The organism is Burkholderia sp. AU18528 (genome assembly GCF_002223215.2).
GTDB classification, from domain to species: Bacteria; Pseudomonadota; Gammaproteobacteria; order Burkholderiales; family Burkholderiaceae; genus Burkholderia; species Burkholderia semiarida.
In genome coordinates, this window is the sequence record NZ_NKFC02000004.1 from 675,107 (window position 1) to 732,777 (window position 57,671).

46 protein-coding genes and 1 riboswitch (2 of these 47 running past the window's edge) are annotated in these 57,671 nt (G+C 68.9%); of the genes, 23 read left to right on the top strand and 23 right to left on the bottom strand.

The genetic code is table 11. From position 1 onward, the window contains the following. The 6 genes from CFB52_RS05905 to CFB52_RS05930 all read right to left on the bottom strand — a co-directional run. Positions 1-214 carry the 5' end (the start) of an MdtB/MuxB family multidrug efflux RND transporter permease subunit gene (locus tag CFB52_RS05905; RefSeq protein ID WP_099316230.1) on the bottom strand. The gene continues 2,900 nt to the left of window position 1, outside the view, so the window shows 214 of its 3,114 coding nt (coding positions 1-214); the start codon lies at positions 212-214; its stop codon lies off the left edge, out of view. Between the two features lie 15 nt (positions 215-229). After that, a complete protein-coding gene (locus CFB52_RS05910; protein ID WP_060965788.1) occupies positions 230-1,600 on the bottom strand; it encodes an MdtA/MuxA family multidrug efflux RND transporter periplasmic adaptor subunit in 1,371 nt (456 codons plus the stop codon). 254 nt (positions 1,601-1,854) lie between these two features. Beyond that, positions 1,855-2,679, bottom strand: coding sequence for an IclR family transcriptional regulator (locus CFB52_RS05915; RefSeq protein WP_059573946.1), 825 nt, complete (start codon positions 2,677-2,679; stop codon positions 1,855-1,857). A gap of 653 nt (positions 2,680-3,332) precedes the next feature. Continuing rightward, entirely contained in the window at positions 3,333-5,288 is a 1,956-nt protein-coding gene (locus CFB52_RS05920) for a PhoX family phosphatase (RefSeq protein WP_099316231.1), read from the bottom strand. 190 nt (positions 5,289-5,478) lie between these two features. Beyond that, positions 5,479-6,672: an ammonium transporter gene (locus tag CFB52_RS05925; RefSeq protein WP_060313379.1), complete on the bottom strand. Its 1,194-nt coding sequence runs from the start codon at positions 6,670-6,672 to the stop codon at positions 5,479-5,481. A 254-nt stretch (positions 6,673-6,926) separates the two neighbouring features. Then, the gene (locus CFB52_RS05930; RefSeq protein ID WP_099316232.1) at positions 6,927-7,262 is read right to left on the bottom strand and encodes a hypothetical protein; all 336 of its coding nucleotides are present in this window, start codon (positions 7,260-7,262) and stop codon (positions 6,927-6,929) included. A 197-nt stretch (positions 7,263-7,459) separates the two neighbouring features. On the opposite strand from CFB52_RS05930, the gene CFB52_RS05935 reads away from it, so the two are divergent. The 4 genes from CFB52_RS05935 (at position 7,460) to CFB52_RS05950 (ending at position 9,917) form a co-directional block, all read left to right on the top strand. Further along, on the top strand, positions 7,460-7,888 hold the full coding sequence (locus CFB52_RS05935; protein WP_059573942.1) for a hypothetical protein: 429 nt from the start codon (positions 7,460-7,462) through the stop codon (positions 7,886-7,888). Positions 7,889-7,978: 90 nt separating this feature from the next. Further along, the gene (locus CFB52_RS05940) at positions 7,979-8,434 is read left to right on the top strand and encodes an Rrf2 family transcriptional regulator (protein WP_059573941.1); all 456 of its coding nucleotides are present in this window, start codon (positions 7,979-7,981) and stop codon (positions 8,432-8,434) included. Positions 8,435-8,566: 132 nt separating this feature from the next. Then, entirely contained in the window at positions 8,567-9,208 is a 642-nt protein-coding gene (locus CFB52_RS05945; RefSeq protein ID WP_059644071.1) for an NAD(P)-dependent oxidoreductase, read from the top strand. A gap of 238 nt (positions 9,209-9,446) precedes the next feature. Next, a complete protein-coding gene (locus CFB52_RS05950) occupies positions 9,447-9,917 on the top strand; it encodes an Lrp/AsnC family transcriptional regulator (RefSeq protein ID WP_099316233.1) in 471 nt (156 codons plus the stop codon). Between the two features lie 30 nt (positions 9,918-9,947). Here the strand turns inward: CFB52_RS05950 and CFB52_RS05955 are convergent, their stop codons facing one another. From CFB52_RS05955 to CFB52_RS05965, 3 genes are read right to left on the bottom strand one after another with little or no spacing between them, the layout of a single operon-like run. Then, the gene (locus tag CFB52_RS05955) at positions 9,948-10,721 is read right to left on the bottom strand and encodes an ABC transporter ATP-binding protein (RefSeq protein WP_059644073.1); all 774 of its coding nucleotides are present in this window, start codon (positions 10,719-10,721) and stop codon (positions 9,948-9,950) included. A 4-nt stretch (positions 10,722-10,725) separates the two neighbouring features. Further along, the gene (locus CFB52_RS05960; protein ID WP_060011461.1) at positions 10,726-12,420 is read right to left on the bottom strand and encodes an iron ABC transporter permease; all 1,695 of its coding nucleotides are present in this window, start codon (positions 12,418-12,420) and stop codon (positions 10,726-10,728) included. Beyond that, positions 12,410-13,453, bottom strand: a complete 1,044-nt coding sequence (locus CFB52_RS05965) for a Fe(3+) ABC transporter substrate-binding protein (RefSeq protein ID WP_060011463.1) — start codon at positions 13,451-13,453, stop codon at positions 12,410-12,412. The genes CFB52_RS05960 and CFB52_RS05965 overlap by 11 nt, the downstream gene beginning before the upstream one ends. 243 nt (positions 13,454-13,696) lie before the next feature. Between CFB52_RS05965 and CFB52_RS05970 the strand changes: the two genes are divergently transcribed. Further along, a complete protein-coding gene (locus CFB52_RS05970) occupies positions 13,697-13,858 on the top strand; it encodes a hypothetical protein (protein WP_006476417.1) in 162 nt (53 codons plus the stop codon). Positions 13,859-14,065: 207 nt separating this feature from the next. Here CFB52_RS05970 and CFB52_RS05980 read toward each other — a convergent pair whose 3' ends face one another. Continuing rightward, complete coding sequence (locus CFB52_RS05980; RefSeq protein ID WP_099316234.1) at positions 14,066-16,357, bottom strand: FUSC family membrane protein; 2,292 nt, start codon at positions 16,355-16,357, stop codon at positions 14,066-14,068. A 182-nt stretch (positions 16,358-16,539) separates the two neighbouring features. On the opposite strand from CFB52_RS05980, the gene recC reads away from it, so the two are divergent. Genes recC through arfB form a run of 4 tightly spaced genes read left to right on the top strand, consistent with a single transcriptional unit; the run spans position 16,540 to position 26,286 of the window. Then, positions 16,540-19,878 (top strand): exodeoxyribonuclease V subunit gamma, encoded by a 3,339-nt coding sequence (gene recC / locus CFB52_RS05985; protein WP_099316235.1) that lies wholly within the window; start codon positions 16,540-16,542, stop codon positions 19,876-19,878. Further along, on the top strand, positions 19,875-23,582 hold the full coding sequence (gene recB / locus CFB52_RS05990) for an exodeoxyribonuclease V subunit beta (RefSeq protein ID WP_099316236.1): 3,708 nt from the start codon (positions 19,875-19,877) through the stop codon (positions 23,580-23,582). Before recC ends, recB begins: the two co-directional genes overlap by 4 nt. Further along, on the top strand, positions 23,579-25,885 hold the full coding sequence (locus CFB52_RS05995) for an AAA family ATPase (RefSeq protein ID WP_099316237.1): 2,307 nt from the start codon (positions 23,579-23,581) through the stop codon (positions 25,883-25,885). The genes recB and CFB52_RS05995 overlap by 4 nt, the downstream gene beginning before the upstream one ends. Further along, positions 25,882-26,286 carry an alternative ribosome rescue aminoacyl-tRNA hydrolase ArfB gene (gene arfB, locus CFB52_RS06000; protein ID WP_059573930.1) on the top strand — a complete coding sequence of 135 codons (405 nt, stop codon included), beginning with the start codon at positions 25,882-25,884 and terminating at the stop codon, positions 26,284-26,286. The genes CFB52_RS05995 and arfB overlap by 4 nt, the downstream gene beginning before the upstream one ends. Before the next feature lie 52 nt (positions 26,287-26,338). Here arfB and CFB52_RS06005 read toward each other — a convergent pair whose 3' ends face one another. From CFB52_RS06005 to thiC, 5 genes are all read right to left on the bottom strand, one after another. Further along, positions 26,339-27,619, bottom strand: coding sequence for an EAL domain-containing protein (locus tag CFB52_RS06005; protein WP_059573929.1), 1,281 nt, complete (start codon positions 27,617-27,619; stop codon positions 26,339-26,341). A 511-nt stretch (positions 27,620-28,130) separates the two neighbouring features. Beyond that, positions 28,131-29,057, bottom strand: a complete 927-nt coding sequence (locus tag CFB52_RS06015) for a DMT family transporter (protein WP_099316238.1) — start codon at positions 29,055-29,057, stop codon at positions 28,131-28,133. Between the two features lie 140 nt (positions 29,058-29,197). Continuing rightward, entirely contained in the window at positions 29,198-29,452 is a 255-nt protein-coding gene (locus CFB52_RS06020; RefSeq protein ID WP_099316239.1) for a hypothetical protein, read from the bottom strand. A gap of 211 nt (positions 29,453-29,663) precedes the next feature. After that, positions 29,664-29,876, bottom strand: coding sequence for a glycine zipper 2TM domain-containing protein (locus CFB52_RS06025; protein ID WP_059573926.1), 213 nt, complete (start codon positions 29,874-29,876; stop codon positions 29,664-29,666). A gap of 232 nt (positions 29,877-30,108) precedes the next feature. Beyond that, positions 30,109-32,040, bottom strand: a complete 1,932-nt coding sequence (gene thiC / locus CFB52_RS06030; protein ID WP_059792333.1) for a phosphomethylpyrimidine synthase ThiC — start codon at positions 32,038-32,040, stop codon at positions 30,109-30,111. A gap of 124 nt (positions 32,041-32,164) precedes the next feature. Next, positions 32,165-32,281, bottom strand: a riboswitch (TPP riboswitch). A 267-nt stretch (positions 32,282-32,548) separates the two neighbouring features. On the opposite strand from thiC, the gene CFB52_RS06035 reads away from it, so the two are divergent. The 5 genes from CFB52_RS06035 (at position 32,549) to CFB52_RS06060 (ending at position 38,042) form a co-directional block, all read left to right on the top strand. Beyond that, the gene (locus CFB52_RS06035; protein ID WP_099316240.1) at positions 32,549-32,845 is read left to right on the top strand and encodes a pentapeptide MXKDX repeat protein; all 297 of its coding nucleotides are present in this window, start codon (positions 32,549-32,551) and stop codon (positions 32,843-32,845) included. A 76-nt stretch (positions 32,846-32,921) separates the two neighbouring features. Beyond that, positions 32,922-33,554, top strand: a complete 633-nt coding sequence (locus CFB52_RS06040) for a cytochrome b/b6 domain-containing protein (RefSeq protein ID WP_099316241.1) — start codon at positions 32,922-32,924, stop codon at positions 33,552-33,554. Between the two features lie 29 nt (positions 33,555-33,583). After that, entirely contained in the window at positions 33,584-34,372 is a 789-nt protein-coding gene (locus tag CFB52_RS06045) for a molybdopterin-dependent oxidoreductase (protein WP_099316242.1), read from the top strand. 781 nt (positions 34,373-35,153) lie between these two features. Beyond that, on the top strand, positions 35,154-36,533 hold the full coding sequence (locus CFB52_RS06055) for an RICIN domain-containing protein (RefSeq protein WP_257220018.1): 1,380 nt from the start codon (positions 35,154-35,156) through the stop codon (positions 36,531-36,533). 300 nt (positions 36,534-36,833) lie between these two features. Further along, positions 36,834-38,042, top strand: a complete 1,209-nt coding sequence (locus CFB52_RS06060) for an EamA family transporter (protein ID WP_099316243.1) — start codon at positions 36,834-36,836, stop codon at positions 38,040-38,042. 36 nt (positions 38,043-38,078) lie between these two features. Here the strand turns inward: CFB52_RS06060 and CFB52_RS06065 are convergent, their stop codons facing one another. The 7 genes from CFB52_RS06065 to CFB52_RS06095 form a co-directional block, all read right to left on the bottom strand. Then, positions 38,079-39,278: an MFS transporter gene (locus CFB52_RS06065; RefSeq protein WP_059573921.1), complete on the bottom strand. Its 1,200-nt coding sequence runs from the start codon at positions 39,276-39,278 to the stop codon at positions 38,079-38,081. 171 nt (positions 39,279-39,449) lie between these two features. Beyond that, on the bottom strand, positions 39,450-40,274 hold the full coding sequence (locus tag CFB52_RS06070) for a phosphodiesterase (RefSeq protein ID WP_099316244.1): 825 nt from the start codon (positions 40,272-40,274) through the stop codon (positions 39,450-39,452). A gap of 84 nt (positions 40,275-40,358) precedes the next feature. Beyond that, positions 40,359-41,390: an ABC transporter ATP-binding protein gene (locus CFB52_RS06075; protein WP_099316245.1), complete on the bottom strand. Its 1,032-nt coding sequence runs from the start codon at positions 41,388-41,390 to the stop codon at positions 40,359-40,361. A gap of 24 nt (positions 41,391-41,414) precedes the next feature. Then, complete coding sequence (locus tag CFB52_RS06080) at positions 41,415-42,311, bottom strand: ABC transporter permease (protein ID WP_099316246.1); 897 nt, start codon at positions 42,309-42,311, stop codon at positions 41,415-41,417. A 10-nt stretch (positions 42,312-42,321) separates the two neighbouring features. Beyond that, positions 42,322-43,146, bottom strand: a complete 825-nt coding sequence (locus tag CFB52_RS06085; RefSeq protein ID WP_099316247.1) for an ABC transporter permease — start codon at positions 43,144-43,146, stop codon at positions 42,322-42,324. A 17-nt stretch (positions 43,147-43,163) separates the two neighbouring features. Next, on the bottom strand, positions 43,164-44,192 hold the full coding sequence (locus CFB52_RS06090; protein ID WP_099316248.1) for an ABC transporter substrate-binding protein: 1,029 nt from the start codon (positions 44,190-44,192) through the stop codon (positions 43,164-43,166). 58 nt (positions 44,193-44,250) lie between these two features. Next, positions 44,251-45,276, bottom strand: a complete 1,026-nt coding sequence (locus CFB52_RS06095) for a substrate-binding domain-containing protein (protein ID WP_059573916.1) — start codon at positions 45,274-45,276, stop codon at positions 44,251-44,253. 896 nt (positions 45,277-46,172) lie between these two features. Between CFB52_RS06095 and CFB52_RS06110 the strand changes: the two genes are divergently transcribed. The 7 genes from CFB52_RS06110 (at position 46,173) to CFB52_RS06145 (ending at position 54,979) form a co-directional block, all read left to right on the top strand. Next, entirely contained in the window at positions 46,173-46,799 is a 627-nt protein-coding gene (locus CFB52_RS06110; protein WP_059573915.1) for a flavin reductase family protein, read from the top strand. A 417-nt stretch (positions 46,800-47,216) separates the two neighbouring features. Then, a complete protein-coding gene (locus CFB52_RS06115; RefSeq protein WP_059573914.1) occupies positions 47,217-48,449 on the top strand; it encodes a 3-methyl-2-oxobutanoate dehydrogenase (2-methylpropanoyl-transferring) subunit alpha in 1,233 nt (410 codons plus the stop codon). Positions 48,450-48,451: 2 nt separating this feature from the next. Then, positions 48,452-49,492 carry an alpha-ketoacid dehydrogenase subunit beta gene (locus CFB52_RS06120; protein WP_059573913.1) on the top strand — a complete coding sequence of 347 codons (1,041 nt, stop codon included), beginning with the start codon at positions 48,452-48,454 and terminating at the stop codon, positions 49,490-49,492. A gap of 1 nt (position 49,493) precedes the next feature. Further along, a complete protein-coding gene (locus tag CFB52_RS06125) occupies positions 49,494-50,807 on the top strand; it encodes a dihydrolipoamide acetyltransferase family protein (RefSeq protein WP_099316250.1) in 1,314 nt (437 codons plus the stop codon). A 4-nt stretch (positions 50,808-50,811) separates the two neighbouring features. After that, a complete protein-coding gene (gene lpdA / locus CFB52_RS06130) occupies positions 50,812-52,203 on the top strand; it encodes a dihydrolipoyl dehydrogenase (RefSeq protein ID WP_099316251.1) in 1,392 nt (463 codons plus the stop codon). 323 nt (positions 52,204-52,526) lie between these two features. Next, on the top strand, positions 52,527-53,156 hold the full coding sequence (locus CFB52_RS06135; RefSeq protein ID WP_099316252.1) for an NAD(P)H-binding protein: 630 nt from the start codon (positions 52,527-52,529) through the stop codon (positions 53,154-53,156). A 392-nt stretch (positions 53,157-53,548) separates the two neighbouring features. After that, positions 53,549-54,979: a cytosine permease gene (locus CFB52_RS06145; protein ID WP_059573909.1), complete on the top strand. Its 1,431-nt coding sequence runs from the start codon at positions 53,549-53,551 to the stop codon at positions 54,977-54,979. Between the two features lie 70 nt (positions 54,980-55,049). On the opposite strand, the gene CFB52_RS06150 is transcribed toward CFB52_RS06145, so the two are convergent. After that, entirely contained in the window at positions 55,050-56,006 is a 957-nt protein-coding gene (locus tag CFB52_RS06150; RefSeq protein WP_050015147.1) for a LysR family transcriptional regulator, read from the bottom strand. Positions 56,007-56,195: 189 nt separating this feature from the next. On the opposite strand from CFB52_RS06150, the gene CFB52_RS06155 reads away from it, so the two are divergent. Together CFB52_RS06155 and CFB52_RS06160 are read left to right on the top strand one after the other, a co-directional pair. Continuing rightward, on the top strand, positions 56,196-57,506 hold the full coding sequence (locus CFB52_RS06155; protein ID WP_059573908.1) for an MFS transporter: 1,311 nt from the start codon (positions 56,196-56,198) through the stop codon (positions 57,504-57,506). 31 nt (positions 57,507-57,537) lie between these two features. Further along, positions 57,538-57,671: the beginning of a Zn-dependent hydrolase gene (locus CFB52_RS06160; protein ID WP_099316253.1), read on the top strand. It continues 1,138 nt past the right edge of the window; only the first 134 of its 1,272 coding nucleotides appear in the window; it begins with the start codon at positions 57,538-57,540; the stop codon falls past the right edge of the window.

Consider the following 57,671-nt stretch of genomic DNA (forward strand, 5'->3'; position numbering starts at 1 on the left):
CGAACTGGCGTTCGAGCGGCGCGGTGACCGACGACGTCATCACTTCCGGGCTCGCGCCCGGGTAGAAGGTCTGGACCTGGATCGTCGGGTAGTCGACCTCGGGCAGCGCGGCGAGCGGCAGGAAGCGCAGCGCCACGAGGCCGGCCAGCATGATCGCCGCCATCAGGAGGGCGGTGCCGACCGGCCGGAGAATGAAGAGGCGGGATGGATTCATTGAGCGGCCCGCGCGTTACTGGGCCGCGGGGGCCGCTGCCTGCGACGCGCCGTGCTTGTGTCCGCCGCGATGGCCGGCTGCACCGGACGCAGCCGATGCGCCCGACGCCGCGCCGGCGCCGCGCGCGCCCGACGCGCCTTTCGGCTTGTCGGCCGGAATCGAGATCTTCGAGCCTTCGCGCAGGCGGTCCGAGCCGTCGGTCACCACGCGCTCGCCGAGCGCCACGCCGCTGACGATGCTCGTGCGTTCGCCGTCGACCGGGCCGACCGTGACCTTGCGCACCGTCACCGTGTTGTCGGGTTTCACGACGTAGACGAACTGGCCGATCGAGCCCGTCAGCACGGCGGAGGTCGGCACGATGATCGCGTTGCGCAGCACGTCGACGAGCAGCCGCGTGTTCACGAACTGATTCGGGAACAGCATGCCTTCCTTGTTGTCGAAATTCGCGCGCAGCTTGACCGTACCGGTGCTCGTGTCGATCTGGTTGTCGAGCGTCGCGAGCGAGCCCGTCTCGAGCGGCACCGTGTTGTTGCGGTTGTAGGCGGTGACCGACAGCTTCCGGCCTGCGTTCATCTGCTTGAGGATCTGCGGCAGGTTGTCTTCCGACGTCGTGAAGATCACGCTCATCGGCTGCAACTGCGTGATCACGACGATGCCGTTGGTGTCCCCCGGCGTCACGTAGTTGCCGGGGTCGACCTGGCGCAGGCCGACGCGGCCCGAGACCGGCGCCGTGATGCGCGCATACGTCAGGTTGAGTTTCGCGGAATCGATCGCGGCCTGGTCGGTCTTCACCGCGCCTTCGTACTGCTTGACGAGCGACGCCTGCGTATCGACGGTTTGCGACGCGATCGAATCCTGCGACAGCAGCGTCTGGTAGCGCTTCAGGTCGAGGCGGGCCGTCGCGAGCAGCGCCGCGTCGCGCGCATGCGTGCCTTCGGCGTTCTCGAGCGCGACCTGATACGGGCGCGGGTCGATCTGCGCGAGCACGTCGCCTTTCTTGACGATCTGGCCTTCCTGGAACGACACCGATTGCAGGTAGCCCGACAGTTGCGTCTTGACCGTCACGTTCGCGAGCGGCGTGACGGTGCCGAGCGCGGACAGCACGATCGGCATCTCGCCCTGCGTCGCGGTGGCGACCTGCACCGGCTGCGGAACGTTCGCCATCGCGGCGGGGCCGCCGCGGCCGCGATGGCCGCCCGCGGCGCTCGCGCCCATGCCTTTCGCCGTGCTGCCTGCCGCCGGCGTGCGGTTCCACGGGTGCCACCACAGCAGGCCGCCGATGACGACGGCCGCGACGGTGCCGATCAGCAACGTGCGGCGCGGGCGCCGGGCGGCGGCGGGCGCGGGGTCTTTCGAAGGGGGCGTGGGCTTTTGTTCGTTATCCATCGTGTTCTGTCAGGAAGACGGCGCGGCGGGCCGGAAATCGGACTGCTCGGCTGCGCGTGGGCGTGCGGAAGACGCGACGGGGCGGCCCGGCTCGGTCCGGGGCCCCGCCGATCCGCCCGGGAAAGAGCGGTGCGCACCGCGAGTGCGGCGCGACGATGGGCATGATCCTACGTGCCGTCCCCGTTACAGTCCAGCGGTCTATCTTTCAACGGGTTACGGTCGTTACAGAACGCGACACGGCGATGACGAAACGATTACACGCCGACGCGCCGGGCCGGCGCGCCGCCGATCTCGCGCGTGATTTTCGCGATGCATTCCTGCAGCGCGGGCACGACGTGTTCCCGCAGCCATTCGGGCGGACACTGGTGCGACGCGCCGCCGCAATTCACCGAATAGCGCTGACCCGACGGGCCGACGAAACCGGCCGCGACCGCGTTCAGCCCCTCGCGCCATTCGCCGATCGCGATCGCGTGGCCGTCGCGCATCGCTTCGTCGAGCGCGGGCGTCAGGCGGGCGGACACGTGCGGCCAGTCGTCGCCGGCGGTGGTGCGCAGCGACTCGAGCAGCAGGCGGCGCTCGTCGTCCTCGAGCGCGGCCAGATACGCGCGGCCCACGGCCGTGCGCGCGATGTCCATCCGCGAGCCGATCTCGAGGCGCGTGACGAGCACGGCCGAGCGCGGGCGGATCACGTCGATCGCGACCATGTCGAGCCGGTCGCGCACCGCGAGGTGCACGGACAGCGACGTGCGTTCGGCCAGTTCGATCATGAACGGCCGCGAACGCGCGCGGATGTCGAAGTTGCGCAGGAAGCCGTGGCTCAGTTCGAGCACCGACGCGGTGAGCACGAAGCGCTCGCTGTCGGGCAACTGAAACAGGAAGCCGGCGCTGACGAGCGTCGCGGTGATGCGCGAGACGGTCGGCTTCGGGATGCCGGTCAATTCGGTCAGCTCGCGGTTGCTGACGGGCGCGTCGGCAGCCGCGATGCGGCGCAGCACGGCGAGGCCGCGGGCGAGGGCGGTGATCTCGTCGGGCGACGATTCACGGTCCCGCGACGCGGGAGAGGTTACAGGTGTCGACACGAGGGATTCTCTCTAATTCCGAAACTCGATTTCAATTTTGTTGGTATTGTAGGACTATTGTCAAAGGATGCATGTTCCGCGGGAGAACCGGTCATTGGATGAGATTTTACGGGTTCACCCTTGGTTTATTAGGAAAACGCTCAAATGAGCGTTGCCGGAAAGTGCATGAGCCGGTGCAAATACCGCTTGACTTGTCGGGCGGAAACGGAAAGAATGTCTCACGTTTTCGAAACATCGTTTCAAGAGTTTAACCGGCAACGATGTTTCGCGCAGTCTCTCAGGTTCTAGCACGGCCCTCGGAATGGCTAGAACTTTTTTAGCGCCACGGTCTCCGTGGCGCTTTTTTTTGCCTGTCTTTCCGACCGTCCGCCCGGACGCGTCAGGCCCGTATTATCCTCCGATCGCCGCAAACGCCTGTCCACGGTCGCATCGCGCCCGCCTGCCCGCGCGATGCGCGCCGCGCTCGCGCTCGTTTCACGCAAAAAAAAGCGCGATGCCCGCAGTGGGCATCGCGCATGAAACGGCGTGGAGCGCCGACGAATGAACGGTGATCGAAGAAAGAACGCCCGGTCCGGGAGGCCGGGTCAGGGACGCCCGGTCAGGGACGCCCGGTCAGGGCGCCCTGCAACGCGCAATGTCCCCGCGCGCGACGGTCAGCCCTTCGCGAGCTTGATGCTGGTCTGCTCGGCCGTCAGGTAACCGACGCTGGCGCCGAAGCGGTCCTTGTAGTTCGCGCGCACGAGCGGGTCGAGCGTCGGCTTGACCTTGTCGTGCAGCGGCGATTCCCAGTCGCCCGCGTGCTGGAAATTGCTCATGATGTAGGTCCAGCCGTTGATCTCGTCGACCGCGTGCAGGCCCGTCGATTCGGCGCCGGCCGGGCACGACAGCACGCGTGACAGCGACTTCGTGTCGACGTTGTAGGCCCACAGGAAGTTGTTCACGTGCATGCCCGAATCTTCGCCGATGAAGAGCGTGCGCAGTTTCTCCGAGAACTTCAGGTTGTCGGGGTTCGCGATCTTGTCCGGGTTCGCGAGGTTGCCGAGCGCGTCGGCCGCGGCGAGATCCTCGCCGACGAGCGCGGCCGGCGCGCCCATGTCGACCGGCACCCATTCGCTGTCGATCGCGCCGCCCGTCGTGTCGCGCTGGCCCGCCTTCAGGTTCAGCGCGTAGACGGCGCCCGCGGCGATCTTCTTGTCGAGCGCGACGTCGCGGGACACCGCGTTGCCCTTGACCATCGACGTCTCGATCCGCGACATCGCCGTGTAGACGATCTTGTCCTTCGCGTTCACGGTCGTGCCTTCGAGCTTCGTGAACGCCATGCTGCCGCCGAGCAGCGCCGCGTAGCGGTGCGTCTCGAGGAACGCGGCCGCCTTTTCCATCCCCGGCTTCACGCGCATCCAGTTGAATTTGCCGCCGAAGTGGATCTTCGTGTAGCTCGCATCGTTCGGGTCGACGGTCACCAGGTCCATGATGTCCGACGCCTTCAGCGTGTTCGCGAGCGCTTCGATCTCGCTGCTGGTCGCGTGGCCGATCCTGATCCACGTGAGCGTCGCGGTGCCGGCGCCGGCCGACGACGTCTGCGTCCACTTCGCGACGTACAGCGTGCCGGCCGACAGGTCGGCCGCCTTGTCGGCGACGAACATGAACAGGCCGCCGTTGGTCGCGTCGTCGCCCATCATCACGGTGCGCTGGTCCGGCATTACCTGGATCAGCTCGTGCGAGATGCGGCCGAGGCAGTAGTGCTTCTTCACGGTGCCCGTGCCGTCCGGATTCACGGTGATCTCGGGCAGGTGACCGTAGTGATAGGGGTTCGCCTTCGTCTCGTCGCCGAACGTGTTCTTGCTGAACGCCTTGAACTGCGCGTCGGTCGCGGCCTTCGTCGCGTCCGGCTCGTATTCCTCGCTCGACAGGTGCGTGCCCCACGGCGACAGGCTCGCGCCGCACGTGATCCACAGGCCGTGTGCGCTCGACGTGTCGACGTTGTGATACTTCACGAGCTTCAGCGCGCCGGTGGCCGGGTCCTGGTCGAGCGTGAGCACGGCGATCGGCGACGGCAGCTGGCCGTACTGCGACGCGCTCGCCTGGTCGCGCGTCGTGTATTCGAACTGCACGACCGCGAACACCGTGTTGCCCTTCACGCCGGGCACGTTCGCGTTCTTCAGCGTCAGCAGCGAGCTGCCGTCCGGGCAGTCGGAATAGAACTGGCGCTCCTTGCCGGCCACCGAGCGATCGATGATCGGCTGGTTGTTGATGTCGTAGTAGCCGCCCGCGAGCGTCGTGCCGCCCTTGCCGTCCGGCACCATGTCGCCCGTCACGAAGAACGGCTTGTACGCGAGCTTGAAGTTGCGCGACGAGCCGTCCGAGAACGACACCGACAGCGTCGAGCCGACCGTCGTCGTCGCCATCGCGGCCGCGTTGTCGAGCGTCGGCGCGGCCATCGCCGAGAAGGCCGCCGACGTATAGGCGGCGACCGGCGTCGACGCGGGATCGTCGTCGCCGCCGCAACCCGTCAGCAGGGCCGGCAGCGCGAGGCCGGAAAGGGGAAGCATCGGCGCGCCGGCGAGGATCTTCAGGGCCTGACGACGGGAAGCATTGGGCAACGCGGGCATGTGGAGTCCAGTTTCGGTTGTTGGAAACATGGCCTTCGCGATGCAGGCGTACGGCAAGCAACGCGAAGGCAAATTGAAAACTGGACGGAAGTGTAGGGACGCTAGATGAAAGTTTTTTGAATCGAGAACGTAATGATGTGTCGGGCGTCCGTCAGGTGAACGGACGAACGCCGGTCGCAAGCGTTTGCGCTCAGTCGCGCTCGGGCGTGGCCGAGATGCGGTGGATCGACAGGTCGGCGCCGTCGAATTCCGCTTCGCGATCGAGACGCAGGCCGACGGTCGCCTTCAGCGCGCCGTAGACGAGCGTGCCGCCCGCGGTCGCGATCGCGATGCCGCCGAGCGTGCCGACGAGCTGCGACAGGAACGACACGCCGCCGAGCCCGCCGAGCGCGGGCAGCCCGAACACGCCGGCCGCGAGGCCGCCGAGCGCGCCGCACATCCCGTGCAGCGGCCAGACGCCGAGCACGTCGTCGATGCGCCAGCGGTTCTGCACGCAGGTGAACATCGCGACGAACAGCGCACCGGCCGCGGCGCCCGTGACCAGCGCGCCGATCGGGTGCATCACGTCGGAGCCCGCGCAGACCGCGACGAGGCCCGCGAGCGGCCCGTTGTACGTGAAGCCCGGGTCGTTGCGGCCGGCCACCCACGCCGCGAGCGTGCCGCCGACCATCGCCATCAGCGAGTTCACCGCGACGAGGCCGCTGATCTTGTCGAGCGTCTGCGCGCTCATCACGTTGAAGCCGAACCAGCCGACCGCGAGCACCCATGCGCCGAGCGCGAGGAACGGGATGTTCGACGGCGGGTGCGCGGCGATCCGCCCGTCCTTCGCATAGCGGCCGTGGCGCGCGCCGAGCAGCAGCACGGCCGGCAGCGCGACCCAGCCGCCGAACGCATGCACGACGACCGAGCCCGCGAAGTCGTGGAACGGCGCACCGAACGCGTGCGCGAGCCAGGCCTGCACGCCGAAGCGCTCGTTCCACGCGATCCCTTCGAAGAACGGATAGATGAAGCCGACGATGATCAGCGTCGCGACGAGCTGCGGATTGAACTTCGCGCGCTCCGCGATGCCGCCGGACACGATCGCCGGGATCGCCGCGGCGAACGTCAGCAGGAAGAAGAAGCGCACGAGCGCGTAGCCGTTGTGCTGCGACAGCGAACCGATGTCGTCGAAGAATTCGACGCCGTACGCGATCGTGTAGCCGACGAGGAAATACGCGAGCGTCGACACCGAGAAGTCGACCAGGATCTTCACGAGCGCGTTGACCTGGTTCTTCTTGCGGACCGTGCCGAGTTCGAGAAAGGCGAAGCCCGCGTGCATCGCGAGCACCATGACGGCGCCGATCAACAGGAACAGTGTGTCGACGCCGGATTTCAGACCATCCATGCCGTGGCTTCCTTGCGCAAAAAACGGGCGAGGAATGCAAGTATCGAGCCAGGCTGGTGAATGACTGCGTGAAATTGGTGCCCGGGTACCGTGCGATGCGGCATGCCGGTGAATCGTGCACGGGATCGGGGCGTGGCCGCCGGCCGCCAATCGGTTCGCCGGATGCGCGTTTGTGGTGCGATTATGACGAAGTTGGTGCGTACGCCGAATGAAGCGGTGCGCGGCGTGCGCCGCTCACGCACCGATCTGGCGCGTCAGTGGCGCGCGAACAGCACGGGCGGCCGGCGCAGCCGCAGCGCGCACGCCGACCAGTAGAGGGCGACGGCCGACAGCCCGATCGCGGCGACCGCGAGCGCCGCGAAGCCCGCGAGCGACTGGCCGTCGCCATCGGCGCCGAGAATGCCTCGCGCGACGATCAGCGCGGCCGTCCAGAAACCGATCACGGCCTGGGCGAGCAGGCGCGCGGACGCGATGCGGCGCGGGCGCCCCGATTCGGCGAGGCGGCGCGCCGACGGCGCGCGCAGGCAGAGGAACAGGGTGGCGGCGAGCAGCGCGGCCAGGACGATGAACCAATCGATGAGGAAAGCCATGACGAAGAAAAAGGGGGCACGTACGAAGTGAATTGAGGCGTGCCCACTCTAGAGGCGTGGCGCGTTCGATTGAATCAGACGAATCCGAAATTGAAAGGCATTTTTAACAACGGGTCGTCATTGGGCCTGTTCCACAGGCGGTATCATCGACACCGGTCCAACCACGAGGTCGCGCCACGTGCGGCCGGAGATTGCTGATGAACATGAAGACATCGCGGGCGCGTCGCGTGCCCGGGTCCGTGCTGGCGGCCGTGGCCGCCGGTGCGCTGCTGTTGCTCGCGGGCTGCGAGAAGTCCGGTACGTCGACCGCGCAACCCGATACGGCCGCGAGCGCGGCCGCCGATGCCGCCAACAACGCGGCCAAGGCGCTCGACCAGGTGGCGAGCACCGTCAATCAACAGATCAACGCGGCGAAGGCCGGCATCGCGTCCGCGGCGTCGGCCGTGCCGCCGTTGTCCGCGAGCGGCCTCGCGTCGGCTGCGCAGGCGCAGATCGACGCGGCGGCGTCCGCGGTCGTCGCGCATGCGGCTTCCGAAGCGGGCGCGAAGATCGCCGAAGCCGGCAAGAAACTCCAGCAGTGGAGCCAGCAGAGCGCCGCCGGGGCGAAACCCGCGAGCGGCGAATGACGCGGGCTTGCACGATCCGCAAAATGTAATTATCATGGTTACACATGTCGCCGGTTGCGGGTCGGGCCGGCGTCGCCGAGTGAGTCAGGAATGAATACCAGCAGCCGGTTCGCGTTTGCCGTTCACGTGCTTGCCTTGCTGTCGATGCAGGAAGGCGTGCCGTTGTCGTCCGACGTCATCGCGGGCAGCGTGAATACGAATCCGGCGCTGATTCGCCGGCTGCTGTCGATGCTGGCGGCAGCAGGGCTGACCACGTCGCAGCTCGGCGCGGGCGGCGGCGCGCTGCTGGCGCGCGAGCCCGGCGAGATCACGCTGCTCGACGTGTATCGCGCGGTCGACGATGCGCAACTGTTCGCGCTGCACCGCGAGGCGCCGAATCCGGCGTGTCTCGTCGGGCGGCACATCCAGAGCGCGCTGACCGGCTATATCGGCGACGCACAGCGCGCGATGGAAGCGTCGCTCGCCACGCGCACGCTGGTCGACGTGACGACCGACATGCTGGATCGGGAGCAGCGCACGCAGCGGGCGGCGCACGCCGGCGGGTGACCGCGGGCAGGCAGGGCAGGAAGCCGGACGGCGCGTACGCGCGGCGGTCGGCGCAACGGGGGCTTCGCCCCGTTTTTTTCGATCTTATATGTAATTAACTATGTTACATATTTTCTTTTCTGGAGAATCGACATGACGCAACGTTCGTTGAATATCGCGCTGTTCGGCGCCACCGGCATGATCGGCTCGCGCATCGCGGCGGAAGCCGTGCGGCGCGGCCACCGCGTCACCGCGCTGTCGCGCCATCCGGGCGCATCCGGCGACGGCATCACCGCGAAGGCGGCCGACCTGTTCGACGCGGCCAGCATCGCGGCCGCGCTGCCGGGGCATGACGTCGTCGCAAGCGCGTACGGCCCGAAGCAGGAAGATGCGGCGCAGGTCGTTGCGGTCGCGAAGGCGCTGGTCGCCGGCACGCGTCAGGCCGGTTTGAAGCGGCTCGTCGTGGTGGGCGGCGCCGGTTCGCTCGAAGTCGCGCCGGGCAAGCAGCTCGTCGACACCGAAGGTTTCCCCGAAGCGTACAAGGCGGTTGCGCTCGCGCATCGCGACGCGCTCGACTACCTGAAGACGGTTGCGGATCTCGACTGGACCTTCTTCGCGCCGGCCGCGCTGATCGCGCCGGGCGAGCGCACGGGCACGTTCCGCACGGGCGTCGGCAAGCTGATCGTCGACGCGCAAGGCAACAGCAAGATCTCGGCGGAAGACTACGCGGTCGCGTTCGTCGACGCGCTCGAGCAGGACAGCTTCGTGCGTGAGATCGCGACGGTCGCGTATTGAGCGGCGCGACGGCCGGCGGCGACGTGTGAGCGCCGGCCCGCGCGCGGCAGGCAAGCCGCGACGCGCGGCGATGTCAGGCGACGCCACGCTTCGCGGGTGGCGTCGCCTGTTTCGTTTGGCGCGGCGAGCGCGTGGCCGATCGGTATTTACACTGGTCGACGCGCGCGGACACTTTTCATATTGTTCCCCGTTGGGCAGGATGAATAGAATAAATTTCTATCGACGAGGGAATGGAGAAATGGACGCCATCGATCGCAAGCTGCTGGAGCTGCTGCAGACGGATGCCACGCTGCCGATCGCGGAGCTGGCCCAGCGCGTGAACCTGTCGCAGACGCCGTGCTGGAAGCGCGTGCAGCGGCTGAAGGAAACCGGCGCGATTCGCGCGCAGGTCGCGCTGTGCGATGCGCGCAAGCTCGGCGTCGGCACGACCGTGTTCGTCGCGATCCGCACGAACCAGCACACCGAGGAATGGGCGCAGCGCTTCACGCAGGCGGTGCGCGACATGCCGGAAGTGGTCGAGGTCTACCGGATGAGCGGCGAGACCGATTACCTGCTGCGCGTCGTGGTGGCCGGCATCGACGACTACGACCGCGTCTACAAGCAACTGATTCGCACGGTGCCGCTGTTCGACGTCAGTTCGTCGTTCGCGATGGAGCAGATCAAGTATTCGACCGCGCTACCCGTGCGCGATCTGGCCGAGCCCACCTGACGGGCGCGCCGCCGCGCCGGCGGCGCCGCTTCATCGGCCGCGCGCCAGCGCGCGTGCGCGTTCGTCGGCCAGCGCGTCGCGGCGCACGAAATCCGCGACGAACGGGCTGGCCGGATGATGGTGCAGCGCATACGGCGTATCCCATTGCGCAAGCTGGCCGTCCTTCATCACGCCGATCCGGTCGGCGATCGCGAACGCTTCCGCCTGGTTGTGCGTGACGAGGATCGCGGTATGACCCGTGTGCTTCAGGATGTCGCGCAGCTCGAACGCGAGCCGCTCGCGCGTATCGACGTCGAGATTCGAGAACGGCTCGTCGAGCAGCAGCAGTTCCGGCGACGGCGCGAGCGCGCGCGCGAGGGCGACGCGCTGCTGCTGGCCGCCCGACAGTTCGTGCGGATAGGCGTCGCCGGAATCGGCGAGGCCGACGAGGTCGAGCATCTCCGCGACGCGCAGGCGCCGTTCGGCCTTCGGCATGCGCCGCAGGCCGAACGCGACGTTGTCGGCCGCGCTCAGGTGCGGGAACAGCGCGTAATCCTGGAACATCATGCCGATGCGCCGCCGCTCCGGCGGCACGTCGAGCGACGGCGCCGCGACGGGCGTGCCGTCCAGCACGATGCGTCCCATGCGCACGGGCTCGAAGCCGGCGATCGCGCGCAGCACGGTGGTCTTGCCGCAGCCGGACGCGCCGAGCAGGCAGCCGATGTCGCCGCGCGGCAGCGCGAGGCTCAGGCCGTCGACCACGGTGCGGCGGCCGTGCGGCGTGTCGTAGGCGACGCAGAGGTCGTCGAGTTCGAGCAGGTTCACGGTGTCAGGCTCCGATCTTGTGGCGGGTGCGGGCGAGCAGGATCACGGGCACGAGCCCGGCCAGCACGATCGCGAGCGCGGCGACCGCGCCTTCTTCATAGGTGCCGCGCGCGGCTTCCGCATACAGCCAGGTCGCGAGCGTGTCGAAGTTCAGCGGGCGCAGCAGCAGCGTGGCCGGCAATTCCTTCATCGCGTCGACGAACACCAGCAGCGCGCTCGTCGTGAGCGCGGGCCGCAGCAGCGGCAGGTGGACGCGGCGCAGCGTGCCGCCCGCCGTCTCGCCGAGCGAGCGCGCGGCCTGTTCGAGCGACGGCGGAATGCGCGCGAGGCCGGCCTCGATGCCGCCGGCCGGGATCGCGAGGAAACGCACGGTATAGGCGATCACGAGCGCGGTGGCCGAGCCCATCAGCAGCAGCGCGTCGCGGCCGAGCGCCGCGCCGAACAGGCGGTCGGCCGCCGCGAACGGCATCAGCAGGCCGATCGCGAGCACGGTGCCCGGCACCGCGTAGCCGAGGCTCGCGATCCGCGCGCACAGGCGGGCAGGGCCTGCCCGGGCGCTGTCGCGCTGCGCGCGGGCGGCCCACGCGACGACGAGCCCGCACGCGAGCGTCGCGGCGGTGGCGGCGGTCGCGATCGTCAGCGTGTTCGCGAGCCCCGTCATCAATTGCGCGGATACGCCGCCGACGAGGTGCAGCCGCTTGGCCGTTTCGACCGCGAGGTACGCGGCCGGCGCGCCGAAGCCGAGCAGGACCGGCAGCCAGCCGAGCACCGCGGCGGCGAGCGCGGCCGAGCCGGTCAGGCGGCGCGGCGCGATCGGCCGCATGCGCCGGCCGTGCGCGTAGCGCTGGCGGCGGCGTCCGTAGCGTTCCAGCGCGATCATGCCGACGACGATCGCGAGCATCGCCAGCGCGATCTGCGCGGCGCCGGCGAGATCGGAGCGCGTGATCCACGTCGTATAGACGGACACGGTCAGCGTCTGCACGCCGAGAAATTCCGACGCGCCGATATCGTTCAGCGTTTCGAGCAGCGCGAGGCTCACGCCGACCGCGATCGCCGGCCGTGCAAGCGGCACGACGACGCGCCAGAACGTCGCGACGCGGCCGGCGCCGAGCGTGCGCGCGGCTTCGAGCAGGCTCACGGACTGCGTGACGAACATCGCGCGCGTGCTCAGATAGACGTACGGATACAGCACGAAGCCGAGCACGAAGATCGCGCCGGGCAGCGAGCGCAGGTCGGGCAGGCGGAACTGGCGCGGGCTGTCGAAGCCGAGCAGCCAGCGGATCGCGCCTTGCACGGGGCCGATCGGATGCAGCAGGTCGAGATACGCGAACGCGACGATGTAGGTGGGGACCGCGAGCGGCAGCAGCAGCGCCCAGGTCAGGATCCGGCGGCCGGGGAAATCGTACGCGGTGACGAGCCACGCGCAGCCGGTGCCGACGATCGACACGATCGTGCCGACGCCGGCGAGCAGCAGCAGCGTGTTGACGAGCGCCTGCGGCAGTACGAATTCGGCGAGATGCCGCCAGTGCGCGAGATCGGCGTCGAACGCGGCGGCCACGAGCACCGCGAGCGGCGCCGCGACCGCCGCGGCGATCGCCAGCGCCGCGATCAGCCACAGGCTGCCCGCGCGCGGCCACAGGCGCGCACGCGGACCGCGCGGCTCGCGCACCGCGCGGGCAGGCGATGCGTCAGTTGTCAAAGCCGACCTTGTCGACGAGCTGGCTCGCCTGCTTGCGATGCTTCGCGATATCCGCGAGCGGCAGCGGGTCGACCTTCAGCGTGCCGAAGCTCGCGATCACCGGGTCGAGCTTCACGTTCGCGCGCACCGGGTATTCGTAGTTCGCCTGCGCATACAGCGCCTGCGCTTCGGGCGAGACCAGGTATTCCAGCAGCTTCACCGCATTGGCCTTGTGCGGCGCGTGCTTCGCGACCGTCGCGCCGCTGATGTTCACGTGCGTGCCGCCGCTCTTCGTATTCGCGAACGTCGGACGCACGACCTTGATCGCGTCGCCCCACTTGCGCGCATCGCTGCCGGGTTCCGCATTCTTCATGTGGCCGACGTAGTAGGCGTTCGCGAGGCCGACGTCGCAGATGCCGCCGAGGATGTCGCGTGCGACGTCGCGGTCGCCGCCCGTCGCCTTGCGCGCGAGGTTGGCCTTCACGCCGCGCAGCCACTTTTCGGTCGCGGCTTCGCCGTCATGCGCGATCATCGCCGCGACGAGCGCCGTGTTGTAAGGATGCTGGCCCGACCGGATGCAGACCTTGCCCTTCCATTTCGGATCGGCGAGCTCCTCGTAGCGGAACGCATCGACCTTCAGGTCCTTTTCGACGTACAGCACGCGGTCGCGCAGCGACAGTGCGTACCAGTCGCCGTTCGCGCCGCGCAGGTTCGCGGGAATCGCATCGTCGAGCGCCTTCGAGCGCACCGGCTGCGTGACGCCGCCGTCGACGAGGTCGAGCAGGTTGCCGACGTCGACCGTCATCAGCACGTCGGCCGGCGATTGCGCGCCTTCCGCCTTCACGCGCTCGAGCAGGCCATCCTTCACGAACACCGTGTTGACCTTGACGCCGCTCTGCTTCGTGAACGCGTCGATGAGCGGCTGGATCAGCTTCGGCTCGCGGGTGGTGTACAGGCTCACTTCCTCGGCTGCCTGGGCAAGCGGCGCGAAGGCGGCCGCGGCCAGGACGAGGGCGCCGGCGAGCGGCAGCAGGCGGGTGCGCGGATTCGACATGGAGACTCCGGTGGGGCAGGTGGACGAGGGAGCGTTCCGGGGCGCGCCTGCCGCCCGAGCGACCCGGAACATTACAAAGTGAAAGATTCTGGATTCTAAATCGAAATGGGAATGATTACCAAACGAAAGCTTGCGGAAAGCAGGGGAGAAGCCGGGGACGGAGGCCGGCGAACGGGGCGGCCCGGCGCGGGCGCAAGCGCGTAGAATGCCCGCTTCGAGGAATTTGACGGAGCAGCACCGACCATGAACGATCAGCGCAAGAAGAACCCTGTCCGCAATGTGAGCATCCTGATCGTCGTGGCCGTGCTGCTCGTGATCGGGACGATCCTGTACAACGCGATTTCGCAGAAGCACGCGTACGACGAGGCCCATCCGGCCGAGGCCGCGAGCGCGGCGTCGCACTGACGTGCCGGTGCGCGGCCCGCTCGGGTCGCGCGCGCGGCAGGCGAACGGCGTCGATTCGCGGCTTCCGGTGCGACGGGCGCCGTGCGGAACCGGGTCAGCGGAAGGCGCGCCGAAACCGGCGCGCCGTATCGACAGGTCGGCCGTGCGTCAACGTGACGCGGGCGCGAATTTCGGGCGGATCCGCGCGTAGAACACGGACATCCGCGCTCAGGCGGGCAGCCGGATCACGCTCGCGTCCTTGCGGATCAGCAGCGACGACGCGAGCATCTGCTTGCACTGGTGCGCGAGCACCTTCAGGTCGTGCGTGAGCTCGGCGCCGACCGCATCGGATTTTTCCGCGGACACGACCATCGCATCGAGATCGCGCGTGATCTGCTTCGATGCTTCGAGCTGGTCAGCCGGCGGCGGCTCGCCGGCTTCGGCCTTCTCGAGATTGTCGAGCACGGCGGCCAGGCCGCGCTGCAGCGCGTCGTCGTGGACGAGCCCGCCGTCGGCCGCGCACGCGCTGCGGATCAGCGGCGCCGCCGCCGTGATCTGCGCGCCGAGCACGTGCGTCTGCACGAGCAGGTCGTTCAGTTCGGGCACGAAGCGCTGGTGCGCCTTCGGCTCGATCATCATCCGCTGGAACGCCTGCCCGAGGTTCGCGAACGCGATGTGCACGTCCTTGCGGGCGAGCCGGTAGCGGTAGTCGTCGTCGAGGCTGGCCGCCGGAGATTCGATCGCCGCGGCGACGCCCGCGACGACGGCGGCACCGTCGGCGGCTGGCACCGTCGGCGGCGACATGCCGCGCCCGGCGCGCCACACGGCCTCGAAATACTTGCGGGTGGAGCTCAGCATGTCGGTGACGAGCTTGCCCATCAGCCGGTATTCCCAGTACGGGAACAGCCGGCTCGCGGCGATCGCGATCATGCAGCCCACCACCGTGTCGATCGCGCGCTCGCCGATGATCCGCATGCTGCCCGGCGCGAGCAGGTGGAACATCAGCAGCACGTACGACGACGTGAACACGACACTCGCCGCATAGTTGAACAGCAGCAGGCTGTAGCTCATCACCATCGACCCGAACATGATCGCGATCAGCAGGTGCGTGTCCTTCACCGTGTAGATCAGCGCGACGCTCGCCGCGCAGCCGATCAGCGTCCCGACGATACGCGCCGCGTTGCGCTGCTTGGTCAGCGAGTAGCCGGGCTTCAGGATGATGATGGTCGTCATCACGATCCAGTATGCATTGGTGAGCGGCAGCAGGCGCCCGATCCAGAAGCCGACCGCGACGGCGATCGTCACGCGCAGCGCGTGGCGAAAGCTCGGCGAACGCATGTTCAGGTTCGAGAAGATCAGCAGCGGCGACAGGCGGCGGCGCTGCAGGAAGCGCGTGAGCGCCTTGTCGATCTTCAGTTCGGTTTGCTGCGGATCGGCGCGGCCCGACAGGTTGCGGCGCATCCGGTCGATCAGGCGCGTCGCGCTCCAGATGCGCCGGAACGTCGCGACCACGGCCGCATAGGCTTCCGCGTGGGTGGCCGCGAAGTTCTTCTTGCGCATCAGCTCGATCTCGTACTCGATCGCGCGCAGCTCGGCCTTCACGCTGATGTGCGAATGCGGCGCGCGGTTTTCGAGCACCGCGAGGCCGACCTCCTCGAGATCGGCCGCGGCCTTGCGGATCAGGTCGCGGTAGAAGATGATCAGGTCCGTTCCGCCGAACGTGTTGCGCACGAGCGGGTAGTCGGTGTGCGCGCCGACGAACAGCTCGTGCAGATCGACGCTGTTGATGAACAGGTTGTACATCGTCGTGCGGCCGGGATCGAGCTTGCCGCGCCGCAGCTTCGGCAGGTTGCGCAGCACGATGTCGCGCGCGGTTTCCTGCGTTTCGACCGCGGTGATCTGCCGGGCGACGAGATTGCGGTAGCACTCGTCGAGATCGGCGTCGAGATCGTAGAACTGCGCGCGCGCGAGCAGGTAGTCGGCGCAGGCGAACAGGCTTTCGGCCAGCGCCTGCTGCTCGATCCGGCGCGCCTGCCACTGCGACACGAGCGTGGCCCAGTACGTGTACCAGAGGCCGCCCGCGAGAATCCAGCCGGCGTTGACGAACGCCTGCAGCGGCGTGAACTTCTCCTCGAGCGTCATCACCATCATGAACAGCGTCGCGAAGCTGATCTGCGGCCAGCGGTTGCCGTAGACGACGATCAGCGACAGCACGAACGTGAGCGGCACGATCGTGAGCCACAGCGCGAAGATGTTCGGTGTCGCGAGGCCGGTGGCGAGCGCCGCCAGGAAACCGATCACGCTGCACGCGAGCATTTCGTTGTGCTTGTACTTGAGCGGGCCCGGCATGTCGACGACGCACGCGCCGAGCGCGCCCGTCGAGATCGTGAAGCCGAGCTCGCGGTTGTGAAACACGATCAGGCACAACACGGCCGGCAGCGACACGCCGACCGCGATGCGCAGGCCGCCGAAAAAGTACTGGCTGTAGAAAAACTTTCTGATTTCGACCGAATAGCGCATCGATGGGCTGAATGGCAGACGAAGACGCCCGGGGGCGGCGTATTGACTGGCGACGAGTCTATCGTATTTCGCGGTTCGCAAAAGCTGGCTTTCCGGCCGAGGTTCGCGGCGGCGGCCCATTTGCTATCCTTGGTGATCCTGTTCGCCCGGCCCCGCCGGTCCGAGGTTCCGACGCCCGCTTCATGCTCCATCTTTTCTATTCGAACCGTCACGAAACGCTGGCCGACGCGCTGCTCGAGGATCTGGCCGCGTTCCCGGCCCGTAACGGCCCGTGGGCGCCGCAACAGGTCATCGTGCCGAGCGCGGCGCTGCGCCGCCGCCTCGAGCTCGACATCGCCGCGCGCAACGGCGTGTGCGCGAACGTCGAGTTCACGTATCTCGCGCAGTGGCTGTGGGCGCAGATCGGCCGCGTGCTGGCGGTGCCCGCGCGTTCGCCGTTCGCGCCCGACCGGCTCGTGTGGCGCTGCTACCGGCTGTTCGCGCAGGCGGCAGGCGACGCGCCGTGGCTCGCGTCGCCGCGGCTGGCCGCGTATCTGTCGGCCTCCGACGATGCGATGCGCTACGAGCTGGCCCATCGCGTCGCGGCCGTGCTCGATCACTACCTGACCTACCGCCCCGAATGGCTGGCCGCGTGGCAGGCCGGCGAGTCGGTGCTCGCGGGCGACGCCGCGCCGCGCGGGATCAGCGACGCCGCGCGCGACGACGAGCGCTGGCAGGCCGCGCTGTGGCGCGCGCTGCTCGCCGAGCTGAGCGACAGCGGCACGCCGCCGGCGCACCGTTTCCTCGTCGAAGCGCGCCATCTCGATGCCGATACGGTCGCGCGCGCCGACTGGCCCGAATCGGTCAGCGTGTTCGCGCTGCCGACGATGCCTCCGCTGCACGTCGCGCTGCTGCGCGAACTGTCGCGCTGGATCGACGTGCGCGTCTACGCGCTGAATCCGTGCCGCGAATTCTGGTTCGACATCGTGACCGCCGCGCACGCCGAGGCGCTCGATGCGGCCGGGCGGCGCGACTACCAGGAAGTCGGCCATCCGCTGCTCGCCGAATGGGGCAGGCAGACGCAGGCGCAACTGCACATGCTGCACGAGCTGACTGAAAGCGCGGCGTCGGGCGATGCGTCGCGTTTCGTCGAGAATCCCGCACCGACGTGGCTCGCGCGCGTGCAGAACGCGATCCTCGAACTGCAGCCGGAGGCCGACATCGGCGGCACGCCGCTCGAGCGCGGGATCGAGGTGCATGTGTGCCACAGCCTCGCGCGCCAGCTCGAGGTGCTGCATGACCGGCTGCTCGCGTGGTTCGACGCCGATGCGAGCCTGCAGCCGTCCGACGTGCTCGTCGCGGTGGCCGATCTTGCCGCCGCCGGGCCGTTGATCGACGCGGTGTTCGGCACCGCAGGCGCCGGCGGCGCGCGGGTGCCGTACCGGATCACCGGCCTGCCGCCGTCGCAGGCGAACCCGGTCGCGCGCGTGCTGCTCGACTGGCTCGCGTTGCCCGAGCGGCAGGTCGGCGCGCCGGAGCTGGTCGAATGGCTGCGCGTGGATGCGGTGGCCGCGCGCTACGACATCGACGCGGCCGCGCTCGAAACGGTGCAGACCTGGCTCGCGGCCGCCGGCGCGCGGCGCGGGCTGTCGCCGCGCGCGAGCGACGACGCGGCCGTGCCCGCGCCGCGCCATACGTTCTCCGATGCGCTCGCGCGGCTCTTTCTCGGCTATGCGATGCCCGAAGGCGCGGCGCCGATCGGTGCATGGCTGCCGATCGAGGCGGCCACGGGCAGCGAGGCCGAACTGCTCGGCCGGCTCGCACGCTTCACCGACGATCTCGACGGCTTCGCGCGGCGGCTCGCGCAGTCGCACACGCCGCGCGGCTGGAGCGAGCTGTTCGCCGACACGCTCGCGCGCTTCTTCGATTCGGGCGCCGCGTATGCCGACGCGCTAGCCGGCGTGCGCGACGCGCTCGACGCGATGCTGGCCGCGATGACGGAAGGCGCGCCCGACGAGGCGCTGCCCGCGGCCGTCGTCCGCGCGGGGCTCACCGCGGCGCTCGACGATCCGGCCCGCGGCGGGGTGCCGTGGGGCGGCGTCACGTTCTCGTCGCTCACGAGCTTGCGCGGGCTGCCGTATCGCATCGTTTGCCTGCTCGGGATGGACGACGGCGTGCTGCCGAGCCTCGCGCGCGCGGACGAGTTCGACCTGATGGCCGTGCTGCCGAAGCTGGGCGACCGGCAGCGCCGCGACGACGAGCGCAATCTGTTTCTCGACCTGCTGCTGGCTGCCCGCGACCGGTTGCTGATCGCCTATACGGGCCGCAGCATCCGCGACAATGCGCCGTTGCCGCCCGCGGCGCTCGTCGACGAGTTACTCGATCATCTGGCGATCGTCACGGCGGGGCCCGGCGCCGCACCGGATGCGGTCGATGCCGCGCGGCGCGCGTTCATCGTCGAGCATCCGCTGCAGCCGTTCGCGGCCGCGTATTTCCAGCCCGGCAGCGAACTCGTTTCGTACGACGCCGAGCGGGCGACGCTTGCGTCGCTGCTGGCCGCCGAAGCGTCGCGCGGCGGGCCGCGCGAGCAGCCGTTCTTCGCGCAGCCGCTGCCGGCCGAGCCGGTCGAGCCCGTCGCGTTCAGCGAATTCGAACGTTTCTGGCGGCATCCGGCGCGCGCATTGCTGCGCGGCCGGCTCGGCATCGTGCTGGCGGACGCGCAGGCCGAACTGCTCGATACCGAGCCGTTCGCGCTGGACTTTGCCGGCAGCGACGCGCTTGCCGAGCGCGTGCTGCCGCTCCTGATCGAAGCGGGCGAGGGCGGCGTGCACGATCACGCGCTGCGCATCGCGGACGCGAGCCCCGAACTGCCCGGCGGCGCGACGGGCGCGGTGTGGCGCGACCAGGCGCTCGGCTCGATGACGCAGCTTGCGTCGAACGTGCGCGGTGCGCTGGCCGGCGGCATCGAGCGGCGGCCGTTCTCGCTCGCCGTCGTGCCGAAATGGCCCGACACCGAGCAGGCGCTGTTCGGCGCCGACGACGCGATGCTGGCGGCCGACGCGGTGAGCGCGGCGCTCGAGTTGCACGGCACGCTGAACCGGTTGACACCGGCCGGCCAGGTCATCTACCGCTATGCGCGGCCGAGCGCGCGCGACTACCTGTCCGCATGGCTCGCGCATCTCGTCTACTGCGCGATCGAGCCGGGCGGCCCGTGCCGCACGCTGTGGTTCGGCAGCGGCGGCGCGTTCGAGCTGACGCCCGTCGCGGCGCCGCTCGAACGGCTCGCGCCGCTGGCCGCGCTGTTCCGCGCGGGGCGGCGCATGCCGCTGCGGTTTTTCCCGCGCAGTGCATGGGCGCGGGTGTCCGACGGCGAGGCCAAGGCCGCGAGCGTGTGGATCAACGAGCGGGTCGTGAGCGAAGCCGACGATCCGGCCATCGCGATCGCGTGGCGCGGCGCGCATCCGTCGCTCGACGAGCCGTTCGGCACGCTCGCGCGGCTCGTGTTCGAGCCGCTCGTCGAGCATCTGAAGGAGGTCGCATGAGCGCCGGGGCGCAGCAGCAGGCGCTCGAACTGGACGTATTCGCGTGCCCGCTCGACGGCGTCAACCAGATCGAGGCGTCGGCCGGCACCGGCAAGACCTGGAATATCTGCGCGTTGTACGTGCGCCTGCTGCTCGAAAAGGATCTCGGCGCGGACGAGATCCTCGTCGTGACGTTCACGAAAGCGGCGACGGCCGAGTTGCACGAGCGGATTCGCGGCCGGCTCGCGCAGCTCGCGCATGCGCTCGACACGGGCGACGACGGCGGCGATCCGTTCATCGCGCGCCTGCTGGAGACCACGCTCGGCGACGACGGCGCGCTCGATCCCGAGACGGCCGTGAAGCGGATCCGGCGTGCGCTGCGCGCGTTCGACCAGGCGGCGATCCATACGATCCACGCGTTCTGCCAGCGCGCGCTGCAGGAAGCGCCGTTCGCGGCGGCGATGCCGTTCGCGTTCGACATGGAGGCCGACGATGCGTCGCTGCGCTTCGAACTCGCGGCGGATTTCTGGCGCACGCGTGTCGAACCGGCGGCCGCGCGCTGGCCGGGCTTCGCGACGTGGCTCGTCGAATCGGGCGCCGGCCCGGCCGCGCTCGATGCGCAGCTCGCACGCCGGCTGAAGAAGCCGCTTGCCGCGCTGCGCTGGGATGGCGTGACCGAGCCGGACGAATCGGCCGAAGCGGCCGCGGCCGAATGCTTCGCGGAGGCCGCGCGGATGTGGGCGGCCGAGCGCGACGCGATCGATGCGCTGCTGCGCGCCGCGCAGCCCGCGCTCAATCAGCGCTCGCACAAGCCCGACGCGCTCGCCGATGCGCTCGCCGCGTGGGCGGCGCATTTCGCGCAGGGCGACGCGACGGCCGCGCTGCCGAAAGCCGCGCTGAAGCTCACGCAAACCGCACTGACCAAGGCGACGAAAAAAGGCGGTGCAACGCCCGCCCACGCGTTCTTCGACGTGGCCGACGCGCTCGAGGCCGCCGTGGCCGCAGCCGAGGCCACGCAGCGCGCGCGCTGGCTCGCGCTGATCGCCGAATGGCTCGACATGGCGCCGCGCGAGCTGGCCGAGCGCAAGCGCACGCGGCGCGTCGTGTCGTTCGACGATCTGCTCGCGAACCTGTATCACGCGCTGCACGCGCACCCGTGGCTCGCCGAGGCGCTGCGCGCACGCTATCCGGCCGCGCTGATCGACGAGTTTCAGGATACCGATCCGCTGCAGTTCGCGATCTTCGACCGGATCTTCGCGCCGGGCGGCCCGCTGTTCCTCGTCGGCGATCCGAAGCAGGCGATCTACAGTTTCCGCGCGGCCGATCTGCATACCTATCTCGCCGCGCGCGCACGGGCGAGCGCGTGCTACACGCTCGCGGTCAACCAGCGCTCGACGCCCGCGATCGTCGACGCGTGCAACCGCTTGTTCATGTCGAATCCGCGCGCGTTCGTGCTCGACGGGCTCGACTATTACGCGGTGCGCGCCGGCACGCGCGTGCGTGCGCCGTTCGTCGACGAAACCGATCCGGGCCCCGCCGGCGATTTCCGGGTGTGGGCGCTGCCGGGCGGCGAACGCACGCTGCTCAAGCGCGATGCGCAGGCGCAGGCCGCCCAGGCGTGCGCGGCCGAGATCGCGCGGCTGATGCGCGGCGCGCGTGAAGGGCGCGTGCGGTTGGGAGACACGCCGTTGTCGCCGGGCGACATCGCGGTGCTCGTGCAGACGCACCGGCAGGGCAGCCTCGTGAAGCGCGTGCTCGCGACGTGGGGCATCGGCAGCGTCGAGCTGGCGCAGGCGTCGGTGTTCTCGACCGGCGACGCCGAGCAGCTCGAACGCGTGCTGGCGGCGATCGATGCGCCGGGCGACCTGCGGCGCCTGCGCGCGGCGCTCGCGTCCGACTGGTTCGGGCTCGATGCCGGCGCGCTGTGGCGCATGGAGCAGGGCGACGGCGGAGCGCCACCCGGCGCGCCGGCGGCCGATGGTGCCGACGCGATGAGCTGGGTCGAGCGCTTCTCGCGGTATCGGCTGCTGTGGCGCGAACGCGGTTTCGCGGTGATGTGGCGCACGTTCACGCGCGAGCTGCGGATCGCCGAGCGGCTGATGGCCGGTGCGGACGGCGAGCGCCGCGTGACCGACATCAACCATCTGGCCGAGTTGACGCAGGCCCGTGCATCCGCGCAGCCGGGCATCGCGCCGACGCTGCGCTGGCTCGCCGCGCAACGGCTCGACGGCGGCGGCGAGGAAGCGCAACTGCGGCTCGAATCCGATCGCAATCTCGTGCAGATCGTCACGGTGCACAAGTCGAAGGGGCTCGAATACGCGATCGTGTTCTGTCCGTTCCTGAACGACGGCGGGCTGCGCGAGCCGCCGTCGTCCGCGTTGCCCGATGCGCGCGAGTATCACGACGAGGCCGGCGATGCGGTGCTGCATTACGGATGCGACGACGAAGCGGCCGCGCACGCGGCGCGGCAGGCGCTGCGCGAGCAGGCCGCGGAACGCGCGCGGCTCGTCTACGTGGCGCTCACGCGCGCGGTCTATCGCTGCTATGTCGTCGCCGGGCCCTACCTGTCGTCGCGCTCGACGCGCGAAGCGCGGCGCAGCGTGCTCAACTGGCTCGTCGCGGGGGCCGGTCATGCGTTCGATGCGTGGCTCGACGAGCCGCCCGACGAAGCCGCGCTCGACGCGGCGTGGCACGCGCTCGCGGGCGGCCCCGTGAGCGTCGCGCCGCTGCCGGTGCCTGCGCGCCGCGAGCGTCTCGAAGCCGGGCACGACGCGTCGCAGACGCTCGCGGCGCGCCATGCGACACGCGTGCTGCGCGATGCGTGGCGGATGGCGAGCTTCAGCTCGCTGACCGCGTCGATGGCGCGGGAGGAGGCGGGCGTCGCGGCCGTGCCCGACGACGAACTGCGGCCCGATCACGATGCGCTTGCGGCGGTGACGCCCGACGGCGAACCGATACTGGCCGATACGGCCGCGGCCGGCCCGCCGGACGACGACATCCTCATGTTCCCGCGCGGCGCGGCGGCCGGCGAATGCCTGCACCGCCTGTTCGAGCTCAGCCGGTTCACCGAGCCCGAATCGTGGCACACCGCCGCGCTCGGCGCGCTGCACGACCGGCCGGTCGAGGCCGAGCCGGAGCTTGCGGCGCGCCTGCCGGCGATGATGGCGCGGCTCGTCGACGACGTCGTGCACACCGAGCTCGTGCCGGGCATGCGGCTTGCCGATCTCGATCCGGCGAAGCGGCTCGACGAAATGGGCTTCCTGTTTCCGGCGCCGTCGCTCGATCTGACGGCGCTACGCCGGCTGCTGGTCGCGCACGGCTATCCGGACGTTGCACTGGAGGCGGGCACGCTCGCCGGTTTCATCAAGGGTTTCATCGACATGATCGTCGAACACGACGGCCGTTTCTGGATCGTCGACTGGAAGTCGAATTACCTCGGCACGACGCCGGATGCCTACGGCCCGCGCGCGCTCGACGTCGCGATGGCCGATCACGCGTATCACCTGCAGGCGCTGCTCTATACGGTCGCGCTGCACCGTTACCTGCGTGGCCGCCTGCCCGATTACGACTACGACACGCACATCGCCGGTTACCTGTACCTGTTCGTGCGCGGCGTGCGGCCCGGCTGGCGCAGCGGCGGCGAGCCGGCCGGCGTGCATGCGCGGCGGCCCGCGCGCGCGCTCGTCGACGCACTCGACCGGATGATGGAAGGGAGCCGCGCATGACCGCGTCCGACGACATGCTCGAATTCACCGGCGGCCTCGTCGCGCGGCTGCCCGAGCCGGCCGATTTCGGCATCGCGCTCGCGGAAGGCTTCGCGCGCCGCATCGGCGACCTCGCGCGGCGTGCCGGTGCGCCGCCCGCATCGGCACGCTGGGCGGCGCGCGCCGCGTTCGCGACGAGCCGCGCGACCGCCGGCGGCCACGTGTGCGTCGCGCTTGGCGCGCTCGCGCAGCGCTACGAAGCGCCGCTCGACGAGGTCCGTGCGGCGCTGGCCGCAAGCGGCGTGGTCGCGTTCGGCACGCTCGCGCGCGGCGACGAGCGGCCGCTGATCGTCGACCGGCTCGATCACCTGTACCTGTCGCGCTATTTCGATTACGAACGGCGGCTCGCCGATGCGCTCGTCGCGCAGGCCGGCGTCGCCGCGCCGGACGAACGCCTGTCGCCCGACCGGTTGCGCGACAGTCTCGCCCGTTACTTCGGGCCGGCCACCGGCGAAGTCGACTGGCAGCGCGTCGCGGCGATCGTCGCGCTGACGGGCCGCGTGACGATCGTCAGCGGCGGGCCGGGCACGGGCAAGACGACGACCGTCGTCGGCGTGCTCGCCTGTCTGCTCGACGCGCACCCGGGGCTGCGCATCGCGCTGGCCGCACCGACCGGCAAGGCCGCACAGCGGATGCAGGAGGCGCTGCACGCGCGCGCCGGCGATCTGCCGCCGGAACTCGCCGCGCGCCTGCCCGACACGTCGTACACACTGCATCGGCTGCTGGGCGGCGGTGGAGCAGGCGGTTTCCGGCATCATCGCGACAATCCGTTGCCGTACGATCTGATCGTCGTCGACGAGGCGTCGATGATCGACGTCGCGCTCGCCGCGCATCTGCTCGACGCGCTCGCGCCGGGCGCGCGGCTCGTGTTGCTGGGCGACAAGGATCAACTGGCCGCCGTCGAGGCCGGCGCCGTGTTCGCGGAGCTGAGCGCGCGGCCCGCGTTCACGGCCGCGGCGCGCACGCGCATCGCGCAGGCGCTGGGCATCGACGAGGCGGCGTTCGTCGCGGCGTTGCCGGTGCCGGACGAAGCCGCGCCGGCCGCGGTTCCGGCCGCGCATCCGGTTTCCGCTTCCGCACGGGCTTCGGCGTCGCCATCGGCGTCCGTACCCGTTTCACGCAAGCCGGCGGCTCGGCCGAAAGTCGATGCGCGACAGACGTCGCTCTTCGACGACGAACCGCAGGATGACGAAGCGTCGTCGCCCGGCATCGCGCCGCCACCGAGCGCGGAGTCGGCACCGGCCGATGCCGGCGCACCAAGCGGCACTGCACCCGCCTGGATCGAGGCCGACGAACTCGCCTGGCTCGACACTGTCGAGCTGCCGCCGTTCGATACAGCCGATGCGGTGCTCGCATCGGTGACGGCCGCCGCATCGCCATTGACCGGCGAAGCCGTCGCCGCGTCCGCCGGCACGTCCGCTCCGGCACCGCTCGCGGATTGCGTCGTGTGGCTCGAACGCAATTACCGGTTCGGTCTCGATTCGCCGATCGGGCGGCTGTCGCTCGCGATCCGCCGCGGCGACGTGCAGGCGGCGCTCGATGCGCTGCCTGCCGACGACTCGGCCGCCGCGTCGTTTCATGACGATGCGGGCGACACGCTGGCGTCGTCGACGGTCGAGCGGCTCGCGCGGCGCTTCGGCGCCTATCTCGACGCATTGCGCGACGCGTTGGCCGCGCCGGTGCCCGATCCGCTGCCGCTGTTCGACGCGCTCAACCGGTTCCGGATTCTGTGCGCGACCCGCGGCGGCTCGCGCGGCGCGGAACACGTCAATGCGCTGGTGGCCGCGCACGTACGGCACGCGGCGCGCGTGCCGCTCGCGGTCGGCGCGCACTGGTTCACCGGGCGGCCGATCATGGTCACGCGCAACGATTATGCGCTGGGGCTGTTCAACGGCGACATCGGCATTGCGCTGCCCGACGCGCAGGGCGTGCTGCGCGTGTGGTTCCGGCGCGCGGACGGCACCGTGCGCGCGGTGTCGCCGGCCGCGCTGCCGCCGCACGAAACGGCGTTCGCGCTGACGGTGCACAAATCGCAGGGCTCGGAATTCGACGAGGCGGCGCTCGTGCTGCTCGCGTCGTTCGGCCGCGTGCTCACGCGCGAGCTCGTTTATACGGCCGTCACGCGTGCCCGCACGCGCGTGCAGGTGATCGGGCCGCGGCGCGTGCTGGCGCAGGCAGTCGCGACGCGCACGCAGCGCGATTCGGGGCTCGCCGCCCGCATCGACGAGGCGCTCGCCCGGCGCCGCATGGAGGTTTCGCGATGATGATCCGCTACACGCTCGATCCGGCCGAGGTCGAATGGACCGCCGTGCGCGCGCAAGGCGCGGGCGGGCAGAACGTGAACAAGGTGTCGAGCGCGATTCATCTGCGCTTCGACATCCGCGCGTCGTCGCTGCCGCCGGTGCTCAAGGAGCGGCTTCTCGCGCTGTCCGACCAGCGCATCACGCGCGACGGCATCGTCGTGATCAAGTCGCAGGAATATCGGACGCAGGAGAAGAACCGCGAGGCGGCGCTCGCGCGGCTCGATACGCTGATCGGCAGCGTCGCGTACACGCCGCGTGCGCGGGTCGCGACGCGGCCGACGCGTGCGTCGAAAGAACGGCGGCTCGAACACAAATCGCGCCGCAGCGTGGTGAAGTCGGGGCGAGGGAAGGTGGTCGACTGACGAACGACGGGCCGGTGCTCGTCGCGGGCGAAGGTCCGCCGCGCGCGGCCCGCTAGCGCATCACGGTTCCGGCGCTGTCGAGCACGAAATCGACGCAGAACACGACGAGCCGGCTTTGCGCGCGGATCGCGACGGCGGCCGTATAGCAGTCGCGGCCTTCCGTCAGCGAAAAGTGCGGGCCCATCAGCGCGACGCGCCCGGGGGCGGCGATCGCGCGCTGGAAATACGGGCGTCGCGACCAGTTGCTGTGGGTCTCCGGGAACAGCGGGGCGAGGCGGGTCGCGCTCGCCTGACTATCGTCGAGCGGGGCGCCGATCGACGGCAGGAACTGTTCGCCCGTCTCGTCCGTGACGAACACGCGACGTGCGGCAGGCACCGCGAATACGCGTTGCGCGGCGTCCTGCAGGTTGCCGCTCGCCGAAAACGCGGCCGCGCCGCCGAGCACGAGGCGTTCGATCGCGTCGAAGCCCGGCTGCCCGGCGGCCACCGGCGTGTGCCGGCGGGCGATGAAGCGCCGCCACGCGGCGTCGAGCATCGCGGGCGCCGCCGCGCTCGCGTGCGCGATCGATGCATCGGGCTGACCGAACCGGAAACCCTGCACGAAATCGATGTCGGCTTCCATCAGCGCCTGCAACGCGTCGTCGCTTTCCACGCCTTCGGCCAGCACCATCGCGCCGGCCTGGTGCAGCATCGACACGAGGTGATGCATGATGCGGCGATCCTCGGCCGAGCTGGTCGAACGCTCGACGAGCGAGCGGTCGAGCTTCACGATGTCGGGTCGCGCCCGCCACACGCGGTCGAAGTTGGAGAAGCCGGTGCCGAAATCGTCGATCGCGATCAGGAAATCGCGATGCTGGATCATGTCGATCGTGCGGGCGAGCGCGGCTTCGTCGCGCGCCGGCTGCTCGACCACTTCCAGCACGATGCGGTTCGGCGGCAGCGCGAAATGCCGGCAGAGCGCCTCGACGAACTCGCGCTGCACGAGGCCCGTATCGAGTACGCGCGGCGTCACGTTCAGGAACAGCCAGCCGTCGCCGATGCCCTGCGCGACGAAGTTGGCCGTGTGCAGGCAGCGCGCGAGCCGGTCGAGCAGCAGCGCGTCGGCGTCGCCGCGCGTCTTGTCGAGCAGGGCGGTGGGCGACGCCAGCGCGCCGTTCCCGTCGACGACGCGCAGTAGCGCCTCGTAGCCGACGACGCGCTTGTGCGTGATCGACAGCACGGGCTGGAACACGCTGCGCAAGGTCGTGGTGCGATAGGTGGCGAGCCAGCCGTGGGGTGTCGGCGTGAGGCGTTCGAGCAGGGCGTCGAGCGACAGGTCGCGGGTGGGCTTCATGTCAACGGTGCCCGGGCGGGGGCGGCGGGGCGTCGACACTCCGCCACGCCGATGCAGCCGCATGCGCAGGCGGACGCGAAAGAACGTGGGGCATCGAGACTGCCTTCTGCGGATAAGTGTCCCGAGTGTAACGGGATTGCCGCGGCGCGCGTATCAGGGTAACTCCAGACGCAAACGCTACACCGCGATTCCGGCACGCGGGCGGCGGCGCGGCCGCCCGCGCCGCCTGCGTGCGTACGGTGCATGATCGTCGCGAAACGAAGCGCGCCGCGGCGGCGGGCGAGCATCCCGCGACAGGGCGTGACCGTGCGTCGTTGCCACCCGATACGGAAATCCCGGCGGCCGGCCGCCGCTGTCAGACGAATGAGACGAATGCCCGTGCGCCGCGGTGCGATCGGCGGCATGTCGGCCAACCCGCGGCGCGCCGTCATCGGCATTGCCGCGCGGCGGCCACTGGGCTGCGGCCAGCGGGCGGCGGGCGACGGTCCGTGCGCGCCCGGCGTGCCGATCGTCAGGCCGCTTCGCCGCCGCGGGGCCGGACGCCGGGAATCCGCTTGATCGCGCCGGTCGCGAGCGCGGTGCCGACGAGCACGATCGCGCAGCCTTCGATCATCACGGCCGACACGTGTTCGCCGAGGAACAGCGCGCCCCACAGCAGGCCGAACACGGGGATCACGAACGTCACGGTAATCGCGCGGGCGGGCCCGATGTGCGCGATCAGGTAGAAGAAGATGAAATAGGCGATGCCCGTGCACGCGACGCCGAGCGCGAGCACCGCGCCCCATGCGTGCACGCCGATCGGCGCGGCCGGCCACGTCGCGATCGCGAAAGGCAGCAGCAGCACGGTCGAGCCGATCATGCTGCCCGCTGCGTTGACGAGCGGATCGACGCCGCCGAGGTTGCGTTTCGTATAGTTGGCCGCGATGCCGTACAGCAGCGTCGCGCCGAGTGCTGCCGCCGCGGCGAGCGCGGTCGCGCCGGCGCCCGTGTCGCCGTGCGCGGTCGCGATCTGGTTCCACACGAGCGTGAGTACGCCGGCGAACCCGATGACGAGGCCGAGCGCGCGCGGCAGCGACAGCTTGTCCTTCAGCCACAGATAAGCGACGAGCGCGCCCCACAGCGGCGTCGTCGCGTTGATCACCGACGTCACGCCGGCCGACAGCGTCAATTCGGCGAACGCGAACAGGCAGAACGGGATGCCGGAATTCAGCGCGCCGACGACGAACAGCGGCCACGCATGACGGCGCAACCGGGCGCCGAGATCGGCCGGTTTGAAGCGCGTCAGCGCGAAGCCCGCGAGAAACAGCGCGCCGATGCCCACGCGCAGCGCCATCAGCGGCGCGACGCCGAAATCGACCACGCCGATCCGGATGAACAGGAAGGATGCGCCCCACAGGGCGGCGAGCACGGTCAGCAGGAAAGCGTTTTTGGGCGACATCGATCGGGGAGGGCGGGGACGGGATGCGAGGATCTTACACCGCGTTACCACACCGTCGTTTCACGATCGGATGAAACGACAAGAAACGGGAACGTCGCCGGTCGTGCCCGGCGGCGGGCGGCCACGCGCGGCGCGGCCGATCAGCGATGGCGCAAGCCGCCGCGTCCGCCGAAGCCGAAATTGAGCGACAGTGCCGGGCCCCAATAGCCGCCCCACGCCGGCCCATACGCAGGCGCCGGAAAGTAGTAGGCGGGGGCCGGATCGACATACACGGGCGCGGGCTGTACCGGCGCCGGCGCCGCCGTGTAATAGCCTCCGGGATAGTAGGCGTATGGGTAATAGCAGCCGGCAAGCGTCGCGCAGGCAAGCGCCGCGGCGACGAAGGTCCTGTTCATGATGTGTCTCCGGCGCAGCCGGCTATCGGCAGATACCTGAAGCTTAGGCCGAGGACCGGTGACACGGTATGAGAAACGGTAACCGATCATTTCCGGTCAGCGGCCACGCCCTGCGGCGCTACATGCAAAAACGGCGCGTCCGCGGTGCGGAAGCGCCGTTGAGCCGATTGGCCTTGGCCGGATGACGCCCGGCCGGCCGGAGTCGGGCTGCTTACTTGCCGATCTGGTTACCGATGATGCCGCCGGCCGCCGCGCCGCCCAGCGTCGACAGCGCGTTGCCGCCGATCGCCGCGCCCGCGACGCCGCCGACACCCGCACCGATTGCCGTATCGCGCTGGCGCCGCGACATCGAATCGCAGGCCGACAGGCTGGCCACTGTCGCGACCAGGAGCGCGCATACCCCAAAACGCCGAATCGAATTCATTATCGTTGTCCTTGTGGTAGTGAACGGAAGGCGCACGACCGGCTGGCGACCGTGCATGTCCCCAATCTACGCGCCGTCCCGCGCTGCTGCTGTAAGGACTTGTTAAGGCTCGCGCGGTTTCGTAATCAATTGTTTCGCTTCGCCCGGCAGGCACACGGCATGCGCAAAAAAGCCCGCTCGAAAGCGGGCGTCGTGCATCGCGCCGCGAGCCGGTGCGGCTCGCGGCGTGTGCTTACTGGCGGTGGTAGATCTCGGCGCCGGTCTTCACGAACTCGACCGCCTTGACCTCCATCCCCTTCTTCAGCGCTTCGGTTTCCGACACGCCCTGCTGCGCCGCGAACTCGCGCACGTCCTGCGTGATCTTCATCGAGCAGAAGTGCGGGCCGCACATCGAGCAGAAGTGCGCGACCTTCGCCGAATCCTTCGGCAGCGTCTCGTCGTGGAATTCGCGCGCCTTGTCCGGGTCGAGACCGATGTTGAACTGGTCTTCCCAGCGGAATTCGAAGCGGGCCTTCGACAGCGCGTTGTCGCGCACCTGCGCGCCCGGATGACCCTTGGCGAGGTCGGCCGCGTGCGCGGCGAGCTTGTACGTGATGATGCCTTCCTTCACGTCGTCCTTGTTCGGCAGGCCGAGGTGTTCCTTCGGCGTCACGTAGCACAGCATCGCGGTGCCGAACCAGCCGATCATCGCGGCGCCGATGCCCGACGTGATGTGGTCGTAGCCCGGCGCGATGTCGGTGGTCAGCGGCCCGAGCGTATAGAACGGCGCTTCCTTGCACCAGTCGAGCTGGAGATCCATGTTCTCCTTGATCAACTGCATCGGCACGTGGCCGGGGCCTTCGATCATCACCTGCACGTCGTGCTTCCACGCGATCTGCGTGAGCTCGCCGAGCGTCTTCAGTTCGCCGAGCTGCGCTTCGTCGTTGGCGTCGTAGATCGAGCCGGGGCGCAGGCCGTCGCCGAGCGAGAAGCTCACGTCGTACGCCTTCATGATCTCGCAGATCTCTTCGAAGTGTTCGTACAGGAAGCTTTCCTTGTGATGCGCGAGGCACCACTTCGCCATGATCGAGCCGCCGCGCGACACGATGCCCGTCATCCGGTTCGCGGTGAGCGGCACGTACTGCAGGCGCACGCCCGCGTGGATCGTGAAGTAGTCGACGCCTTGCTCGGCCTGTTCGATCAGCGTGTCGCGGAAGATTTCCCAGGTCAGGTCCTCGGCCTTGCCGTTGACCTTTTCGAGTGCCTGGTAGATCGGCACCGTGCCGATCGGCACCGGGCTGTTGCGGATGATCCACTCGCGCGTTTCATGGATGTGCTTGCCGGTCGACAGATCCATCACCGTGTCGCCGCCCCAGCGGATCGCCCACGTCATCTTGTCGACTTCCTCGCCGATCGACGACGTGACGGCCGAGTTGCCGATGTTCGCGTTGATCTTCACGAGGAAGTTGCGGCCGATGATCATCGGCTCGGATTCCGGGTGGTTGATGTTCGCGGGGATGATCGCGCGGCCGCGCGCGACTTCGTCGCGCACGAATTCCGGCGTGATCTCGGCCAGCGCGTTCGCGCCGAAGGCCGCGGCGCCGAACGCCTGGCCCGGATGCTGGCGGCCCATCATCGCGGCGAGCTTCGCGCCGTTCGGGCCGCTCGACTTCAGGCTTTCGATGTATTCGGCGCGGCGCTGGTTCTCGCGGATCGCGATGTATTCCATTTCCGGCGTGATGATGCCCTGACGCGCGTAGTGCATCTGCGTGACGTTCTTGCCGGCTTGCGCGCGGCGCGGGTTGCGGTGCAGGCCCGGGAAACGCAGGTCGGCGGTGGCCGGGTCGGCCGCGCGCTCGAGGCCGTACCGGCTCGACAGGCCGGGGAGCACTTCGGTGTCGCCGCGCGCTTCGATCCAGCGCTGGCGCAGCGCCGGCAGGCCCGCGCGGATATCGATCTTCGCGTCCGGATCGGTGTACGGGCCCGACGTGTCGTACACGTAGATCGGCGGGTTTTTCTCGCCGCCGAAGCCGGTCGGCGTGTCGGCCTGCGTGATCTCGCGCATCGGCACGCGGATGTCGGGTTGCGAGCCGGTGACATACACCTTGCGCGAATTGGGCAGCGGGGCGACGGCGGCGGCGTCGACGTGGGCGTCGGCAGACAGAAACTTCGGATTGGCGTTCATGCAATCTCCTGTGCGGGCGCCGGACAGGCGCTTCGGCGCTTGCCCGGAGCCCTTGACGAATGTGGGGCTCGAGCTAAGCAGGAGACAAGGCTTGGTGAGGCGGCGGGTTTCGTCAGAGGGATGGCGGCGAAATCCGTACGCTTCCCTGCGCTGGCATTATCCAGATCAGGTTCAAAGGGTATTTCTCACCCGCAATGCCGGTTGCTTGACCGAACGCATTGCAGGACCCCCGCGTTAGCAGCGCACACGATACACCGGCTTGGCGGTGGTTTCAACCGGGTGCGGCGCGGATGGCGCCGGGCGATGGCCGGATCGCGGCCGCTGGTGCGCGCACGCTGCGCCGCAGCAAGCGCTGCGGTCGAACCGCGATGCAGGGCCGGACAGAACGGCCGAGCGGGGCAGTAGTCCGTTCCCTTTTTTCAGGCGCAAAAAATTTTCGTCATCGCTGTCATTTCCGTCCGCGTGCTCCGTCTATTCGGCTCCTTAACCCATGTATCGGAGAGATGTCATGAAAAAAGTATTCGTCGCCACCTGTATCGCCGCACTTGCCACGATCGCAACGGGGGCCTACGCGCAAAACGATGCGATGTCGAAGGACGGCATGTCGATGTCGAAGGACGCGATGGGCCACGACGCGATGGCGAAGGACGGCATGAAGAAGGACGGCATGAAGAAGGACGGCATGAAGAAGGACGGCATGAAGAAGCAGGCGATGAAGAAGGACGCGATGGGTCACGATTCGATGAAGAAGGACGCGATGGGCCACGATTCGATGAAGAAGGACGCCATGAGCCCGTCGAACTAACGAATGCGTGCGGGGCGCGACCGGCCGGTTACGGGCGCGCGTCGCGTCCCGCCACATCATCCCGGGAGTATTCATCATGCAAACGGTCCCTGTCACGGATCGCGCGAGTGCGCCGCCGCCCGCGCCGACGATCCATCCGCGGTGGGTGCGCGCGAGCCACTGGCTCAACGCGCTCGCGGCGATCCTGATGGCGTTGTCCGGCTGGCGCATCTACGATGCGTCGCCGATCTATCCGTCGTTCACGTTCGCGCACGGCATCACGCTCGGCGGCTGGCTCGGCGGTGCGCTGCAATGGCATTTCGCGGCGATGTGGCTGCTGGTCGGCAACGGACTGTTCTACCTCGCGATGGCGATCGCAACGGGACGCTTCGCACGCAAGCTGCTGCCCGTGACGCCGGCGTCGGTGTGGCGCGACGTGCGCGCCGCGCTCGGCGGGCGGCTGTCGCACGACGACCTGAGCGTCTACAACGCGGTGCAACGTGCCGCGTATCTGACCGCGATCGTCGATCTCGTCGTATTGGTGCTGTCGGGGCTCGCGATCTGGAAATCGGTGCAGTTCCCGCTGCTGCGCGAACTGTTCGGCGGTTACGACAATGCGCGCATCGTGCACTTCTGGGCGATGTCGCTGCTGGTCGCGTTCGTGGTCGTCCACGTCGCGATGGCGTTGCTGGTGCCGCGCTCGCTGCTCGCGATGCTGCGCGGCCGCTGACCCGTACACCGCGGGCGAAGGAAATCATCATGTCGGAATCTGAAAACAACCGCGGCGAGCCGCGCTGGGCGCTCGACCGGAAATCGCTCGAGCTCGACGTGCGCCGCGAACTCGAGATGCCGTCGCGACGGCTCTTCAACCGGCGCGTGCTGACGCTCGGCGGCCTCGCGATGCTGACCGGCTGCACGCTGCAGGACGACGCGTCGGTCAACACGTTCCTCGAGAAAGTGTCGCGCATGAACGATCGCGTGCAGGCGTGGCTGTTCAACCCGAACCAGCTCGCGCCGACCTACACCGAGGCCGACATCACGCGCCCGTTCCCGTTCAACGCGTACTACGGGATCGACGAAGTGCGGCACGTCGACGAGTCGACGTATCGGCTCGTGCTGTCGGGCCGCGTGACGGGCAAGCGCGTATGGACGCTCGACGAGCTTCGCGCACTGCCGCATGCGGAACAGATCACCCGGCATATTTGCGTGGAAGGGTGGAGCGCGATCGGCCGCTGGGGCGGCACGCCGTTCGGCGCATTTCTCGCGCGCGCGGGCGCCGACACGCGGGCGAAATACGTCGGCTTCAAGTGCGCGGACGACTACTACGAAAGCATCGACATGCCGACCGCGCTGCATCCGCAGACGCTGCTCGCGTTCGAGTACGACGGCCGCCGGCTGCCGGCGGAATACGGCTTCCCGATGAAGCTGCGGATGCCGACCAAGCTCGGCTACAAGAACCCGAAGCACATCATGGAAATCTTCGTGACGGACACGTTCCCCGGCGGCTATTGGGTCGATCAGGGCTACAACTGGTTCGGCGGATCGTGATGTGGGCCGCATCGCGCGAGGGGGCGGCGACTCATCTCGAAAATGATCGGAAAAGATCGAATTTTATGGCGTCAATGAGGTTAGTAATTTAGTACTTGTACGATTGTTTGTCAGATACATCGAATTTTATAATTTTCTCATCGCGCCAGGTCTCCTCGCTGGAGATCGGCGCCGATTGACGGATGTATCTGGCAGCAGCGGAATTTAACCTATTCGCTATTCGAATCGCGAATGACAGGTCGAGTAACGCTGGTCGCGCACGGTGTGATGCGTGTGCGGCTGCGCCTTCCTTTTTCCTATTCGCGGTGAGTCGATTAGCATGGGTCGTGTATTTTTTCGGCGTGGTTTGCCGTTGGGAGCATTTTGTCTGCTGGCGGGTTTGACGTTGTCGGCCTGCGGCGGTGACGATTCGTCCGAGGTCGTGCAGATCGAGGACGCGAGCCCGCGTCCGGAGCCGGGCGATGTTGAAGTGGTCGATCCGCCGCCCACGCTGCCCGAGGCGGTGCCCGGCGAGCCTCCGCCGGTTGTGCCGCCGGCAGTCGTGCCGCCGCCGGTTGTGCCTCCACCGGTCGTGCCGCCGCCGGTTGTGCCTCCACCGGTTGTGCCGCCGCCGGTTGTGCCGCCGCCGGTCGAGCCTCCGCCGGTCGTGCCTCCGCCGGTCGAGCCTCCGCCGGTCGAGCCGCCCCCGGTCGAACCACCCCCGGTCGAACCCCCGCCTGCACCCATCGACACGAGCTTCGCCATCCGCAACCTCGCGCAAGGCGGCGAGCGCTGCCTCACGATGTCGACTGTCGATGGCGTGTCCGTCGGGTTCGCGGCCTGTTCGGGATCGGACGCGCAGCGCTGGCGGATGGAGCGGGCCAACAACGAGAACTTCAGGGTGAAGAACGTGCTGGCCGCATCGCAGAGCCGCGACGTCTGCCTGCGTGCGGCGCCTGCCGCGCCGGGCGCGGTGAGCATGTCGTCGTGCGGCGGCGCCGATTACCCGGCGACGCGGCTGTGGCGTGCGGCGATGCTCGATCCGAACGGCACGTTCACGATGCTGAACAAGCACTGGGCCGCGACGAACACGCTGCAGGCGACGGAGGGCGCACCCGCGATGCTGCCCGAAACCGGCCAGCCCGCCGCGCGCTGGACCTATGAAGGCGAGGTGCCGACCCTCATGCGCAGGGTCGGCGGCACCGATCGCGTGTTACTGATAACGGGCCGCTTTACGGGCCAGACGGCGAATCCCGCCGAGCCGATCCGCAAGGCGGTATTCGGTGACGGCGACGATTTTTCGTCGCTCGCGCACTACCTCAAGCTGGCATCGCGCGGCAAGTTCGGGATCGAAGGCACGATGCTGACCGACGTGGATCTCGGCGATTTCCCCAAGGGGTGCGATTCGGTCGCCATTCGCGCGCAGGCGAAGGCCGCGGCGAAGGCGCGCGGCGTCGATGCCGGCAAGTTCAACTTGTTGTTCGTCGATTTCCCGTCGAACCGTGAATGCAGATTTTCAGGTCTGGCCGGGAGCCCGGGCGCGTGGATCCTGTCGAACGGCTCCGGGCATGGGTACTGGATGTGGACGCACGAGTTCGGGCACGGGCTCGGCGTACACCACCCCGATTCGCTGCAACACTGCCCGGTCAAGGATGGCGCCGTCGTGATCGGCAACGGCTGCGTGACGGGCGGCATCGACGATCCGACCGATACCGTGGGCGGTGGCGGCCGGCGGATGTATCCGGTCGATTACCAGTTGTTTACCGGCTGGCTTTCCGAGGAGGACGTGCCCGCCATCGTCAAGCCCGGCACGTATCGCCTCGCGCCGTTGTGGAGCACGCTGCCGGGCAAGCAGGGCTACCGGCTGCCGCGTGGCGACGGCTCGGCGCTGGTGCTCGAATTCCGCCGTCCGCAGCTCGACGCAGGCAAGCGCGGCACGTTCGAGGACTGGCCGGACACGTCGCCGTTCGTCAACGGCGTGACGGTGCGGATCATGCGCCACCCGAACACCGTGAGCATCAAGAACACCCTCGTCGATGCGACGCCCGGCAGCGCGGACGGCATGAAGGACGCGCCGCTGATGCCGGGCAAGTCGATCGTCGATACGGTGTCCGGACGCCGGATCACCGTGCTGTCGGCCGACGAGAGCGGCGCGGTCGTGCAGGTCGAACTGGCGCGGTAGACGGGAAGAGCTCGCGGCACGCCAGGTGTCGCGCCGAAACGTCACTCCCGATCCTTTCGGACAGGTCTGACGATGCTTTCGAATCCTTGATGCCATAATGCCGAGCGTGCGCAACCGAAAACGGTTGCGCGCGTTTTTTTGTCCCTCTGCCGCCGCTTGCCGGTTCTTTTTCGTCGCCGTTCGCACTGCCATGTCGTTCCGCACGTTCGCTCTGCCTTCCCGGTTCCGCGTGGACCGTTTGCCGGCATTGCCGGCGTCTTTCCGCGGAGCACGCGACACGACGTGCGGGCGGGCAGCGCAATGACGCCGCTCGACCGCCTTCTCGATTTCCTCGCCCGATTTTCGTTCCGGATCCGCCTGCCCCAAAGCCGCGGCGGTCGCGTGGCGCTGGCGCTCGTCTTCATCTATTTCGTCTGGGGCTCGACTTACAGCGGGCTGCATTTCGCGCTGCAGTCGTTTCCGCCGCTGCTGCTGTCGGGGCTGCGCAACCTGCTCGGTGGGGTCGGCCTGTTCATCTTCGCGCTGCGGCGCAAGCCCGAATGGCCGACGCTGCTGGAAATCCGCAACTCGGCGATCGTCGGCACGATGCTCGTCGCGCTGTCGTCCGGCACGATCGCGCTCGGCATGCGCACGGTCAGCAGCGGGTCGGCCGCGGTGATGGTGGCCACGGTGCCGCTGTTCGCGACCGTGATCGCGGCGGTCGCCGGGCGGCCGGTGGCGAAGGGCGAATGGGCGGCCGTCGCGCTCGGGATGGTCGGCATCGTCGTGCTGAATTCGGGCGGCGCGGCCGCCGCGAACTCGGCGCTCGGCACGATCTGCGTGCTGGCCGGTGCACTGTTCTGGGCGGGCGGCGCGCATCTCGCGACGCGGCTCAAGCTGCCGACCGACCTGTTCCTGTCGACGTCGCTGCAGATCGGCCTCGGCGGGCTGATGTCGACGATCGTCGCGTGGCTGTTGGGCGAACGCGTCGAACAACTGGCCGTCGGGCCCGTGTTCGCGTTCGTGTACCTGATGGTGTTCTGCACGATGGCCGCGTACGTCGCGTACGGCTATCTGATCCGCCATACGAGCCCGATCATCGCGAGCAGCTGCATGTACGTGAATCCCATCGTCGCGGTCGCGCTCGGTGCGCTGCTGCTCGGCGAACCGGTGACGATGGCGACCGTCGTCGCGACCGTCGCGATTCTCGGCAGCGTCGGATTGTCGTTCGTGTTCGATCCGGCGCGTCGGCCCGCGGCTGCGACGGCCACCGCCTCGGCCGCCACTTCACCGGCCGCACCGGCCGCACCGGCCGCGGCGGTGGAGCAGGCGCTCACAAGCGATGCTTCGCCGCCGTCCGAGCCGATGGCGACACCCGATCCGGCGCCGATTCTCGCGCCTTCGGCCGTCCCGTTGGCGGTACCGACGCCTGCCGCGGTCATGGATCCCGGCGCGGTGATCGACCCGGCCCCGGCGTTCGCGCCGCCGCCCGCCGCCGCCGAGCCGGCCGCCGCGCGCACCGACGCGTGACGCCGCCGTAGCCGCAGCAGCCGCAGCCGATCCCGCTCAGCCGCGCCGGCCGCCGCGGTGGTGGGACCAGCCGGCGAGCGCCGCAAACAGCAGGCCGGCCGCGCACATGCCGGTCCAGCCGAACGCGCGCCATGCGGCGACGCCGGCCGACGAGCCGAGCGCGCCGCCGATGAAGTAGCACACCATGTACACCGTGTTCACGCGGCTGCGCGCGTCGGGCTTCAGCGCATAGATGCGCGACTGGTTCGAGATCTGCGCGGCCTGCACGCCCACGTCGAGCACGATCACGCCGATCACGAGCCCGACGAGGCTCGACCCCGACAGCGCGAAGATCACGAACGACAGCGCGAGCAGCGCGATCGCGAGCGAGATGATCGCGCGCGGGCCGCGCGTGTCCGCGAAGCGGCCCGCATACGGCGCGGCGAGCGCGCCCGCGGCGCCGACGATTCCGAACAGGCCCGCTGCCTGCGGGCCGAGATGGAACGGCGCGCCGGCGAGCAGCAGCGTGAGCACGGGCCAGAATGCGCTGAACGCCGCGAACAGCGCGGCGCCCGTCAGCGATGCCTCGCGCAGCCCGCGCAATTCGACGGCCAGATGCCACATCGAGCCGAGCAGCTTGCCGTACGACAGCGTCGACGTCGGCGAGCTGCGCGGCAGCCGCAGCACGATCACGACGGCGAGCGCGACGAGCGCCGCGACCGAGGCGGCGAACACCGCACGCCAGCCGAAATACTCGGCGACGAAGCCGGCGGCGGTACGCGCGAGCAGGATGCCGAGCAGCAGGCCGCTCATCACGGTGCCGACCGCGTGGCCGCGTTCGGCCGGCGGCGCGATTTCGGCGGCGAACGGCACGGCCTGCTGCGCGATGGTCGCGAGGATGCCGATCGCGAGGCTCGCGACCGCGAGCACGGCCAGCGACGGCGCGGCGGCCGCCACGATCAGCGCGATCGACAGCCCGGCGATCTGCAGCAGGATCAGCCCGCGGCGATCGAAACGGTCGCCGAGCGGCGCGAGCAGGAACATGCCGGCCGCATAGCCGAGCTGCGTCGCGGTCGGCACCGCGCCGATCCATGACGCGCCGTCCGGAAAGGTCGCGCGGAAGCTGTCGAGCAGCGGCTGGTTGTAGTAGATGTTGGCGACCGACACGCCCGCGATCGTCGCGAGCAGCAACAGCAGGCTGCGCGAGTAGTGGGGCGAGGCGGCGTCGGTCGGACGGTCGGTGGAGGCGGTGGACATGGCGGCGGCAACGGAGTGGGGCGGCGCGGCAGGCGGCGCACGCGTCGGATGCGCCGGCAGGCCGGGCGCCGGTCGAGGCTGCCGATCATACCGGAGCGACGCGAATCCTGCCGGCGGCAAGCCGGCGCGACGGGCCGGCCGCCGCCCGTCACCGCTCGCGCTTCACATCGGTCAGTCGACCAGCTCGCCCGTCGGCTCGTAGAACGGATACGGCCCCGCGCCTTCGTCGATATACACGTGATGCGACGTCATCCCCGTATCGGGCGCATGGCGGTGGACCGCGAACGCCGGCGGTTCGAGCCGGAACGCGGACGGCGCGTCGGCCCGCAGGTCGAACGCGACCTGGTGCGCGGGCGACGGCACCGCGCACGCGAGCGTGCCGCCGAAGCGCGTGAACATCGTGCGGTGCACGTGGCCGCACAGCACGCGCTCGACGTTCGGATGCGCGCGCAGCAGCGCATCGAGTTTCGCCGCGGCGCCGGGTGCGAGACGCAGCTTGTCCATGTGGCCGATACCCGACACGAACGGCGGGTGATGCAGCGCGACGATCACCGGCTGCGCGCGCGCGGCGTCGAGTTGCGCCGCGAGCCACGCGAGCCGCGCGTCGCACAGGTCGCCGTGGCTCGCGCCCGGCACCTGCGAATCGAGCGCGAGCACGCGCACCGCGCCGACATCGAGCGCGTACTGCACGAATTCGCCGTCCTGCAACTCGGCGCGATCGGCGAACGCGCGGCGCAGACCGGCACGGTCGTCGTGATTGCCGATCATCAGGTAGTACGGCATCTCGAGTGCCGCGAGCAGCTCGCGCAGGTTGCCGTACTCTTCATCGTGGCCGAAGTCGGTCAGGTCGCCGGTGACGAGCACGGCGTCGGGGCGCGGCACGAGTGCGTTCAGCTTCGCGACGCAGCGCGCGAGCGCGGCCGCGGTGTCGACGCGCCGGTACGCGAGCTGACCCGGCCGCTTGATGTGGAGATCGCTGATTTGAGCAAGCAGCATCGTCGTTCCTCGGAATCGTCTGGTTGTTGTCGCGGCGGCGTGCGCCGTCGTGGGGGGCTGCATGCATGATGCCCGATCGGCGGCTTACGCGCCGAGCGCGATCAGGCCTTCCGGCGCGATCGTGAGACCGACCGCCGTGCCGCGCGCGAGCGCGATGCGGCCCGGTACGTCGATCACGAGCGCGTCGGGCGCCGCATGCTCGATCGTGAGCCGCGTGCGCTCGCCGAGGAACGCGCATGCGCCGACCGCCCCGCGCAGCGGCGCGTGCGCGGGATCGGCGAGTTGCGCGTCCTCGGGGCGGAAGAACCATTCGTCGGCCGCATGCGGCGTGACGATCGCGCCGCCCGTCGTTGCGAGCGCCCCGTCGCGCCATTGGCCCGCCAGCCGGTTCAGCGTGCCGATGAAGTGCGCGACCGTGCGGTTCGCGGGGTGGTAGTAGATCTCGCGCGGCGTGCCGATCTGCTCGATGCGGCCCGCGCCCATCACGACGATCCGGTCGCCGAGCTCCATCGCCTCGGCCTGATCGTGCGTCACGTAGACGGTCGTCACGCCGAGCGCGCGCAGCAGCGCGTTCATGTCGCGGCGCAGCACGTCGCGCAGCTTCGCGTCGAGCGCGGTCAGCGGTTCGTCGAGCAGCAGCACGCGCGGCCGCACCGCGAGCGCACGCGCCAGCGCGACGCGCTGACGCTGGCCGCCCGACAGTTGATCGATCGGTTTGTCCGCATGCGCGTCGAGCCGCATCATCGCGAGCAGTTCGTCGACGCGTTCGCGCAACGCGCGCGGCTCGGTCTTGCGGATCTTCAGCCCGTAGCCGACGTTGCCGCGCACCGTCAGGTTCGGAAACAGCGCGTAGTTCTGGAACACCATGCCGACCTGCCGGCGCTCGATCGGCAGCGCGGTCACGTCGTCGTCGCCGAACGCGATCGTGCCGCCGGCGTCCGGCGTGTCGAGGCCCGCGATCAGGCGCAGCGTGGTCGTCTTGCCGCAGCCGGACGGCCCGAGCAGCACGAGCGTTTCCCCGGCGCCGATCGACAGGTCGAGCGGCTCGAGCACGCGTGTGCCGCGGAACGTCTTCGCGCAGCCGGTCAGGGTGATGGGCGTGGAATCGAGTTTCATGGAATCGGTAAAGTCAGCACAGGGTCAGCGCGGGCGCTTCTTCAGCGCACGCGTACCGGACGGATCGACGCCGAGCCACTGCATCGCGACGAGCAGCGGCAGCGTCATCAGCAGGAACAGGATCGTGTACGCGCTGCCGACTTCGAGCCGCAGCGACGCATAGGTATCGGCGAGCCCGACCGGCAGCGTCTTGGTGTCGGGCGTATGCAGCATCCACGTGAGGTTGAACTCGCCGATCGACAGCGTGAGCACCGCGAGCGCGCCGGCGACGATGCCCGGCCGCAGGTTCGGCAGCACGATCGTGACGAAGCGCGTGACGAACGACGCGCCGAGGCTCGCCGCGCCTTCCTCGAGCGTGCGCAGGTCGGCGCCGGCCGCAACCGCCGCGACCGCGCGCACCATGAACGGCAGCGTGAACACGACGTGGCCGACGACGATGAACCACAGGCTCATCCGGAACGCGGTGAAGCCGCCGTACACGACCAGCAGCGCGAGCGCCGAGGCCAGGCCCGGCAGCGCGACCGGCAGCACGAGCGCTTCCTCGATCGCACGCGCGACGCGGCTCTTGCTGCGCGCGAGCGCATAGCCGGCCGGCACGCCGATCGCGAGCACGATCGCGAGCGTCGCGAACGCGACGTAGAGCGACAGCGCGACCGAGCCGTGATACTGCTGCCACACCTGTTCGAGCCAGCGCAGCGTGAGGCCGCTCGACAGCCCGCGGAAATAATTGACGGTGAGGCCCGCGAGCACCGACATCACGACGGGCACGATCAGGAACGCGCACAGCAGCAGCGTGACGCTCCATTGCAGCGCGGCGATCGCGCGCGCGCCCGTGACGCGCGGTGCACGTCGTGCGACGCCGTTCGCATGCGACGGAGCGGGCGCCGACGACAGCGTGGAAGAGCCGGAAAGCGATTGCATGAAGGAATCCTCAGGCCGCGGCGGCGGCGGTGTGGCCGGTGAAGCGGCGCGCGAGCGCGAGCACGGCCCAGGTGACGATGCCGAGCACGATCGACAGGCCGGCCGCCGTCGCGATGTTCGCGTTCAGCGTGAACTCGGTGTAGATCGTCATCGGCAGCACGTTCAGGTCGGTGGCGAGCGTAAACGCGGTGCCGAACGCGCCCATCGCGGTCGCGAAGCAGATCGCGCCGGCCGCGATCAGGCCCGGCGCGAGCGCGGGCAGCACGATGTCGACGAAGATGCGCCACGGCGACGCGCCGAGCGAACGCGCCGCTTCCTCGAGCGACGCGTCGAGCTTCGACGCGGCCGCGATCACGGTGACGATCACGCGCGGAATCGAGAAATACAGGTAGCCGATGAACAGGCCGGCAACCGAGTACGCGAACACCCACTTGTCGCTCGTGAGCTTCGCCGACAGCATGCCGATCAGCCCCTGGCGCCCGGCGAGCATGATCACCATGAAGCCGACGACGACGCCCGGGAACGCGAGCGGAAACGTGAGCAGCGCGAGCAGCACGCGCTTGCCGGCGAATTCGCGGCGCGCGAGCAGCAGGCCCGAGATCGTCGACAGCGCGAGCGTCGCGAGCGTGACGCCCGCGGACAGCGCGACCGTCTCGCCGAGGCTCTTCATGTAGCGCGCATTGCCGAGCAACGCCGCGTAGTGCGAGAAGAAGGCGCCGTCGGCGGACACCTGCACGAGCGACGCCATCGGCAGCAGCCAGAACGCGGCGAATACCGCGAGCGCCGGCGCGACGAGCGCGACGCGCCAGCGCAGCGGAAAAGTGAGGTCGAGCATCGGTTGCGTCCCGCGGCTTACTGCATCACTTGCAGGTACTGCTGGCCGAACGCCTGCTGGCCGGCCGCCATCTTGCCGAAGTCGACCGGCTTGGCGCGCGCGTATTCGCTCGCCGGGAGGAACTTCGCGGCGACGTCGGCGCCGAGCGCCTGCGCGCGCACCGGGCGCAGGTACGCATTGGCCCACAGCTTCTGGCCTTCGTCCGACAGCACGAAATCGAGCACCTTCCTGCCGTTCGCGTCGTGCGGCGCGCCCTTCACGAGGCTCATCACGTACGGCACCGCGATCGTGCCTTCCTTCGGGATCACGAACTCGACGTTCGCGTTGTCCTTGTATTTCGCGCGATAGGCGTCGAAGTCGTAGTCGAGCAGGATCGGAATCTCGCCGGACAGCACGCGCGCATACGCGGTCTGCTTTGGCACGATCGGCGCATTCGCCTTCAGCTTGCGAAACCAGTCGAGCGCCGGCTTGAAGTTGTCGAGGCTGCCGCCGAGCGCCTGGTTGACGGCGACGGCGCCCGCGTAGCCGACGAACGCGCTCGACGGATCGAGGTAGCCGACCATGCCCTTGTATTCGGGCTTCAGCAGATCGGCCCACGAGCGCGGCACCGGCTTGCCGTCGAGCGCGTCCTTGTTCACGAAGAAGCCGAGCGTGCCCGAGTGGATCGCGAACCAGTAGCCTTGCGGATCCTTCAGGTTCGCGGGAATGTCGTTCCAGTGCGCGGGCTTGTACGGTGCGATCACGCCCTTGTCCTTTGCCTGGAACGCCGACGACACGCCGAGGTAGACGACGTCGGCGACCGGACTCTTCTGCTCGGCGATCAATTGCGCGATCGACTGGCCCGAGTTCTTGTTGTCGAACGGCACGCGAATGCCGGTTTTCTGCTTGATCGCCGCGATCTGCGCGGCCCAGTCCGCCCATTCGGGCGGGCAGTTGTAGCAGATCGCCGTTTCGTCGGCATGAGCCGCGGGGGCGCCGGCGACGAGCGCGGCAAGGGCGAGCGGCGCGGCAATTGCGCGCAGCAGCGAGGTCAGGCGAAAGGACACGGTGGGTCTCCGGGCGAGTGGGAGGGTGATCGGTGTGCGTGGCGCGTGCGTGTTGCGATCAGGCCTTGCGCAGTTGCAGGTCGGTGGCGGGCGGCGCAATCGTCGCACCGTCGCGCACCGCATGCGGCAGGATCGTCGACGTGCGGTCGATCGCCGCGCCGCCGATGCATTCGACGAGACGCTGCCACGCGTGGCAGCCGATGTCGTGGTTCGGCGTCGCGACGCTCGCGAGCGGCGGCGCGAGCAACTCGCCGATCGCGATGCCGTCGAAGCCGAGCACCGACAGATCGTCGGGAATCGAGAAACCCGCGCGGCGCAGGCCGCGCATCACGACCATCGCGAGCAGGTCGTTGCTGCAGAAGAGGGCGGTCGGGCGCGTGGCGTGCGCGGTGAGATGCGCGAGCACCGCATCGGGCAGTTCGGGTGCGTTGAAGTCGACCTCGACGGGCGGCAGCGGGGCCACGCCGCTTTCCTCGAGCGCCTGCGCATAACCGAGATGACGCTGGCGCGCGCGATCCGATGCGGCGAGCGAACCGGCCAGCATCAGCACGCGGCGGTGGCCGCGCGCGGTCAGCAATTGCACGCCGTCATGGGCGGCGCGGCGGTTGTCGACCGACACCGACGGACGGCGCCGCGTGTCGTTGTGCATCAGCACGTAGTGCGGGCCGTCGCGGTCGAGCATGTCGAGCAGCGGGTGCGTGTCCGCATCGGCGACGGTGAGGATCAGCCCTTCGACGCGCTGCTCGCGCAGCGTCTCGATTGCATGACGCTCGCGCGCCGCATCGTATTCGGTGGTCATCAGGATCAACTTGAAACCGGCCGCGGTCGCGAGCGCGTCGATGCCTTGCAGGCAGTCGGCGAACACCGGGTTCGACAGCGTCGGCACGACGACGCCGACGAGCCGCGTGCGTTCGCCGCGCAGTTGCCGGCCGAGCGGACTCGGGCGGAACTGCAGCGTGTCGATGGCGGTGCGGATCGTCTGCAGCGTGGCGGGGCTGACGGTATGCGGCGCGTTGATCGCACGCGAAACGGTGGCGATCGAGAAGCCCGCGAGGGCAGCGACGTCCTTGATGGTCGAGGTCATGAAGTCATGCGATGTAAACGTTTTCGGCCGGGGAATTATCGAAAACGTTTGTGACTTCGCGATGACGCATGCGACGCTTGTTTCGCGAACGGCACGACACAAACGTCAGACGGTTGACGGCGTCGGACGACGCGCGACCGATTGTATCGACGGAGGCGGCGGCGCGGGATGAAATCGTCGGGCGTGCGGTGTCGGAGTCGTATCGGCGTCGAATGCGCGGGCCGAGGCGATGCGACGATGGCTGGCGTGGCGATGCGGCGCGGCGGAATAAGGGAACGCATGCGCCAAGCAATGGTAGAATCGCGTCCTCCCTCTTGCCGGGGTGATGAAATTGGTAAACATAGCGGACTTAAACGATTGAGTGCCCGGCCGGAAACGGTCGGTGCAGAACCCTTCAAATTCGGCGAAACCCCTGATGCGCGCATCGAGGCAACGCCGAGCCAAGCCTCGCGGCACCCGCGAGGAAGGTGTAGAGACTAGACGGGGGGCGCCTAAGGCGCACGGGCAGCGGTCACGCCCGCGCGCGACGGTGAAGGCATAGTCCAGCGCACGAACGGTTCTCGCACGCGAGGCCGGCTTTGAAAGAAGCAGTGTGACGAAAATCCGCCGCCTTAACTGGCTTGCCGGTTCGAGTCCGGTCCCCGGCACCATCGATTGCGTCGACGCGATTCGATAACGGTGTAAAAAACCCGCGAGAAATCAGCGCTCGCGGGTTTTTTATTGCGCGCACGCATGTGCGGCGGCACGCCGGCGTGGCTCGCGATGAGCTTCGCTGCGCCGAAAACGGCGCCATGTGATACTGGCACGCTCGTCGCGGCGTACGCCAGCGTCACCCTGGCGAACGCGTCCCCCGACCGCTTTTTCCCCATCGTTTGCCTCTCGCCAGACCACCCGTCATGACCGACTCGACCCATCACTATTACGAACCGTCGCAAGGCCACGGCCTGCCGCACGATCCGTTGAACGCGATCGTGGGCCCGCGCCCGATCGGCTGGATTTCATCGCGCGGCAGCGACGGCACGCTGAACCTCGCGCCGTACAGCTTCTTCAACGCGTTCAACTACCGCCCGCCGATCATCGGCTTTTCGAGCACCGCCGCGAAGGACAGCGTGCGCAACGTGCAGGAGACTGGCGAGTTCGTGTGGAATCTCGCGACGCGCGATCTCGCGGAGCGGATGAACCAGACCTGCGCCGCCGTGCCGTACGACGTGAACGAATTCGAACTCGGCGGCCTGACCGCGGTGCCGTCGCGTCTCGTGAATGTGCCGCGTGTCGCGGAAAGCGGTGTGAACTTCGAATGCAAGGTGACCGACGTGATCCGGCTGCGCGATCATCACGGTGTCGAGACGCCAGCCACGCTGGTGCTGGGCGAGGTCATCGCGGTCCATATCCGCCACGACTTGCTGAAGGACGGCATCTTCGACACGTTCGGCGCGGGCATCATCCTTCGTGCGGGCGGTCCGTCGGCGTACGTGCACGTGAAACCCGACAGCCGCTTCGACCTGTTCCGTCCCGACGCGTGATCGATCGCGCGCCGCAGTAAGCCGGCAACCGGGCGCACAAGCGCCCGAACCAGACGAAAGACCCCGCGGAGATCCCAGGATTTCTCCCGGGGTCTTTTGCTTCGTACCCTCACCTGATCGGGACGGCGCCGATCCGTCCGTTCCTCGATGCCCGCTCGTCGTCTCAGCCCCGGCGACGATGCGCTGCAGCAAACCCGTCCTTCGCCGCCTCCGCCCGCCGCACTCACGGGCCGCCGACCGCCGCCATGGCAAATCTGCTCACCACGAACGAGCGGCTTGGGCATCGACGCCCGCCGCTGCCAGGCATAAATTTCCAAGGTTGACGCGCTTATCCGCGCGTCAGCTCGCGCGCAGGCCGGCAACCGGCCCGCGCGTTCCCAAACAGCGTGAGACACAATCGAGCGTGGAGACGACACGATGAGCCTGTCAGAGCCATTGCGTCTGCATGTGCCGGAGCCCACCGGGCGCCCGGGCTGCAAGACGGACTTTTCCTATCTGCATCTATCGCCGGCCGGCGCCGTTCGCCGCCCGCCGATCGACGTAGCCGCGGCGGACACCGCCAATCTCGCCCGCAGCCTCGTGCGCGTGCTCGACGACAGCGGCAAGGCCGTCGGCCCGTGGGCGCCCGATCTCGACGACGCGCGGCTGATCGCCGGGTTGCGCGCGATGCTCAAGACCCGCATTTTCGACGCGCGCATGATGATCGCGCAGCGCCAGAAGAAAATCTCCTTCTACATGCTGAGCCTCGGCGAAGAGGCGATCGGCACCGCGCACGCGATGGCGCTGCGCGACGGCGACATGTGCTTTCCGACCTATCGGCAGCAGAGCATCCTGATCGCGCGCGACGTGCCGCTCGAACGGATGATCTGCCAGCTGATGTCCAACGAAGGCGATCCGCTGAAGGGCCGCCAGCTTCCGGTGATGTACTCGGATCGCGAAGCCGGCTTCTTCTCCATTTCCGGCAACCTCGCGACGCAGTTCATCCAGGCGGTCGGCTGGGCGATGGCGTCGGCGATCAAGGGCGACACGAAGATCGCGTCCGCGTGGATCGGCGACGGCGCGACGGCCGAAGCCGATTTCCACACCGCGCTCACGTTCGCGCACGTGTACCGCGCGCCGGTCGTGCTGAACGTCGTCAACAACCAGTGGGCGATCTCGACGTTCCAGGCGATCGCGGGCGGCGAGGGCACGACCTTCGCCGGGCGCGGCGTCGGCTGCGGGATCGCGTCGCTGCGCGTCGACGGCAACGACTTCCTCGCGATCTACGCGGCGTCCAGCTGGGCGGCCGAGCGCGCGCGCCGCAATCTCGGCCCGACGCTGATCGAGTGGGTGACCTACCGCGCCGGCGCGCATTCGACGTCGGACGATCCGACCAAGTACCGGCCGAGCGACGACTGGTCCCATTTCCCGCTCGGCGATCCGATCGAGCGCTTCAAGCGTCACCTGATCGTGAAGGGCATCTGGTCGGACAGCGCGCATGACGCGTTGACGGCCGAGCTCGAGGCCGAGGTGATCGCCGCGCAGAAGGAAGCCGAGAAATACGGGACGCTGGCCGACGACCGGATTCCGTCGCCGGCCTCGATGTTCGACGACGTGTACAAGGAGCTGCCCGCGCACCTGCGCCGTCAGCGCCAGGAACTGGGAGCGTGATCATGGCGCGACACGAAACGGATACGGCGACGCAGCCGATGACGATGATCCAGGCGCTGCGCTCCGCGATGGACGTGATGCTCGGGCGCGACAGCGATGTGGTCGTGTTCGGGCAGGACGTCGGCTATTTCGGCGGCGTGTTCCGCTGTACCGAAGGACTACAGAACAAATACGGCAAGTCGCGCGTGTTCGATGCGCCGATCTCGGAAGGCGGGATCGTCGGCGCGGCGGTCGGGATGGGCGCGTACGGATTGCGGCCCGTCTGCGAGATCCAGTTCGCCGACTATTTCTACCCGGCCTCCGACCAGATCGTGTCGGAAGGCGCGCGGCTGCGCTACCGCTCGGCCGGCCAGTTCACCGCGCCGATGACGATCCGGATGCCGTGCGGCGGTGGCATCTACGGCGGGCAGACGCACAGCCAGAGCCCGGAGGCGATGTTTACGCAGGTGTGCGGGCTGCGCACGGTGATGCCGTCGAATCCGTACGACGCGAAAGGGCTGTTGATCGCATCGATCGAGAACGACGATCCGGTGATCTTCCTCGAACCGAAACGGCTCTACAACGGCCCGTTCGACGGCCATCACGAACGGCCCGTCACGTCGTGGCTCAAGCATCCGGCGAGCGCGGTGCCCGAAGGCTACTACACGGTGCCGCTCGATACGGCCGCCATCGTGCGGCCCGGCAACGACGTGACGGTGCTGACGTACGGCACGACCGTGCACGTGTCGCTGGCCGCGGCCGAGGAGACGGGCATCGACGCGGAAGTGATCGACCTGCGCACGCTGTGGCCGCTCGATCTCGATACCGTCGTCGCGTCGGTGCGCAAGACCGGGCGCTGCGTCGTGGTGCACGAGGCGACGCGCACCTGCGGCTATGGCGCGGAGCTCGTATCGCTGGTCCAGGAACACTGCTTCTATCACCTCGAAGCGCCGGTCGAGCGCACGACGGGCTGGGACACGCCGTATCCGCATGCGCAGGAATGGGCGTACTTTCCGGGGCCGACGCGGGTCGGTGAAGCGTTGCGACGCGTGATGGAGGCGTGAGATGGGGATTCATGTCATCAAGATGCCGGATATCGGCGAAGGGATCGCCGAGGTCGAGCTGGTGGCCTGGCATGTGGAAGTCGGGCAGACGATCAAGGAGGACCAGCCGCTCGCCGACGTGATGACCGACAAGGCGGCGGTCGAGATTCCGTCGCCGGTGGCGGGCAAGGTGATCGGGCTGGGCGGCCGGATCGGCGAGATGATGGCGGTCGGCAGCGAGCTGATTCGGCTGGAAGTCGAAGGCGACGGCAACCTGAAGGCGGCGGCACCGGTGCGAGAAACGAAGGTAGAAACCGCACCGGTCGCGTCGGCGACGTCGAAGCCGGTGGCCGACGCACCGTCCGAGCCGCCCGAGCCGCCCGCGCATGCGGCGCCTCGCGCACCGGCGAAACCGCGCCGCGACGAACCGGCCGCGCAGCCGCGCGCGGCGCTCGCGCCGGGCGAACGGCCGCTCGCGTCGCCGGCCGTGCGTCAGCGCGCGTGGGACATGGGCATCGAGCTGCGCTACGTGCGCGGCACCGGCGAAGCCGGGCGGATCCTGCATGCGGATCTCGATGCGTATGCGCGTACCGGCGGCGGCGCGGGCGGTGCGCAACCGCGCGGCTACGACGAACGCCATGACCAAACCGACGTGCCGTTGATCGGCCTGCGGCGCGCGATCGCGCGCAAGATGCAGGAAGCGAAACGCCGCATTCCGCATTTCAGCTACGTCGAGGAAATCGACGTCACGGAGCTCGAATCGTTGCGCACGGAACTGAATCGCCGCCACGGCGACACGCGCGGCAAGCTCACGCCGCTGCCGCTGCTGATTCGCGCGATCGTGATCGCGCTGCGCGATTTTCCGCAGATCAACGCGCGTTTCGACGACGAGGCGGGCGTCGTCACGCGCTACGGCGCGGTGCACATGGGCGTCGCGACGCAGACCGACGGCGGTCTCACGGTGCCCGTGCTGCGCCATGCGGAAGCGCGCGACGTGTGGTCGATCTCGGCGGAAATCGCGCGGCTCGCCGACGCGGTGCGCGCGAACCGTGCGCAGCGCGACGAACTGAGCGGCTCGACGATCACGATCTCGAGCCTCGGCGCGCTCGGCGGCATCGTGTCGACGCCGGTGATCAATCATCCGGAAGTGGGCATCGTCGGCGTGAACCGGATCGTCGAGCGGCCGATGATCCGCGACGGCGCGATCGTCGCGCGCAAGATGATGAACCTGTCGTCGTCGTTCGATCATCGCGTCGTCGACGGCGCGGATGCGGCCGAATTCATCCAGGCCGTGCGCGCCGTGCTCGAACGCCCGGCGTTGCTGTTCGTGGAGTGAGCCGATGAAGAACGAACACACCACACTGCTCGTCATCGGCGGCGGCCCGGGCGGCTACGTGGCCGCGATCCGCGCCGGCCAGCTCGGCATCCCGACCGTGCTCGTCGAACGCGACCGGCTCGGCGGCACCTGCCTGAACATCGGCTGCATTCCGTCGAAGGCGCTGATCCACGTGGCCGACGCGTTCGAACAGGCGTGCGGCCACGCGGGCGAAGGGGCGCTCGGGATCCGTGTGCGCACGCCGGAGATCGACATCGCGAAAAGCGTCGCCTGGAAGGACGGCATCGTCGAGCGGCTGACGCGCGGCGTCGGTGCGCTGCTCAAGAAGAACGGCGTGCGCGTGCTGCACGGCGAAGCGCGCGTGATCGACGGCAAGACCGTCGAAGTCGTCGCCGGCAGCCATACGGTGCGGATCGGTTGCGAACATCTGTTGCTCGCGACCGGGTCCGAGCCGGTCGAGCTGCCGTCGATGCCGTTCGGCGGACACGTCGTGTCGTCCACCGAAGCGCTGTCGCCCGCGACGCTGCCGAAGCGGCTGGTCGTCGTCGGGGCCGGCTATATCGGGCTCGAACTCGGGATCGTCTATCGCAAGCTCGGCGTCGACGTCAGCGTCGTCGAAGCGGCCGAGCGCGTGCTGCCCGCGTACGACGCCGAACTCGTGCGGCCGGTTGCCGATTCGCTCGCGCGGCTCGGCGTGCGGCTGTGGCTCGGCCACAAGGTGCTCGGGCTCGACGCGCACGGCGCGGTGCGCGTGCAGGCGGCCGATGGCGCCGAGCAGACGTTGCCGGCCGACCGCGTGCTGGTTGCCGTGGGCCGCCGGCCGCGCGTCGACGGGTTCGGGCTCGAGACGCTGATGCTCGATCGCAACGGCCGCGCGCTGCGGATCGACGACGCATGCCGGACCTCGATGCGCAACGTGTGGGCGATCGGCGACGTCGCGGGCGAGCCAATGCTCGCGCATCGCGCGATGGCGCAAGGCGAGATGGTGGCCGAGCTGATCGCCGGCCGGCGCCGCCGGTTCACGCCCGCGTCGATTCCAGCCGTGTGCTTCACCGATCCCGAGATCGTGACGGCCGGCTGGTCGCCGGACGACGCGCACGCGGCCGGCGTCGATTGTCTGAGCGCGTCGTTTCCGTTCGCCGCGAACGGGCGCGCGATGACGTTGCAGGCGACCGACGGATTCGCGCGCGTCGTCGCGCGGCGCGACAATCATCTGATCGTCGGCTGGCAGGCGGTCGGGCGCGGTGTATCGGAGCTGGCCGCGGCGTTTTCGCAGTCGCTGGAGATGGGCGCGCGGCTGGAAGACATCGGCGGCACGATCCACGCGCATCCGACGCTCGGTGAAGCGCTCCAGGAAGCGGCGTTGCGTGCGCTCGGGCATGCGCTGCATGTCTGACGTCATCGCCTGACGGGGCGCCGCCGGTGCGTCACGCACGTATCGGCGGCGCTCGCGGCGTCTGATGCACTTCATGTTGTTCATCGGTATCGGCACGCGCCGGTCCCGAAGCCGATCCGGTTGCCCGTACTCGCACGCCGGGTCGGGAACGCGCGCAACGGCAGCGCCGGCCGCGCCGCATTCGATCGCACCCGACAGCGCCGTAATTTTTCGAGACGAGGGGAGGGTTGCCGCCGCCGCGTCGGCCGACGATCATGTCGATAGCCGGAAACCGGGCCGCCTGGGTCCGCCAACGCAGGCTCCCTCCACACGGAATAGCGGACATGAAACTGCTGCTCGTCGGTGCGACCGGACTCGTCGGGCGCCACGTCCTCGAAGCCGCGCTGGCCGATGCGCGAGTCGATCAGGTGATCGTCCTCGCGCGCCGGCCGTTGTCGCCGCATCCGAAGATGCGCGCGCTGGAAGTCGATTTCGACCATCTGCCCGACGCGGCCGACTGGTGGCGCGCGGATGCCGTGATCTGCACGCTCGGTACCACGATGCGGGCGGCCCGTTCGCAGGCGGCCTTCCGGCGCGTCGATCACGACTATCCGCTCGCGGTCGCGCGGCTCGCGCACCGGCACGGCACGCCAACCTACGTGCTGAATTCCGCACTCGGCGCGGATGCTGCTTCGCGGATCTTCTACAACCGCGTGAAGGGCGAGGTCGAACAGGCGCTCGCCGGCGTCGGGTTCGATTCGCTCACGTACGTGCGACCGGGCCTGATCGGCGGCAGCCGCGACGAGTTTCGATTCGGCGAACGGCTGCTGGTGTTCGCGCTGAGCGCCGCCGCACCGGTGCTGCCGGTGAAGTGGCGCGTGAATCCCGCGTCGCGGATTGCGCGCGCCTTGCTCGACGCGGCGATCGACGCACGGCCGGGCGTGCAGGTCGTCGCATCCGACCGGCTCGTCTGACGCGGCGGGGGCGGTGCGCTCGGCAGGCCATTCGTCCGCGCTTGCGGTGCAGTGACGGCTGCGCCCGATCGACCGCCCCCGGCCAGCCGAACTTTCATTTTCCCGACATCCGGCTCGCGCCGAAACTGCGCGGGCGCGCCGCAATTGCCGGGACGATTTCGAAAATCCGTCGATACCGGGTAATCACCGATATCTCGTAAGTTGTATATACAAGATCATCCGCTGGCAATGTCGGCACCCATCGTGCCGCTTGCGCGCCAGCGTGCGGACCATGCGCGCGTGGTGCATGCCGGCGATCCACGGCGCCCGCATTCGCGGAGCCGAAAGAGTGGCGCGCAGCTTCCTGTCCCGTTCAAACCATGTGTGGTCCTGAGTATTGTGGAGATCGACCCGTGTCAACGAATTCCAGTGGAAAAGCCGGCGGACTGATCGAGGTACGCTCGATCGACTTCATTCCCGATGCCGAGCGCCACGGCGGCCTGCTGAGCCAGTTCACGCTGTGGCTGTCGGCGAACATGCAGATCACCGCGATCGTCACGGGCGCGCTCGCGGTCGTGCTCGGCGGCGACGTGTTCTGGTCGCTGGTCGCGCTGCTGCTTGGCCAACTGGTCGGCGGCGCGGTGATGGCGCTGCACGGCGCGCAGGGGCCGCAGCTCGGGCTGCCGCAGATGATCTCGAGCCGCGTGCAGTTCGGCGTGTACGGCGCGATGATTCCGATCGTGCTCGTGTGCCTGATGTACATCGGTTTTTCCGCGAGCGGCTCGGTGCTGGCCGGGCAGGCCGTCGCGCAACTGCTGCACGTCGACGACGCGGCCGGCATCCTGCTGTTCGCGGCCGTGATCGTCGTGCTGACCGTGTTCGGCTATCGCGCGATCCACTTCGTCGGCCGGATCGCGAGCGTGGTCGGCATCGTCGCGTTCATCTACATGTTCGTGCAACTGTTCGCGAACCACGACGTCGGCGCGCTGCTCGCGAACAAGCATTTCTCGCTGGCGAGCTTCCTGCTCGCGATGTCGCTGTCCGCGTCGTGGCAGATCGCATTCGGCCCGTACGTGGCCGACTATTCGCGCTACCTGCCGCGCGCGACGTCGTCGGTCGCGACGTTTCTCGCGGTCGGCCTCGGCTCGGTGATCGGCGCGCAGGCGGCGATGGTGTTCGGCGTGTTCGCGGCCGCGCTCGCCGGCAGCCAGTTCGCGCACCATGAAGTGTCGTATATCGTCGGCCTGGGCTCGACGGGCGCCGTGGCCGCGCTGCTGTATTTCAGCATCGCGTTCGGCAAGGTGACGGTGACGGCGCTCAACGCGTACGGCAGCTTCATGTCGATGGCGACGATCGTCAGCGGCTTTCGCGGCAAGGGCGCGGTGTCGTCGAAGAGCCGCCTCGCGTACATCCTCGGGATGATCTGCGTGTCGACGCTGATCGCGCTCGCGGGCCGTCATTCGTTCCTGAAGGAATTCACCGCGTTCATCCTGTTCCTGCTCGCGTTCTTCACGCCGTGGAGCGCGATCAACCTCGTCGATTACTACTGCTTCACGCGTTCACGCTACGACGTGCCGGCGCTGTCCGATCCGGACGGCCGCTACGGCCGCTGGAACGGGATGGCGATCGCGATCTACGTGGTCGGCATCCTGGTGCAACTGCCGTTCATGTCGACGCACATCTACACGGGGCCGCTCGTCGACGCGCTCGGCGGCACCGACATCTCGTGGATCCTCGGCCTCGTCGTGCCGGCCGTGCTGTATTACGTCGGCGCCCGCGCGTCGCGACGCAGCATTCCCGAACGCCTGATTCTGCCGCTCGAACGCGGCGAGGTTCACCACTGACGACACGTCTCGCGCATCGGGCGGGCACGCCGCCGACTCGAGCGCCGGGCCGGGCGCTGCCCACGGGCCGTCACTTCCCCAGTCGCTCCGCGAGCGAGTAGCGCTGCATGCAGCGCTCCATCGCGTCGAGAAACGCGTGCTCGGCCGCATTCATCTTGCGGTCGCGATGCCATAGCAGGAACACGTCGACGTCGACGAGCCCGTCGTCGGGCGGCAGCCGCCACAGCCGCTGCTGCGCGATGTCGTCGCGCACGATGTGCTCGGGCAGGCAGCCGATCCCGTAGCCGGCGAAGATCAGCCGACGCACTTCGTCGAGGCTCGGCGACGATGCGACGATACGCCCCGTGAAACCCTTCTGGTCACGGAACACGGTGAGCGGCGACAGGCTGTCGCCGATCTGGTCGCTCGTGAACGACACGAAATTCTCCGCTAGCAGATCGTCCATCCGCAATTGCGTCTGCCCGAACAGCCGGTGATGGCGGCCGCAGTAGATCGCATAGCGCTGGCGCAGGAAGCAGCGCATCTCCAGCTTGTCGTGCGGCGTGCGGCACAGACCGAGCCCGGCCGTGGCCGTTTTCTGCAGCAGCGACGACAGGATGTCCGACGAGCGCATTACTTCGATCTGCAGATCGATACGCGGATACGCGCGATGGAAATCCGCGAGGAATTCGTCGTAGACGGGCGATTCGATGCGGCTCACCGTTAGCAGCCGGATCGAGCCGGTCAGGTCGGCCGTGCTGTCGTCGATTTCGGTTTCGAGGCGCGAGATGCCGCCGTAGATATCGCTCGCGATCCGGTACACGGCTTCGCCGGCCGGCGTCGGCGCGAAGTGCGCGCCGCGCCGCTCGATCAGCCGGCGCTCGAGCGTCTCCTCGAGCCGCCGCAGCGCCTGGCTCACGGCCGGCTGCGTGACGTGCAGGCGGGCCGCCGCGCGGCTCACGCTGCGCTCCTGCATGATCACCAGATAGGTGCGCAGCAGGTTCCAGTCGAGGCGGTCGTTCAGGAACGGGGCGAGATCGGGGCGCATCGGGTCTCCGGGCAGGGCGGCGGCTAGTCATTAGTTGAATTTATACGGCGAATAATAACTTGAAATTTGACTAATGATTTGCGGCCACCGATAAAGGAGGGGCGCCGCAGCGTGCGGCGCGAGGCCGCGACAGACGGCCGTCGTCACGATATTGCGTGCCGCCCGCCGCGGCGCGCGTCAGGAGCCCGCATGAGCCAGTCCCTTCCTTCCGCCCGCCAGCCGGCACGCGCCGCGACGGCCGCGTTCATCGGCACGATGATCGAGTGGTACGACTTCTACATCTACGCGACCGCCGCCGCGCTCGTGTTCGGCGAACTCTATTTCCCGTCGCACGACCCGTTCGTCAGCACGATGGCATCGTTCGCGACGTTCGCGGTCGGCTTCTTCGCGCGCCCGCTCGGCGGCGTGATCTTCGGCCATCTCGGCGACCGCATCGGCCGCAAGAAGGCGCTGATGACGACGCTGATGATGATGGGCGTCGCAACCGTGTGCGTCGGGCTGCTGCCCGCCTATTCGAAGGTCGGCATCCTTGCACCGGTGCTGCTCGTCGCGCTGCGCGTCGTGCAGGGGATCGCGGTCGGCGGCGAGTGGGGCGGCGCGGTGCTGATGGCGGGCGAGCATGCGCCGCAGGGGCGCCGCACGTTTTTCGCGTCGTTCGCGCAGCTCGGCAGCCCGGCCGGACTGATCCTGTCGCTGGTCGCGTTCCGCGCGGTCACGTCGATGGACAAGGCCGACTTCCTCGCGTGGGGCTGGCGCCTGCCGTTTCTCGCGAGCGCGGTGCTGCTCGTGGTCGGCATCCTGATCCGGCTCGGCGTGAACGAGTCGCCGGAATTCGCGCGGGTGAAGGAAGCCAACCGCACGGTGAAGCTGCCGGTCGCGGAAGTGTTCCGCTCCGCGTCGGGGCTTGTGCTGCTCTGCATCGGCGCGAACACGATCGGCATCGCGGGCGTCTATTTCACGAACACGTTCATGATCGCGTACACGACGCAGTATGTCGGCGTCTCGCGCTCGCTGATCCTCGACAGCCTGTTCGCGGTCGCGATCATCCAGTTCTTCGCGCAGCCGCTCGCCGCGTGGATCGCCGAGCGCATCGGCGGCGCGCGCTTCCTGAAGCTCGCGGCGCTGCTCGCGATGCTGTCGCCGTATCCGATGTTCATGCTCGTGCAGGGCGGCACGTCCGCGTCGCTGATCGCCGGCATCGCACTGGCCGTCGTCTGCATGGCCGGGTTCTATTCCGTGATCGCGGGATTCGTCAGCGACGTGTTTCCCGCGCACGTGCGCTATTCGGCGATCTCGCTCGCTTACCAGATTTGCGGCGCGATCGCGGGCGGCCTGACGCCGCTCGTCGGCACGTGGCTCGCGCATCGCTTCACGGGCCAGTGGTGGCCGCTCGCGGTGTTCTACACGTGTCTCGCCGGCGTTTCGCTGCTCTGCATCGTCGCGCTCGACGCGCGCCGTGCCGCGCAGCCGGCCGCCGCCGAAGCGCTCGGCTCGCATTGACCCTCAACGCACGAATCGATACGGGATTCTTATGAATGACCTGCTGGAAATCGACGGCGCCCGCCTGTGGCAGAGCCTTGCCGACATGGCGCGCGTCGGCGCGACGCCGCGCGGCGGCGTACGGCGCCTCGCGCTCACCGATGACGACCGCCGCGGGCGCGACCT

Coding starts and splice junctions, on each gene's coding strand:
- CFB52_RS05935 (WP_059573942.1), top strand. CDS start 7,460: ATGAACATGAAGACATCGCGGGCGCGTCGCGTGCCCGGGTCCGTGCTG.
- CFB52_RS06120 (WP_059573913.1), top strand. CDS start 48,452: ATGGCGCGACACGAAACGGATACGGCGACGCAGCCGATGACGATGATC.
- CFB52_RS05930 (WP_099316232.1), bottom strand. CDS start 7,262: ATGGCTTTCCTCATCGATTGGTTCATCGTCCTGGCCGCGCTGCTCGCC.
- CFB52_RS05980 (WP_099316234.1), bottom strand. CDS start 16,357: ATGCGCTATTCGGTCGAAATCAGAAAGTTTTTCTACAGCCAGTACTTT.
- CFB52_RS06005 (WP_059573929.1), bottom strand. CDS start 27,619: ATGAAGCCCACCCGCGACCTGTCGCTCGACGCCCTGCTCGAACGCCTC.
- CFB52_RS06150 (WP_050015147.1), bottom strand. CDS start 56,006: ATGCGCCCCGATCTCGCCCCGTTCCTGAACGACCGCCTCGACTGGAAC.
- CFB52_RS06025 (WP_059573926.1), bottom strand. CDS start 29,876: ATGAATTCGATTCGGCGTTTTGGGGTATGCGCGCTCCTGGTCGCGACA.
- CFB52_RS06070 (WP_099316244.1), bottom strand. CDS start 40,274: ATGCTGCTTGCTCAAATCAGCGATCTCCACATCAAGCGGCCGGGTCAG.
- CFB52_RS06055 (WP_257220018.1), top strand. CDS start 35,154: ATGTCGACTGTCGATGGCGTGTCCGTCGGGTTCGCGGCCTGTTCGGGA.
- CFB52_RS06135 (WP_099316252.1), top strand. CDS start 52,527: ATGAAACTGCTGCTCGTCGGTGCGACCGGACTCGTCGGGCGCCACGTC.
- CFB52_RS06110 (WP_059573915.1), top strand. CDS start 46,173: ATGACCGACTCGACCCATCACTATTACGAACCGTCGCAAGGCCACGGC.
- CFB52_RS06040 (WP_099316241.1), top strand. CDS start 32,922: ATGCAAACGGTCCCTGTCACGGATCGCGCGAGTGCGCCGCCGCCCGCG.
- CFB52_RS06125 (WP_099316250.1), top strand. CDS start 49,494: ATGGGGATTCATGTCATCAAGATGCCGGATATCGGCGAAGGGATCGCC.
- CFB52_RS05970 (WP_006476417.1), top strand. CDS start 13,697: ATGAACGATCAGCGCAAGAAGAACCCTGTCCGCAATGTGAGCATCCTG.
- lpdA (WP_099316251.1), top strand. CDS start 50,812: ATGAAGAACGAACACACCACACTGCTCGTCATCGGCGGCGGCCCGGGC.
- CFB52_RS06035 (WP_099316240.1), top strand. CDS start 32,549: ATGAAAAAAGTATTCGTCGCCACCTGTATCGCCGCACTTGCCACGATC.
- arfB (WP_059573930.1), top strand. CDS start 25,882: ATGATGATCCGCTACACGCTCGATCCGGCCGAGGTCGAATGGACCGCC.
- CFB52_RS06065 (WP_059573921.1), bottom strand. CDS start 39,278: ATGTCCACCGCCTCCACCGACCGTCCGACCGACGCCGCCTCGCCCCAC.
- thiC (WP_059792333.1), bottom strand. CDS start 32,040: ATGAACGCCAATCCGAAGTTTCTGTCTGCCGACGCCCACGTCGACGCC.
- CFB52_RS05945 (WP_059644071.1), top strand. CDS start 8,567: ATGACGCAACGTTCGTTGAATATCGCGCTGTTCGGCGCCACCGGCATG.
- CFB52_RS06020 (WP_099316239.1), bottom strand. CDS start 29,452: ATGAACAGGACCTTCGTCGCCGCGGCGCTTGCCTGCGCGACGCTTGCC.
- CFB52_RS05910 (WP_060965788.1), bottom strand. CDS start 1,600: ATGGATAACGAACAAAAGCCCACGCCCCCTTCGAAAGACCCCGCGCCC.
- CFB52_RS06095 (WP_059573916.1), bottom strand. CDS start 45,276: ATGACCTCGACCATCAAGGACGTCGCTGCCCTCGCGGGCTTCTCGATC.
- CFB52_RS05965 (WP_060011463.1), bottom strand. CDS start 13,453: ATGTCGAATCCGCGCACCCGCCTGCTGCCGCTCGCCGGCGCCCTCGTC.
- CFB52_RS06060 (WP_099316243.1), top strand. CDS start 36,834: ATGACGCCGCTCGACCGCCTTCTCGATTTCCTCGCCCGATTTTCGTTC.
- recC (WP_099316235.1), top strand. CDS start 16,540: ATGCTCCATCTTTTCTATTCGAACCGTCACGAAACGCTGGCCGACGCG.
- CFB52_RS06155 (WP_059573908.1), top strand. CDS start 56,196: ATGAGCCAGTCCCTTCCTTCCGCCCGCCAGCCGGCACGCGCCGCGACG.
- CFB52_RS05940 (WP_059573941.1), top strand. CDS start 7,979: ATGAATACCAGCAGCCGGTTCGCGTTTGCCGTTCACGTGCTTGCCTTG.
- CFB52_RS06075 (WP_099316245.1), bottom strand. CDS start 41,390: ATGAAACTCGATTCCACGCCCATCACCCTGACCGGCTGCGCGAAGACG.
- recB (WP_099316236.1), top strand. CDS start 19,875: ATGAGCGCCGGGGCGCAGCAGCAGGCGCTCGAACTGGACGTATTCGCG.
- CFB52_RS06015 (WP_099316238.1), bottom strand. CDS start 29,057: ATGTCGCCCAAAAACGCTTTCCTGCTGACCGTGCTCGCCGCCCTGTGG.
- CFB52_RS06115 (WP_059573914.1), top strand. CDS start 47,217: ATGAGCCTGTCAGAGCCATTGCGTCTGCATGTGCCGGAGCCCACCGGG.
- CFB52_RS05925 (WP_060313379.1), bottom strand. CDS start 6,672: ATGGATGGTCTGAAATCCGGCGTCGACACACTGTTCCTGTTGATCGGC.
- CFB52_RS06085 (WP_099316247.1), bottom strand. CDS start 43,146: ATGCTCGACCTCACTTTTCCGCTGCGCTGGCGCGTCGCGCTCGTCGCG.
- CFB52_RS06045 (WP_099316242.1), top strand. CDS start 33,584: ATGTCGGAATCTGAAAACAACCGCGGCGAGCCGCGCTGGGCGCTCGAC.
- CFB52_RS05920 (WP_099316231.1), bottom strand. CDS start 5,288: ATGCCCGCGTTGCCCAATGCTTCCCGTCGTCAGGCCCTGAAGATCCTC.
- CFB52_RS06080 (WP_099316246.1), bottom strand. CDS start 42,311: ATGCAATCGCTTTCCGGCTCTTCCACGCTGTCGTCGGCGCCCGCTCCG.
- CFB52_RS05950 (WP_099316233.1), top strand. CDS start 9,447: ATGGACGCCATCGATCGCAAGCTGCTGGAGCTGCTGCAGACGGATGCC.
- CFB52_RS05995 (WP_099316237.1), top strand. CDS start 23,579: ATGACCGCGTCCGACGACATGCTCGAATTCACCGGCGGCCTCGTCGCG.